The organism is Lewinella sp. JB7 (genome assembly GCF_024297185.1).
Taxonomy (GTDB): Bacteria; Bacteroidota; Bacteroidia; order Chitinophagales; family Saprospiraceae; genus Neolewinella.
The window spans coordinates 57,672-115,342 of the sequence record NZ_JANCTD010000010.1 but is presented as its reverse complement, the minus strand read 5'-3'; the positions used below and the strand labels follow the sequence as shown (position 1 = coordinate 115,342).

At 59.7% G+C, this 57,671-nt stretch carries 37 protein-coding genes (2 of these 37 cut by a window edge); 18 read left to right on the top strand and 19 right to left on the bottom strand.

Annotated features, from left to right (window positions below; genetic code table 11):
• The 3 genes from glf to NMA52_RS16795 all read right to left on the bottom strand — a co-directional run.
• Positions 1–561, bottom strand: the 5' portion of a protein-coding gene (gene glf / locus NMA52_RS16805; RefSeq protein WP_254828866.1) for a UDP-galactopyranose mutase. 603 nt of this gene lie to the left of the window's left edge; the window shows 561 of its 1,164 coding nt (coding positions 1–561); its start codon is at positions 559–561; the stop codon falls past the left edge of the window.
• Positions 558–1,661 carry a glycosyltransferase gene (locus NMA52_RS16800; RefSeq protein ID WP_254828865.1) on the bottom strand — a complete coding sequence of 368 codons (1,104 nt, stop codon included), beginning with the start codon at positions 1,659–1,661 and terminating at the stop codon, positions 558–560. The genes glf and NMA52_RS16800 overlap by 4 nt, the downstream gene beginning before the upstream one ends.
• Before the next feature lie 263 nt (positions 1,662–1,924).
• A complete protein-coding gene (locus tag NMA52_RS16795; protein WP_371930985.1) occupies positions 1,925–2,932 on the bottom strand; it encodes an NAD(P)/FAD-dependent oxidoreductase in 1,008 nt (335 codons plus the stop codon).
• A 164-nt stretch (positions 2,933–3,096) separates the two neighbouring features.
• Between NMA52_RS16795 and NMA52_RS16790 the strand changes: the two genes are divergently transcribed.
• The gene (locus NMA52_RS16790; RefSeq protein WP_254828864.1) at positions 3,097–4,284 is read left to right on the top strand and encodes a class I SAM-dependent rRNA methyltransferase; all 1,188 of its coding nucleotides are present in this window, start codon (positions 3,097–3,099) and stop codon (positions 4,282–4,284) included.
• Positions 4,285–4,325: 41 nt separating this feature from the next.
• Here the strand turns inward: NMA52_RS16790 and NMA52_RS16785 are convergent, their stop codons facing one another.
• Positions 4,326–5,264, bottom strand: a complete 939-nt coding sequence (locus tag NMA52_RS16785) for a DUF4382 domain-containing protein (RefSeq protein ID WP_254828863.1) — start codon at positions 5,262–5,264, stop codon at positions 4,326–4,328.
• A 373-nt stretch (positions 5,265–5,637) separates the two neighbouring features.
• On the opposite strand from NMA52_RS16785, the gene NMA52_RS16780 reads away from it, so the two are divergent.
• The 3 genes from NMA52_RS16780 to NMA52_RS16770 all read left to right on the top strand — a co-directional run bounded on the left by NMA52_RS16780 (position 5,638) and on the right by NMA52_RS16770 (position 14,518).
• Complete coding sequence (locus NMA52_RS16780; RefSeq protein WP_254828862.1) at positions 5,638–10,884, top strand: translocation/assembly module TamB domain-containing protein; 5,247 nt, start codon at positions 5,638–5,640, stop codon at positions 10,882–10,884.
• Positions 10,885–10,886: 2 nt separating this feature from the next.
• Positions 10,887–13,271 (top strand): BamA/TamA family outer membrane protein, encoded by a 2,385-nt coding sequence (locus NMA52_RS16775; protein ID WP_254828861.1) that lies wholly within the window; start codon positions 10,887–10,889, stop codon positions 13,269–13,271.
• Between the two features lie 77 nt (positions 13,272–13,348).
• Entirely contained in the window at positions 13,349–14,518 is a 1,170-nt protein-coding gene (locus NMA52_RS16770; protein WP_254828860.1) for a zinc-dependent alcohol dehydrogenase, read from the top strand.
• 2 nt (positions 14,519–14,520) lie between these two features.
• Here NMA52_RS16770 and NMA52_RS16765 read toward each other — a convergent pair whose 3' ends face one another.
• Positions 14,521–17,370: a glycosyl hydrolase gene (locus NMA52_RS16765; protein WP_254828859.1), complete on the bottom strand. Its 2,850-nt coding sequence runs from the start codon at positions 17,368–17,370 to the stop codon at positions 14,521–14,523.
• Between the two features lie 164 nt (positions 17,371–17,534).
• A complete protein-coding gene (locus NMA52_RS16760; RefSeq protein ID WP_254828858.1) occupies positions 17,535–18,941 on the bottom strand; it encodes a fasciclin domain-containing protein in 1,407 nt (468 codons plus the stop codon).
• Positions 18,942–19,108: 167 nt separating this feature from the next.
• Here NMA52_RS16760 and pgi point away from each other — a divergent pair, with 167 nt between their 5' ends.
• The 8 genes from pgi to NMA52_RS16710 all read left to right on the top strand — a co-directional run bounded on the left by pgi (position 19,109) and on the right by NMA52_RS16710 (position 32,168).
• Positions 19,109–20,761 carry a glucose-6-phosphate isomerase gene (gene pgi, locus NMA52_RS16755; protein WP_254828857.1) on the top strand — a complete coding sequence of 551 codons (1,653 nt, stop codon included), beginning with the start codon at positions 19,109–19,111 and terminating at the stop codon, positions 20,759–20,761.
• A gap of 3 nt (positions 20,762–20,764) precedes the next feature.
• Positions 20,765–21,631 (top strand): mechanosensitive ion channel family protein, encoded by an 867-nt coding sequence (locus NMA52_RS16750; RefSeq protein ID WP_254828856.1) that lies wholly within the window; start codon positions 20,765–20,767, stop codon positions 21,629–21,631.
• Between the two features lie 171 nt (positions 21,632–21,802).
• Positions 21,803–22,972 carry a type IX secretion system membrane protein PorP/SprF gene (locus NMA52_RS16745; RefSeq protein WP_254828855.1) on the top strand — a complete coding sequence of 390 codons (1,170 nt, stop codon included), beginning with the start codon at positions 21,803–21,805 and terminating at the stop codon, positions 22,970–22,972.
• A gap of 8 nt (positions 22,973–22,980) precedes the next feature.
• A complete protein-coding gene (locus NMA52_RS16740) occupies positions 22,981–27,867 on the top strand; it encodes a PKD domain-containing protein (RefSeq protein WP_305884749.1) in 4,887 nt (1,628 codons plus the stop codon).
• A gap of 26 nt (positions 27,868–27,893) precedes the next feature.
• A complete protein-coding gene (locus NMA52_RS16725; protein ID WP_254828854.1) occupies positions 27,894–29,993 on the top strand; it encodes an alpha-glucuronidase family glycosyl hydrolase in 2,100 nt (699 codons plus the stop codon).
• Between the two features lie 27 nt (positions 29,994–30,020).
• Positions 30,021–30,533 carry a hypothetical protein gene (locus tag NMA52_RS16720; RefSeq protein ID WP_254828853.1) on the top strand — a complete coding sequence of 171 codons (513 nt, stop codon included), beginning with the start codon at positions 30,021–30,023 and terminating at the stop codon, positions 30,531–30,533.
• A 5-nt stretch (positions 30,534–30,538) separates the two neighbouring features.
• A complete protein-coding gene (locus tag NMA52_RS16715) occupies positions 30,539–31,123 on the top strand; it encodes an NTP transferase domain-containing protein (protein WP_254828852.1) in 585 nt (194 codons plus the stop codon).
• On the top strand, positions 31,110–32,168 hold the full coding sequence (locus NMA52_RS16710) for an XdhC family protein (protein WP_254828851.1): 1,059 nt from the start codon (positions 31,110–31,112) through the stop codon (positions 32,166–32,168). Before NMA52_RS16715 ends, NMA52_RS16710 begins: the two co-directional genes overlap by 14 nt.
• Here NMA52_RS16710 and ppk1 read toward each other — a convergent pair whose 3' ends face one another.
• Both ppk1 and NMA52_RS16700 read right to left on the bottom strand, forming a co-directional pair.
• Entirely contained in the window at positions 32,169–34,250 is a 2,082-nt protein-coding gene (gene ppk1, locus NMA52_RS16705; RefSeq protein WP_254828850.1) for a polyphosphate kinase 1, read from the bottom strand.
• Positions 34,251–34,278: 28 nt separating this feature from the next.
• A complete protein-coding gene (locus tag NMA52_RS16700) occupies positions 34,279–35,187 on the bottom strand; it encodes a DUF72 domain-containing protein (RefSeq protein ID WP_254828849.1) in 909 nt (302 codons plus the stop codon).
• Positions 35,188–35,318: 131 nt separating this feature from the next.
• Here NMA52_RS16700 and NMA52_RS16695 point away from each other — a divergent pair, with 131 nt between their 5' ends.
• Together NMA52_RS16695 and NMA52_RS16690 are read left to right on the top strand one after the other, a co-directional pair.
• On the top strand, positions 35,319–37,325 hold the full coding sequence (locus tag NMA52_RS16695) for a DUF3857 domain-containing protein (RefSeq protein ID WP_254828848.1): 2,007 nt from the start codon (positions 35,319–35,321) through the stop codon (positions 37,323–37,325).
• On the top strand, positions 37,322–39,238 hold the full coding sequence (locus tag NMA52_RS16690; protein WP_254828847.1) for a hypothetical protein: 1,917 nt from the start codon (positions 37,322–37,324) through the stop codon (positions 39,236–39,238). Before NMA52_RS16695 ends, NMA52_RS16690 begins: the two co-directional genes overlap by 4 nt.
• 1 nt (position 39,239) lies before the next feature.
• Here the strand turns inward: NMA52_RS16690 and NMA52_RS16685 are convergent, their stop codons facing one another.
• Positions 39,240–39,467 (bottom strand): hypothetical protein, encoded by a 228-nt coding sequence (locus tag NMA52_RS16685; RefSeq protein WP_254828846.1) that lies wholly within the window; start codon positions 39,465–39,467, stop codon positions 39,240–39,242.
• 158 nt (positions 39,468–39,625) lie between these two features.
• Positions 39,626–40,939, bottom strand: coding sequence for an adenosylhomocysteinase (gene ahcY, locus NMA52_RS16680; RefSeq protein WP_254828845.1), 1,314 nt, complete (start codon positions 40,937–40,939; stop codon positions 39,626–39,628).
• 211 nt (positions 40,940–41,150) lie between these two features.
• On the opposite strand from ahcY, the gene NMA52_RS16675 reads away from it, so the two are divergent.
• The gene (locus NMA52_RS16675; RefSeq protein ID WP_254828844.1) at positions 41,151–42,470 is read left to right on the top strand and encodes a serine hydrolase; all 1,320 of its coding nucleotides are present in this window, start codon (positions 41,151–41,153) and stop codon (positions 42,468–42,470) included.
• Positions 42,471–43,430: 960 nt separating this feature from the next.
• On the opposite strand, the gene NMA52_RS16670 is transcribed toward NMA52_RS16675, so the two are convergent.
• A complete protein-coding gene (locus NMA52_RS16670) occupies positions 43,431–44,147 on the bottom strand; it encodes an SDR family oxidoreductase (RefSeq protein WP_254828843.1) in 717 nt (238 codons plus the stop codon).
• A gap of 71 nt (positions 44,148–44,218) precedes the next feature.
• Between NMA52_RS16670 and NMA52_RS16665 the strand changes: the two genes are divergently transcribed.
• Together NMA52_RS16665 and NMA52_RS16660 are read left to right on the top strand one after the other, a co-directional pair.
• Complete coding sequence (locus NMA52_RS16665; RefSeq protein WP_254828842.1) at positions 44,219–45,025, top strand: patatin-like phospholipase family protein; 807 nt, start codon at positions 44,219–44,221, stop codon at positions 45,023–45,025.
• Positions 45,026–45,040: 15 nt separating this feature from the next.
• Entirely contained in the window at positions 45,041–46,555 is a 1,515-nt protein-coding gene (locus tag NMA52_RS16660) for a GH3 auxin-responsive promoter family protein (RefSeq protein WP_254828841.1), read from the top strand.
• On the opposite strand, the gene NMA52_RS16655 is transcribed toward NMA52_RS16660, so the two are convergent.
• The 3 genes from NMA52_RS16655 to NMA52_RS16645 are packed head-to-tail and all read right to left on the bottom strand — an operon-like array spanning position 46,552 to position 49,517.
• Positions 46,552–48,030: a glycosyltransferase family 39 protein gene (locus NMA52_RS16655; protein ID WP_254828840.1), complete on the bottom strand. Its 1,479-nt coding sequence runs from the start codon at positions 48,028–48,030 to the stop codon at positions 46,552–46,554. The two genes, NMA52_RS16660 and NMA52_RS16655, sit on opposite strands and share 4 nt — an antisense overlap.
• 11 nt (positions 48,031–48,041) lie before the next feature.
• Complete coding sequence (locus tag NMA52_RS16650) at positions 48,042–48,560, bottom strand: AAA family ATPase (RefSeq protein WP_254828839.1); 519 nt, start codon at positions 48,558–48,560, stop codon at positions 48,042–48,044.
• Positions 48,561–49,517, bottom strand: coding sequence for an SPFH domain-containing protein (locus tag NMA52_RS16645; protein ID WP_254828838.1), 957 nt, complete (start codon positions 49,515–49,517; stop codon positions 48,561–48,563).
• A gap of 168 nt (positions 49,518–49,685) precedes the next feature.
• Here NMA52_RS16645 and NMA52_RS16640 point away from each other — a divergent pair, with 168 nt between their 5' ends.
• Positions 49,686–51,086, top strand: coding sequence for a hypothetical protein (locus NMA52_RS16640; RefSeq protein ID WP_254828837.1), 1,401 nt, complete (start codon positions 49,686–49,688; stop codon positions 51,084–51,086).
• Here the strand turns inward: NMA52_RS16640 and lon are convergent.
• The 5 genes from lon to miaB form a co-directional block, all read right to left on the bottom strand.
• On the bottom strand, positions 51,052–53,463 hold the full coding sequence (gene lon / locus NMA52_RS16635) for an endopeptidase La (protein WP_254828836.1): 2,412 nt from the start codon (positions 53,461–53,463) through the stop codon (positions 51,052–51,054). The two genes, NMA52_RS16640 and lon, sit on opposite strands and share 35 nt — an antisense overlap.
• Before the next feature lie 77 nt (positions 53,464–53,540).
• A complete protein-coding gene (locus tag NMA52_RS16630) occupies positions 53,541–55,052 on the bottom strand; it encodes an NAD(P)H-hydrate dehydratase (RefSeq protein ID WP_254828835.1) in 1,512 nt (503 codons plus the stop codon).
• 5 nt (positions 55,053–55,057) lie between these two features.
• Entirely contained in the window at positions 55,058–56,092 is a 1,035-nt protein-coding gene (locus NMA52_RS16625) for an MlaD family protein (protein WP_254828834.1), read from the bottom strand.
• Between the two features lie 129 nt (positions 56,093–56,221).
• The gene (locus NMA52_RS16620; protein WP_254828833.1) at positions 56,222–57,487 is read right to left on the bottom strand and encodes a sigma-54-dependent Fis family transcriptional regulator; all 1,266 of its coding nucleotides are present in this window, start codon (positions 57,485–57,487) and stop codon (positions 56,222–56,224) included.
• 4 nt (positions 57,488–57,491) lie between these two features.
• On the bottom strand, positions 57,492–57,671 hold the final stretch of the coding sequence (miaB, locus tag NMA52_RS16615; protein WP_254828832.1) for a tRNA (N6-isopentenyl adenosine(37)-C2)-methylthiotransferase MiaB. Its footprint extends 1,263 nt past the window's final position; the window shows 180 of its 1,443 coding nt (coding positions 1,264–1,443); its start codon lies beyond the right edge, outside the window; the stop codon is at positions 57,492–57,494.

Below are 57,671 nucleotides of genomic sequence, written 5' to 3'. Positions count from 1 at the left end.
GTCGCTGAAGTACCGGTCGTCAAAGTTAGTCCGTACCGGGATACGGTTAAGCACCGAGGCGTCGAGCTCTTCGGGGTATTTATCCCACTGTTTCTTGGTGTAGTGGCGGAACATCTTTTCGTACAGGTCTTCTCCGACCTTGTGCAACACGGCATCGCGACCGTTGGCGGCGTCGGGGATATCAACCCGCGCGTCCTCCAGCCAGGCCCGCATTTCGGTTTCGTTGCTGATCGACAGTCCGTATAGTGTATTGACCGTCGTAATATTTACCGGAATGGGGACGAGTTTGTCGTCGACCTTGGCCAGGACCTTATGCTCCCAGGGATACCAGTCGGCGAAGCGGTTAACGTAAGCCCATACATCCTCATAGTTGGTGTGGAAAAGATGGGCGCCGTACTTCGAAACCAGGATGCCGTTGTCGTCGACGTAGTCGTAGCAATTGCCGGCAATGTGGTCCCGTTTTTCGATGATGGTTACCCGTTTGCCGCGGGAGGCGTAGCGCTCGGCCAGGACGGCACCGGAAATGCCGGCGCCGATGATGACAATGTCTGAGTATTTCACGCGAGTTGTTTTACGATGATGGATTCCATCCGGCGCACTGTCGCGTCCCAGGATGTTTGCGTCAGAATAGTGGAGTAGTCGGGGGCGGAGGGCTGGTCCAGGGCCCGGCGAATCGCCCGGGCGAAGGCGGCCGGACCGTCGATGATGGGAACGACATCGGCGTACTCACGCACCACGTCCCGAATAGCCGTGGAAATGACGGGTCGTCCGGCCGCCATGTATTCCAGCGTCTTGGTCGGACTGATAAACTTGGTCGCATCGTTGAGGGCGAAGGGCATCATGGCCACGTCGAAGCACTGCAGATAGTTGGGCAGTTCCTGGTAATCGCGCATGCCCAAGTAATGGATATTGGGGCGGCGGGGCAGATCGTCGGGCGAAATTTTGGCCAGGGGACCGATCATTACGAACTGCACGTCGGGAAGTCGCTCGGCCGTTCCGTCCAGTAGGGGCAGATCGATACGCTCGTCGATGACGCCGAAGTAGCCGACGATGGGGCGGGGTAGGGCGGCAATGTCGGGAGGCACCGGAAGTCCCTGCAGGGCACGGGCGAAGTGATCCTGATCGACGGAACTGGGAAAGCAGTGTACTTCATCGTGAAGTTCCGCTTTTGCTTCGTAAAGCGAACGGCCTCCGGTAAAGACCACGTCCGCACGATCAAGCAAGGCCCGTTCCTGTTCGATCAGCCGCGCCGGGGCTCCCCGGAACAGACTCAGTTCGTCCATGCAGTCGTACACCACGCGGTCGAACGACAGATCCCGGAGTACTCCGATGAAAGACGGCGAATAAAACCAGCCAACCGAAGCCGCGGGTCCGGCGTATTCGGCAACGATGGAGCCCACTTGGTCGATATCGTGTGTATTGGGCTGCAGGACATCGAGCCCCTCCCCAACGGAGCGCAGGGTGCTCCCCGACTGGTCCGGCCGGTGCCAGGGCTCCTCCACGAATAAGACACGCTGCTGACGCGCCAGTCGACTGATGATGTGTTGAGGACGTTGGTAGACAAAGTCCCAGCGCAGGTGACAGAACACGACGATATCGTAAGGCCGGGAGGTGGCCAGGGTACCGTGCGTTCCACCCGCCGGGGTGGTAGCGTTGGTCATACGGAAAGGGTATTGAAAAGGCTTGCGGAGGTGCGGTTCCTATCCACGAGTGTCCCGAGGGGGAAGCGCTGAAATCAGGTCGGGTGACACCGGCAGCGAAGCCGTTCGGTACACCGTAGGGGTTTAACTCAAATGTGAGAAGATTGGTTCTGGAATGTTAGGTTTATGTGACCGGAAATATTTCCGGGGGGATAAAACTCCAAAAACTCGCCAAAGTAAACACGGAATCAGGTGAAGACACCGGTCCTCACGGGAACGTTGCATTAGCCGGCTCCCGCGGACCACCGCCTTACGTCTACTTCGGGCGGTGGGTCTTGCCCGTGCTCCAGCAGATCGAGGAGCCAGCGGCTGCCCAATGGGGCCAGGGATGCCCCCTTCGTGCCGAGTCCGTTGAAGATGTACAGCCGTGGTTGATCGGGATGGCGGCCGATGACCATGCGGCGGTCCCGCACCGTGGGGCGGATTGCCGAGCGGTGATCCGTTACCGTAAAGGGTACCGTAAGCACTTCCCGCAGACGGTCGGTCAGATACTGACGGGCGGTTGGGGTCGGTGTATCGTCCGTGAAATTATTTTGGCTCGTAGCTCCGACCCAGTATTCGTGCTCCGCCTGGGGTACCAGAAACACCCGGTGCTTGAACAGTCGATCGAGAGTCGCTTGCTCCGTGGTCACGTACAATACTTCTCCCTTGTTCCCACCCGACGGAAGGAAAGCGAAGTAGGGATTGAAGCGCGAGCGCCAGCCTTCGCAGAAGATGATGCGGTCATAATCCTGCGGTAACCGGGCGTAGTCTACGGCCCGCGCGATCAATCGATTCTCGGCGGCGATAAGATCGCGAAACGTCGATACGAGCAGACTAACGTCCACCCGGGCGCTGTGGCGGACGCCGGCGTAAGCGAAGGCCGGTTGGGTAATGTCCGGTATCCGACCGAGCGGGGGGTGGTCGTCCAGGTAGGTCGCGTATCCCGCATCGGCCGAGCGGGCTAACCAATCGTTTTCGTCTCCGCGATTGAAGAGGGTCCGGACGAGGGGCAGATCGTGCCACAATTTCACCCCGAGCAGGCTGGCTAGTTCTCCGTACAGGGCGCGGGCCTCGGGGAGCAGCTCATCAATACGCCAACTCTTGACGAAGCGACGGCCGGTAATGGGATTGACGATACCGGCGGCGACGCTACTGGCCGCGGTTTGCTCCGGCGCATCCTGATAGTGCACCAGGTGCCCCGCCCGTTCGAGGCGAAATCCGATGAGGGTGCCGGCCAGTCCCTGGCCGATGATGAGGTATCTGATGCCGCAATTTGCGACATTATTTGATGGTAGCCATGAAAACGGATCGGGTACGGCAGACCAGGCCCGATCGGTACAGACATACGTAGCGGTGCTCCGGCATCCCCGCCACCTAGGGTCGGGTTACCTTTGCGACAACTAAGCCGATCAGTATGCACACCATTACCCTCTCTAAAGGCCGCGAAGGCGCTATTCAACGCCGCAACCCCTGGGTGTTCTCGGGTGCGGTACAGCGCGAGGAAGAGGGCGTGGCGGATGGCGACACCGTGCGCGTGACCGACCATCAGGGCCGGCAATTGGGGGTCGGCCACTATCAGGCTGGCAGCATTCGGGTACGCCTGATCCACTTCGGCGACGCGGACATGCCCGACGATCACTTGTCCCGGCAACTGGCGGCCGCAATCTCCCTGCGCGCGACGCTGGGCTTATCGGACGATCCACTCACGAACGCATACCGACTGGTGCACGCCGCGGGTGACGAGCTGCCGGGATTGATCGTCGACCGCTATGCGTCCGTGGCGGTCATTCAGTGCCACAGTATCGGTATGCACCGCCAGCGGGACACCATTGCCGCGGCCCTGCTCCGTTTGCTGCCGGGCGTCATTACGTCCGTCTACGACAAAAGCAGTGCGGTGCTGCCGGATCGCTACGCCACGGAAACCACCGACGGGACGCTGGCCGGGGAGCCCGTTACGGAGGTAGTGGTGCTGGAGAACGGCCGTCGCTTTCACGTCGACGTAGCCGGAGGGCAAAAGACCGGGTTCTTCCTGGACCAACGCGAAAACCGCTGGCTACTCGCAAGTTACGCCCAGGATAAGCGGGTCCTCAATACCTTTTGCTACACCGGAGGGTTTTCCGTGTACGCGCTTCTGGGCGGCGCCGCGCAGGTGCAGAGCGTAGACCTGAGTGCGAACGCTACGGCACTGACCGACGAAAACGTTCAACGCAACGGCGATTTTACCGCCCATCACGAGACCCATACGGCCGACGTCATGGAGTGGCTGAAGGAGAACGCCGAAGCTCACGCTTACGACATCGTGGTGGTAGACCCTCCGGCATATGCCAAGAACAAACACCGGCGCCACAAGGCCGTGCAGGCCTATAAACGCCTAAACGCCCGGGCGATGGCGGCCATCAAACCGGGCGGTTTACTTTTCACCTTCAGTTGTAGCCGGGTGGTGGACCGACAGTTGTTCTACGACACCATCGTCGCGGCCGGACTGGAATCGGGCAGGGCGGCGCGGGTGCTGCACCGCCTGGGGCAGGGACCTGACCATCCGGTCAGTCTCTATCACCCGGAGGGGGAATACTTAAAGGGGCTGGTCCTGCGCATTGATTAGCCAGGCCAGCCCCTTCAGGAACGGTGGATCCGTAGAATGAACTAGGGAATCAGAGCCGTCAGCGTAAAGTTGGCGGTCGTGGTGCTGCTAGCATCCACGCCGATGCCGAGAAGGTTCACCCCGGCCAGCGCGCTGGCGGAGAAGGTGCCCTGCATTTCGATCTCACCGTCGCTGTCCGCGTCCCGGTAAGAAACCGCCACTAATTCGTAGCTGCCGGCGGGCAGGAAGGCCAGAGTGTAGTCGCCGCTCGCCTTGACCGTGGTGCTGGATACGGCCTGAAGGAAACGAGCGTCCTCGTCGCCTTCCGCTTCCTGATCGGAGTACGACCCCTGGGTGTAGGCATATACGACGATCGTTCCGTCCGCGTCCGTAGAATTGGTCACTTTCCCGCTGAGGGTGCCCGAGCGATCCCGCTGGACGAAGCGCACGGAACTCTGCAGGCGGCTTTCGCCGGCGAAACGGTATTCGGACGACTGGTCATCAGCCCGCACGAGGGCTTTGCGGAGGTCAAAATCGACGACGGCGCGGACGGCGCTGTTTTGCTGGACGTCCATGGCGGAATTCTGGACCCGAATAACACCGTCGTTGGCAACGGCGAGCGCCACTTTCTGATCGTCCTGATCGAGCACGTAGCAACCCGGGTGACCGTTTACCTCCTCATCCTCGAGTACGATCTCGAGATTCGAGTAAGATTTTGCGTCGAGTTGCCCGGAAAACAGGGTGGCGGTACGCCCTTCCGTGAGGGCCGAAAGCTCAACCGTTGACTGGCTGAATCCTTCCAACGATGCACCGTCGACGCGAACGTCCGCGACGGTAACGAATACGGCTTTGACGTTGGGATCATCGACGGGGGCGTCGGTCATTTCCAGGGTAAATTCACCCCGGCTCTCCGCGGTGCTTTCTTCCTTTTCACAGGAGGGAAGGAACAGGGTGAGGGCCAGGACCGGTACGATAAGTTTCGGTAAGTTGGTGGTAAACATAGATTAGAACTGAATGAAATAATTGGACATCGGGAAGGTCCGGTCGGAACAGGGGTCACGTCCGGTCGCTACCCGGATATCCGGGATTAGCAGGATGCGATGGGGTATCCGGGACCATAGGGTTCCGAATCGCCCGGCGAACGAAAAGACAAACGGGCACCCGACGGGCTCTATTGCCGGAAAGACGTTAATCTTGCTCCCTTCACCCCGGTTGTGGTCTCCGTGACTTCCCCCTTCCACCTTTCCCTCCTATGAACAGCCCTCCCACCGAACCTAGTAAATCGTTGCCGGTTCTAAGGCGGTAACCCCCGCACAAGCAAAACCCCCTTTGGCAGCAAGCACCGGTAAGAAGATAGGTAGGTTCGTATTTTGGTTGATTGCCTCCTTACTGGGGTTGATCGTCCTGCTCTTTCTGTTGGTCCAGCTACCCTTCGTGCAGCGCAAGATCACGACGGAGGTCGAGAAGATCGCGCGCAACACCTTACAGTCGGACGTCGGCATCGGGGACATTAGTATCAAATTTCCGTCCGGGCTGACCGTAGACCGGGTGTACGTCAATAATCCCGCGGGGGACACCATTGCCCGCTTAGGACACCTCGGTATCGGCATCAATATGTGGTCGCTTATCCGGTCGACGGCCGAGATCAATACCATCGAGATCAACGACGTTTACGCGAACGTCATCACCACGGAATCTAGTAGTAATATTCAGTTTTTGCTCGATGCCTTTCTACCGGTAGATACCGTCGCGATGGCTGACTCTCCACAGGCGGATTCGGTAGCCAGTAGCAGCGGTGGCTGGCTCGTCGATCTCAACGGGGCTTCGCTCTCGCTTACCAACGCGGATATCTATTACCAGGATGATCCAACGGGGATTCTGGCGGACGTAACCGCCCGGCAGTTGCTGGCGGAGATCAACGAAGCCGACCTGAACGCGATGCGCTTCGACATCGACTACCTCGACCTTAACGGAACGGACATTGCCGTCGCGATCGGGGAAAGCAGCACCCCCGTAGATTCTACCGCTGAGGCCGTACCGATTGAACTAATGGCCGGGCGGATCACCGTGGCCGAGAGTTCCTTCCGCATGGCGATGGACAGCCTGGACCTGGCCACCGAAATTCCGTACTTCAATCTGGAAGGTTCGGAGCTGGTCATGGGTGACAGCATTTCCTACCGCGGAGAACTTTTTCAGCTGCGGGAGTTCGCTTTGCGGATGGACACGCCGGCCCCGCCGCTGAGCGGACCGGGAATGGACTTTAATCACATCGCCCTCAGCGACGTGGAAGCCGAAGCCACCGACATCGCTTACATCGTGGATTCACTGGACCTGCGTCTCCGCCAACTTAGTGCCCGCGAGCGTAGTGGATTGACCATTCAGCGAACCGAAGGACACATCGTGTACAACCCCAGTTATCTGGGATTACAAGGTTTCGTTCTGCAAACGCCGCACAGCGAACTACGGAGCGACGACACGGCCATTAAGTACGACTTTACGTCCTCCGATCTTGAACGGATGGTGGCCCGGGCCCAACTGGACGGACATCTGGGACTGCGGGACATCGCGCTGCTTGCCCCGCAGTACGCCACGGAGAGCATCGTACGGAACAATATCGGTCAGCAAATCGACTTTTCGGTACGCGCAAACGGGACGGTCGCGCAGTTGGAAATCGGCCGCATCCAGGTGGACGGTCCGGGAATAAAAGTTCGTGCCAGCGGCTCGGCCACCGATATCCTTGACTCGGAGCGGGCCGGTGGTCGCCTGTTCCTGCGGGAGTTTAGTATAACTCCCGGACCCCTGCTGCCCCTCGTACCCGAAGGTACGCTGCCGCCCGGCATCGACTGGCCGCAACGCATCGTAGCGGAAGGTACGGCTACCTACCGCGACGACCGGTTGGAACTCGATTTGTACGCCCTCGAAAATCGGGTGTTCGGTAACGGTCTGAATAGCCGGGTGCGCACGAGTGGGGTGATCAATGGCGTACAATCCTATCCCCGCACCCGACTCAACGTTCGGCTCGACACCCTGCTCGCGACCCGGGCTACCATCCTGGCGTACGTCCCGCCGGGTACGCTGCCGGAAGATTATACCCTTCCAGACTTCGTGCGGGGGAGTGGATCGGTGAGCGGTCCCATGGACAACCTCGACGTGAACTTGCGACTCAACCTGCCGGGTGACAGCACCTACGCCCGCATCAACGGAAACGTACGTAACGCCCTCGATCCCGACCAACTGGCGCTGGACCTCGAAGTGAGTGATCTGGGCATCAACATCGGCGACGTACGATCGATACTGCCCGACAGTATGCTGCCGGCGAACCTGAACCTGCCCGATCTGCGGATCCGCAACGCGCGCATTTCCGGTTCACTTACCGATCTGAATTTTGACGTTCCCCTGGAAACTTCGAACGGCGACTGGAATTTACGGGGGCGGTACGATCCTACGGATCTGAACGTATCGGCGCGCATCACCGGGGTAAGCATTCCCGATTTATTCACCGGACCGCTGCGGGACACGCTCCAGCAACTGCAGCTTGGGTTACTAGACATCCGGGCCGACGTGACCGGGCAGCTAGAACCCGCCATGGACCTCAACATTGCCGCCTTCGTGGCGGAAACGGACGGTGACTCATTACTGGACCTCACGGCACTGGTCACCGACCGACGGTACGAAGCGCGTTTCGACCTTATGCATCCGGATATGCTGGTCAACGGGAGCGGTAGGTACCTGCTACACGAGGACAGCACGGCCTTCGTCGAAGCTCTCGTGAACGTGGAACGCGTGGAACTGCAACAGTGGGGGATTACGCCACAGCGGATGGAAGTATCCGGCAACCTTGTGGCCCGCAGTGAGGGAATAGATCCTTACGCCCTGGATGCCTTCTTCCGACTGGACGATTTCATCCTGCGCGGAGCGGAGGGAAGTAGCTACGTGGATTCTCTCCTGCTGACGGCATCGATGCACGATCGGGAAAACGAAATTTATCTGCGCTCGGACGTGATGGACGGTGACCTGGTGGGCACCTTCGATCCGCTCAAAACCCCCGAAAAACTGACGCAGTTTATCACGGGCTACTGGGATCATTCGATCCGTCAGCCCGACCCGGTGGAAGACGGCAGCAAACTCGATTTTACCTTTAAACTGAAACGCCCGCAGGTGCTCACCGGCGGACTGGTGGCCGGGCTGACCCAGTTGTCCCCGATGAACATGTCGTTGTTGTACCGCGACGCCCGACCCGAACTCCTATTCAATTTGGACCTGGGAGAACTCGTGTTTTCGGGAGTAGAAGCCCGCGATCTACACATGAAGGCGATCGGAGATACGGCTTCGTTGAATTTTACCGCCGACTGGGGGGACATTAACTACAACGATCAGGTGCAACTGGGCCGCACGGTCATAGCCGCCGAAACGGTGGACGAGGAACTGCTGGTCGAGCTAAAGCTGTATACCGAGGAAGATAGTTTGCGTCACTACCTAGGGGCCTTCATCGATCAGGAGGGCGATTCGCTGACGGTTCGTCTGGAGGAGGAGCAAATTTTGAATTTCGAATCCTGGATGGTGCCGGCCACCAACTTAATCGCTATGGCCGGGCCGAACCTCATCATCAATAATCTGGCGCTGCGTCACGGAAGTCAGGCCCTGCTGGCGGAGACGTCGGACTCCAACACGGTCCACATCGCTTTCGAGGATTTCGATCTGCGTACCCCCAGTCGCCTGGTGTTCTCGGAAGAGGAAGTCGCCGGCGGTATTCTGAACGGGACGGTCGATCTGGATAACGTGCTTACCAATCTTGGTATCCGCACCGATCTCACCATCGACGATTTTTCCTGGTCGGGTTCCGTGGTTGGCGACGTGGCGGCGGACGTTACCAGTGATGACCAGCAGAATTACCGGATCGACGTGGTGCTCACCGGCGAAGGAAATGCCGTGGAAGTAACCGGAAACTATGCACTGAACGGTCCCATGGACCTTCTCGTAGACCTCGAAAGACTGCAACTTTCCAGTGCGGAACCCTTCAGTTTAGGATACCTGACGGAGACGGAGGGCTACCTGGCGGGTGAAATCGGAGTGACGGGAACGATTGACGCCCCCGTACTGGACGGCAGCGTGGCCTTTCAGGACGCAAGCCTGGTGATTAGCCTGCTTGGGGAGCGCTTCCGGATGGGAGAAAATCCGATCACCTTCTCTAATCAGCGTATCACCTTTACCAATGGTTTGTCCGTTTACGACAGCCGCGGCAACGATGCCGTACTGACGGGTAACATCTTGCTGAACAGCCTCACTGACATCCGGCTGGACATGCTGCTCGTGGCCGAGGATTTTACCGCAATCAACTCCACCGACGACGACAATCCTGACTACTACGGCACCATGTCGGTCGACGCCCGGGTGGAAATCGGCGGCACCGCCACGCTTCCCGTGCTGAACGTGGATGCGACGACCAACGACGGATCGGACATCACCTACATTTATTCGGTACCCTCGGAGGGACTGGTCGACAATGAAGGTATCGTTGAATTCGAGGAGCAGTACCAGTGGGCCGACATTATCCGCCGCGATACGAGCATAGATACCGATTCCCTGGTGGCCGCACGTACGGGCGTGGATATGACGATCAACCTGGACATCAAACCGAATCTGTTGGTGACCGTGGTGGTGGATCCGGCGACGGGCCAGACCTTTACCGGGCGGGCCGAAGGGAACCTGACCCTTAAGATCAATCCCGACGGCAGTCAGGAGGCCACCGGGCGGGTGGAAGTGGTCCAGGGCCGCTACGATTTCATTTACCAGGTCATCAACAAGGAACTCGACATCGCAAAGGGCAGTACGGTCACCTTCAACGGAGACATTACTAATCCGATCCTGGACGTCACGGTACGCTACGCCGTAAAAACATCGCCGCTACCCCTAGTAGAGGCCATGAGCGGCGGGTCGGTCTCCGATGCCGGTACCCTGCGGCGCAAACAGACCTTTTACGCTCTGATCGGCCTGAAGGGGGAATTGCTGAACAGTAACCTGACGACCGACGTCGTCTATCCGGAAGACGTTTACGGCAACCTCGGCATCAGCTCGATCACCAACGCACTATCGACCCTGCGACAGGACGACAGCCGCCTCACGACAACGACCTTCCAGTTGCTGGCCTTCGACGGCTTCAACATTCCGCTCATCGACCAGGGTGGGGGAGACGGAACGAGCCTGGCCAACACGACCCTGAACAATGCCCTGGGCGGTTACCTGAACAATCTGGCTAACAAGTACGTCGGCTTCGTCGAGCTTGACTTCGGTCTGGACAGTTACCAAGATGCGGACGGTCAAACGAATACGAACCTCCGGGTCAGTTTGCGCAAAACCCTGTTCGACGACCGGGTGGTCATCAGTGTAGATGGCGTGACGGGGAACGAAGCGGACGAAGCCGCCGGAACCCAGCAGACCTATCTCGACAACATCACCGCCGAATACCTGATCAACGACGACGGTACCTTCCGCCTCAAGTTCTTCAACGATCGTGACCGGGACATCCTGGTGGGTGGTAACGTTCTGCGCTACGGGGGCCGCCTGACCTTCAGCAAGGATTTCGACCGCTTCTTCTGGACACCAAACAAAACCCAAAAATGAGCATGCGACTGACCATAGCCCTGCTCGTCCTGACCGTGACCGGATGTAAGGTGACGCAGTTCCTGCCCGAGGGAGAACTGCTCTACCGGGGTGCATCGCTGACCGTAGAATCGGCGGACAGCGTGGATACCGAACAACTGGAAATCGAACTCACCACTACCCTTAATCAGAAGACCAACAGCAAAATTCCGCTGATCGGCTACCGCAACATCTGGCGCTACTACAAATTCGAGCAAAAGAAGGCCCGGAATCCGGAAAAGTACGCGGACGATCCCGACCAGATCAAGGGCGAGGAACCTATATTCTTCGACGAGACGGTGGTAGAGGCCGTCAGCGAACTACTCGAGAATCGCTCTTCCAACAACGGTTATTTCCAGAATGAAGCCTCCTACACGCTCGACACGAGCCTGGAGGCGCGGGAGGTGGCCGCGGACTATACGGTGACGGTAGGTACCCCGTACACGATCGATTCCGTGCAGTACTTCTGGCGCGACACGAGCGTTGCCCGGATCATCGACAGCGTGCGGTCGAACAGCGTACTGCAGCGCGGCATGCGTTACGACCTCGATGCCATCAAGGCGGAGCGCAACCGTTGGCAAGAAACGCTCAAGCGAGCCGGATACTTTTACGCGAACGGAAACGACTTTTTGTTTCTTGCTGACACCGTGACCGGAGATTACCAGGTCGATCTACTCGCAAAGCTCAAGACGGACGTTCCCCCCCAGGACCTGCGTCCGCAGCGAATCTCTCAGGTCAATATTTATCCAAACTTCGACCTGGCCGATACGGTCGACCGGCGTCAAATAACCCAGACGGAGATCAACGGCCTTAATATCCGGTGTGAAGACTGCCCGCTACGGCCCAAGATCATCGATGAGGCCTTCTATATGCAGGCCGGGGACCTGTATAATCCGGACCAGCACCGGAAGACCCTCCAACGGCTGGCCAGTTACGGGACCTTCCGCTACATCAGCATGGACTACGAGGACGCCCCCGGCTCCGATTCCAGCCTGATCCTTAACGCCTACATGGACCCTCTGCCCAGACACCGCTTCGAGGGAGAACTGGGTATTACTTACAACAGCGCCCGGTACGTAGGACCCAACGTCCGGCTGGCGTATACGAACCGAAACCTCGCACGGGGCGCGGAGGAGCTACGCCTGGAGGGTGATTTCAGTTACGCCGTTTTCCTCGGCAACCGCGACCAGATCCGGGTACCGACCTCCGGAATTTACGGACTCAGCGCAACCCTGAACGTTCCGCGCTTGTGGCTTCCCAAACGCCGTAAATTATTGCCGCGTGTAATGAGTAGCGGCACCGTCATCACGCTTGGGGGAAAAATGGAGAGTCTGTCCCTGACACTAAACAAATTCGCCCCCGAAATAGCCTCACTCAACCTCACCGATCTGGCCGCCGAGCTGGAACAGGATCCGGACGCGAGCGAATCGGTAAGTCTGTTGCAGCTGCGTGCCCAGTACGGCTACACCTGGCGCCGCCGCGTCAAGAAGAGCCACTTGCTTAACCCGCTCTCCGTGCGGCTCCAGGATCCCATAGTCAGCAACGACGAAGTCCTCGACATTGCCCGGAACCTCGGCCTTGCGGACGGGACGACGGACTCCAATACGGCCGCGGCCAGTCGCTTCGATCGCATGATCGTGTACTCCCCCAACTATACGTTCACGTACGATACCCGACTGGACGGAGAGGACCGCAACAATCTATTCTGGCAACAGTACTTATCGATGAATTTTAACAATGTCTTCCCCGTCGGCAGCGGCACCGAGGACATTGGGCGGGTATCGAGCATCTACCCCCAACTGGAGACCGACCTTCGTTACTATCTCGGTCTGACGCGATCACTGCAGTTGGCAACCCGCCTGCACGGGGGCGTGGCCTATCCCATTAGCGACCGGGCAATCGTTCCATACTTCGATCTGTACACGATCGGCGGACCGAACAGCCTCCGTGGGTTCGCACCGCGACAATTAGGACCCGGCCGGACCGCCCCCAGCAATAACAACCTACTTACCACCGCCGGCTACGGCAACCTACTGCTGGAAACGAGTATCGAACTGCGCCAGGAAGTAACTCCGTTAATCGAGCTGGCGGCCTTCGTGGATGCCGGTAACGTCTGGACGTACAAGACGGAATTCGAACCCCTCGATACCGATTTTAGGCAGCAGGATTTCATCAATGAGCTGGCCATGAATTACGGCATCGGCTTCCGCTTCGATCTGACCTTCCTCATCTTCCGGATCGACCTGGCCAAGCCCTTCCAAATCCCCTACGAAGAGACCGTCAGCCAGTTCCAGATCCCGCAAAAATTCGTGGGTGATCCGGTGGATAAGAGCCTCCGTTTGGTGGTAGCGTTTGGTTATCCCTTCTAAGTATAACTTCGTCCGTGCTAACACTGCACACGGACGAACTTCGCCGGGTGCTTTTCCTATAGATAGAAAACGCACCCATGAGAGCATTAACCTATCACGGACAGGGCGACGTACGCGTCGATAATCATCCCGATCCGCGCATCGAGCAGCCAACCGACGCGATCATTCGCATCACGTCGACCGCGATCTGCGGTTCCGATCTTCACCTCTTCGACGGCTTCGTGCCGATGATGAAAGCCGGAGATATAATCGGTCACGAACCCATGGGGATCGTCGAAGAAGTCGGATCGGCGGTGAAGAATATTAAAAAGGGGGACCGGGTCGTCGTCAGCTTCACCATATCCTGCGGTAGCTGCTGGTTCTGCGAACAGACGCTGTACTCCCTCTGTGACAATACGAATCCGAAGCCCGAGAATGCCGAAAAAGCCATGGGGCACTCCCCGGCCGCGGTATACGGATACTCCCACCTGCTCGGTGGCATACCGGGGGGGCAGGCGGAGTTTCTGCGCGTTCCCCACGCCGATCTCGGAACCATCAAGATCGAAAGCGATCTGCCCGATGAGAAGGTGCTCTTTCTCAGCGACATCTTCCCGACCGGATATATGGCGGCCGAAAACGCCCAGATCGAGGAAGGAGATACCGTAGCCATCTGGGGATGTGGTCCCGTAGGACAATTCGCTATACAGAGTGCCTGGATGATGGGCGCCGGTCGCGTCATTGCCATCGACCAAGTGGCCGAGCGATTAGCTATGGCCCGGAATCACGGCAAGGCCGAAACGATCGACTTCTCCGAAACGGACGTACTCGAAAAGCTTAAGGAAATGACCGGTGGGCGCGGACCCGACCGCTGCATCGATGCGGTAGGTGCCGAGTCGCACGCCGCCAACCAGGTGACGGCAGCCGCCGATGATCTGAAGCAAACGCTGCACCTGCAATCCGACCATCCCTACGTGCTCCAGCAGGCGATCATGGCTTGCCGGAAGGGCGGGACACTATCGGTGCCGGGCGTATACGCCCAGGCCGTCACCATACCCTTCGGAGCGGCGATGAACAAGGGGCTGACCTTCAAAATGGGACAGACCCACGTGCAACGCTACTTACAACCCCTGCTCGATAAGATCATGGCCGGGGAGATCGATCCCAGCTTCCTGATCACCCACACCGAACCGCTCGAAAAAGCGCCGGAAATGTACAAGGCCTTCCGGGACAAAAAGGACGGCTGCATCAAGGTGGTCCTGAAGCCCTAAGCCTACTTGACCACCAGATCGGTTTCGGCTTCTACTCCGTTTGCGCGGACGATGAGCCGGTACGTACCCGGGCGCAGGTAATAAGCTCCGTTGTCGGCCGCCTCGATACGGACCGGTTTGGTTTGGGGCTTGCGGTCTTTATTGAGTTGCTCTTCCAGGGCCGCGAATTTATTCGCATCAAAAGACAGGTCGTAGGTTATACTATTGATGCCGGAACTTAGTGATACGGGTTTGGTAGTCAGCAATAAACCATCATTGGTCTTCACCGAAATAGTGGCTCCTGCGTCCCCGCCCCTGGCGTATATCTGTACATTCAGCGTAGGCGTGGTATCGTCCGTGAACCAGCTGTGCGAACCGTAGCGTTGGGAGTACCGCTGGGTAGGAATGGAGGAAATAACCAGAGTGGAATCAGGCTCGCCGGCTATGGCTTGCAGTAAACCGACGTCCGCCCGGTAGAGGCTACGACCGTGGGTGCCGACGATGAGGTCACGCTGTGATTGCTGAACGACGACGTCGTGGACGGCAACGGAAGGAATGTCGCGTACGGCCGCGAAAGTGCGACCGGTATCCTGGCTTACGTAGAGCCCGTGATCCGTCCCGACGTAGAGAAGGGCGGCATTAGCGGGGTCTTCCTTGATTACGTTCACCGGCTCAACGGGGAGGTCGGTACCGATACGTTGCCAGGTGGTTCCCCGGTCGGTACTCCGGTAGACGTGGCTGGAAAAATCGTCGTCCCGGTAGCCGTTGAGCGCGAGGTAGACCACCTCCTCCCGGTGGTGGGAGGCCTGAATGCGGGCAACCCACAGATCTTCCGGAAAGCCCGTCAGCCGTTCCCAGGTGGTGCCTCCGTCGGCGCTCCGGTGGACCCGTCCGTCATCACTCCCCGTATACAGCAATCCGAAGCGAAGGGGACTTTCGTCAATGGTGGTGAGGGTCCCGTAGGTGACGTCTCCCCGACGACCACCGCCGGTAAGGTCGGGACTGACGGTGGTGAAGTCATCGCCCCGGTTAAAGCTCCGGTGCAGGTGATTGGACCCCATATAGAAGATGTCCGGCTGGTGGGGACTGATCAGAATAGGCGCCTGCCAGTTCCAGCGGAAGGGGCGTTGGCCGAGTTCGTGCTTCGGGGTGAGGTAGGTCCGTTTGTTTTCTTGCGGATTAAGGCGGTAGTAGTTGCCGAACTGAAAGCCGACGTAGACCGTCTCGTGGTCACGCGGGTCCACCTGTACCTGCATTCCGTCGCCCCCGAACAGCATCTTGTAAGGGTACTCGCCGCGCTGCTGCCACTCGGTGCTGGCCTCGTAATCGTGGGGCCCGCGCCAGGTTCCGTTGTCCTGGAGCCCGCCGTAAACCCGGTAGCCATCCGGATGATCGTCCACGGCGATGTTGTAGAACTGGCCGACGGGTGGCACGTTGCACTTGATCCAGTGCTGACCACCGTCGTAGCTGATGTTGACGCCTCCGTCGTTGCCGTTGATCAGGTGAGCGGGGCGGTCGGGATTGATCCACATAAAGTGGTGGTCGGCGTGAACGTTGTCGCCATTGGCTCCTTGCCAGGATTTGCCGCCGTCGGTCGATTTAATGATCGGTACGCCCATGGCGTAGATTGTCTGGGGATCGTCGGGATGCACGGCGATCTGCCCGAAATAGTAGCCGTAGCTGTAGTAAACGTCGTCGATGTAGTCGTCGTGGGTGCGCGTCCACTTCCTGCCGTTGGTACTGTGGTAAAGTTCGAAGCCCTTGACCGGGACATCGAAAAGCTGGCTGTTGGCGTCCTCCAGATATTCCACGAGTTGCAGCGGACTGATGCTGCCGGACTTCAGTTGTTTCCGGACGGTAGCGGCCGTCAGTTCCCGGGGGAAGTCGTTGGTGCGGAGAAAGTCTTCGAGCAAGTACGTTTCCAGACGCAGTAAATCCTCCTTCGGCATTGTCCGCAAGCGATTCTTGGTCAGGGCATCTTCGTCTTCCGGCTCCGCTTCCCGGTGAAAGTAGTTATCGATACTGGCATAGAGGTGGCGGTCCCCCCGGGCATCGTAGCTCACGGCGAGTCCGATACGCCCGGCGCCCCGGCCGGTGGGAAAGCCCGCGTTTTCGGTGGACAGTAACTTCCACGTCGCTCCCCGGTCCTGGCTGTGGTAAATTCCGGAACCCGGACCACTCTCCGTGAAGTCCCAGGCCTTGCGTTCCCGCTGCCAGGTAGCGGCGTATAGCTCATCCGGTTTGCGGGGGTCGCGCACCAGATCGACGGCGCCCGTACTGTCGTTTACGAACAGGGTCTTTGCCCACGACTTGCCCCCGTCGTTGGTGCGGAAAACACCCCGTTCCGGATTCGGTCCGTACAGATGACCGAGTGCCGCCACCCATACGGTGTTGGGATCTTCGGCATCGACGATGAGCCGGCCGATGTGGTGTGTCTCGTCCAGACCCATGTGGCTCCAACTGTTACCCCCGTCATTGCTGCGGTACACTCCGTTTCCGGCGTAGGAACTCCGACTGCTGTTTACCTCTCCCGTACCCACGTAGAGCGTGCCGGTAGGCCAGTGCACATCGATGTCACCGATGGTCATGACGGCTTCGTTGTCGAATAGCGGCGTAAAGCTGGTCCCGTTGTCGTGGGTTTCCCACAAGCCACCGCTGGCGTAGGCGACGTAAAAGTGGGTGGGATCGGTGGGGTCGACGGCAATATCCGTAACCCGACCGCTCATAATGCTCGGACCGATGTTCGTAAAGGCGAGCCCCGCTACCGGGGAGTTCTCGAGTAGTGCCCGCCGCTGGGTGTAGCCCGCCGATCTCTCCGCGGCGGCAGTGGGTACCTGGGCAGAAAGAATTCCCGGGACGGTTAACGGGAGCACAAAAAACAGTAGACAGCTTAAACGCTTCAGCATATTTGGATGGCTTAGGTCCGGTAAGGTAAGCGACCCGCATAACATGCCCGACGGTTCCGGTGTAACGAAAATGGCCACTACCCGGGTAGGGTAGTGGCCATGATCAGAAGCGGTAGCTTAGGTAGCTACGATTACTGCTTCGGCGTCAGGACGGTGTCGATCACGTGGATCAGTCCGTTGCTGGCGGCGACATCGGTCGAAGTGATGGTAGCCATCTCGCCGTTTCCGTCGGTAAGAATCACCTGACCGTCCTTCATGGAAGCGATCAGACTGTTACCGTCGATGGTCTGAATGCGGAAGTAACCCTTGTTGGCTTTGATTGCCTTCTGCAGGTCTTCGGCGGTAATGCGCGAAGCGACAACGTGGTAAGAAAGAATACCGCGCAGTTGCTCCTTATCGCCGGAGTTGAGGGCACTGCCGTTCTCTCCCTGCGAAAGCTTATTGAAGGCCTCGTTGGTGGGAGCGAATACGGTGAATTCACTCTCGCTGCCGAGCACGTCGCTCAGTTCGGCGGTTTCGACCGCACTCATCAGGGTGCTAAAATCCTCGTTCTGTCCGGCGACATCAACGATCGAATTGTTGGAGGTGCCCCGGCGGGTGGTGTTGCTCATGCGGTCGGTAGTAGTGTTCATTTCCCGACGTACGTCGTTGCCTACCTCGGTAGTGGTCCGCTGAACGGCCTGGCTGGTTTCCTCACCGGCACGCTCGATTTCATTGGCCACTTCCTGACCTTCTTCTTCGAGTTCGTTACCCATTTCGCGGGCACCTTCGCGCATTTCATTGCCCATTTCACGAGCACCTTCGCGCATTTCGTTACCCATTTCGCGGGCTTCGCCCTTCATTTCGGCGGCCATGGACTGGGTGCTGTCGAGCATCTCGTCGCCCATTTCCTCGCCTTCTTCCATCATGTCGTCGGCTTCTTCGTTCATGGCACCCATCCGGTCGTCCATCTTCTTTTCGTGATCCATACCGCCGTGCATCAGCGCGTCTACGTCGACGTTAGCGGGAATCAGTACGTGGTCGATCAGGTGAATGACACCATTGGAAGCCATCACGTCGGCCTGGGTGACCATGGCGGTATTGCCCTGAGCATCCCGGAGTTCGACGGAGCCATCCATAAGGGAAGCGGAGAAATCACCGTTCATGGTCGAGGCCATAAAGGGAGTGTCGTCCGTGGCATTTTCGATACCCTGGGTCACGTCGGCGGCAGCGACTTTACCGTCGGCTACGTGGTACTTGAGGATGTCGACCAGGGCCTGGCGGTTTTCGGCCTTAAGGAGGGCGCTGAATACTTCGGGAGGAAGGGCACGGAACGCATCGTCGGTTGGTGCGAATACCGTGAAGGGACCTTCGCCCTCCAGGGTAGACACCAGATCAGCAGCCTTGAGGGCGGCGACCAGTGTAGTGAGATCGTTGTTCTCACTGGCGAGTACTACGATGTTGTTTTCTTCTTGCTCCGTAGCCTGTGCAAGGGCCGTAGTGGAGGTAAAAGCCATCACGGCAAACAGTGCCATGAGGTTAAAAATTAGCGTTTTCATCTGTAAAAAGGTTTGTTGTATAAAAAGTAAAGCGTGCGGGCGATTGCCCGATGTTGGTGCTACTAAAACGTCTGCCTTCCGGGCATGTTCGGAAATTGGGCCAAATCCGGCAATGCACAATTCCGGTCGTCAGCCGTATCTATGCCGAACCAACAACCGTACACGCCATGCTGAAACAACTCAATCCCACTTCGACCCTCGCCTGGAAAGAACTCGAGATCCACGCCCACGAAATGCAACAGCGGCACATGAAGGATCTCTTTGCCCAGGATCCGGACCGTTTCCGGCGTTTTAGCCAAACCGTGGGAGACATACTGGTTGATTATTCAAAAAACATCCTGACCCAGGAAACTCTCGATCTACTGTACAAACTGGCCGAAGAGTGCGGCGTGAAGGAAGCCACGGAAAAGATGTTTACCGGCGAAAAGATCAACGGGACCGAGGACCGGGCCGTGCTGCACGTAGCCCTGCGCAACCGCGGTGGAGCGGCCATCACGGTAGACGGAGAAGACGTAATGTCGGAAGTGAACGAGGTGCTGGACCGCATGAAGACCTTCACCGACCGCATCCATTCCGGAGACCATAAGGGGTACACCGGCAAGCCCCTCACCCGGGTGGTCAATATCGGCATCGGGGGTTCGGACCTGGGGCCCGTCATGGTCACGGAAGCCCTGCGGCCCTACTGGATCGACGGAAGGGAGGTGTACTTCGTTTCCAACATTGACGGTACGCACCTGGCGGAGGTTCTCAAGCGCGTGGATCCCGAAACCACGCTGTTCCTGGTGGCGTCCAAGACCTTTACCACCCAGGAGACCATGACCAACGCCCGCAGCGCCCGGCAGTGGTTTCTCGAGCAGGGGGGCAGTCAGGAAGACGTGGCCAAACACTTCGTTGCCCTGTCTACGAACGCGGAAGGAGTGAAGGACTTCGGCATCGCCGAGGATAATATGTTCGGCTTCTGGGACTGGGTGGGTGGCCGTTACAGCCTTTCGTCCAGTATCGGCATGAGCATCGCGCTCACCATCGGCTTCGACAACTTCAGCGCGCTGCTCGACGGCATGCACGATATGGACGAACACTTTCGCCATACGGAACTGGCCGACAATCTGCCCGTGAAACTGGCGCTCATCGGCATTTGGTACACGAATTTCTTCGACGCCGAGACCGAGGTTATTCTGCCCTACGACCAGTATTTGAGTCGTTTTCCGGCCTACTTCCAGCAAGGAAATATGGAAAGTAACGGTAAGAGCGTGGACCGCAGCGGAGACCCCATTGAGGATTACAATACCGGTCCCATCATCTGGGGAGAGCCGGGCACCAACGGCCAGCACGCCTTCTACCAACTCATTCACCAGGGCACCCGCCTCATTCCCGGCGATTTCATCGCGCCGGCGGTTTCCCACAACCCCATCGGCGACCACCACGCCATTCTGCTCAGCAACTTCTTCGCCCAGACGGAGGCCCTGATGAACGGGAAGTCCGCCGCCCAGGTAGAAGCGGAACTGCGTAAGGAAGGAAAATCGGACGAGGAGATCGCCTCGCTCGTACCCTTCAAGGTCTTCGACGGCAATCAGCCGACGAACAGTATCCTGGTAAAGCAAATCACGCCCTTCACCCTGGGGCAGCTTATTGCTCTTTACGAACATAAGATTTTCGTGCAGGGAGTAATTTGGAACATCTTCAGCTTCGACCAGTGGGGCGTCGAGCTAGGTAAGCAACTGGCCAAGGCAATCCTGCCGGAACTGGACGGAGCGGAAGAGGTAAGTACCCACGACAGCTCCACCAACGGATTGATCAACAGCTACAAACAGTGGCGCTAGGCTATGAAGGACCGCACCTTTGCCGGTAATCTCGTATTCGTCCTCTTCGAATTGACCATCCTGATCGGTGGGCTCTATCTGATCCAGTTCGACAACGATCTGCTGTGGGCCGAAGGACGGCCCGATTTCTGGCGGGTGTTGTTGTACTTCGCCATGACGGTGGCCATCCTCAACGTCACGACCCGTTTCGTGAAGTGGCTCTACCGGCGCCGCAATTACGCCAAGCGGCGGGGAGCCAAAAACTTCGTGTACGGGGTAGAGAACATCCGCAAGCTCCTGCTGGGGGCCGTGGTGATCTTCACCATCTTCTCCCTAATCGGTATCGATTTCCGGACCCTGTTTACCTCCCTGAGCATCGTGGCGGCGGCGATCGCCATCGTCTCGAAGGACTTCGTAAACGACCTGATCGTCGGAATTTACTACAGCTTCACCGATGTATTCGAGGTAGGGGACTACGTCCGCTTCTACACCTACCGGGGCCGGGTGGCCGATATCGGCTTACTGAAAGTCAAGATCCTTAACGACAACGACGACGTAGTGATTCTCCCCAACGGTAAGGTATACAGCAACGAGATCATCAACTACACCCGCCGTGACGTGCGGCTCATGAGCGTGGATTTCGAGATGGATATTCGTGCCATTAAAAACATCGATCAACTGGAAGTGGAACTGCGCGAAAGCATCAATGCCTACGCCGAAATGATCGAACACGATTCCTACCTCCTGAAGATCGTGGAGGTAAAGAAGGATTTTATGGAGCTCAAATTTCAGTTCCGCCTCAAGAGCTTCGATCGCGCCCAACAGCGGGAAATCAAACGCAAGGTCGTACGGGAGATCTTCAGCTACGTCAGTTCCCACAAACCGGCATAAGTCCGAGCAGTAGTCTTAATTGATACTACCAGCCGATTATTGCCGTTCGCCAAGCGTACACACCCTTAGTTTGAACTTGTAAGTCGACCGGCTTTTTCACGATGCTTTGAAAAAGAGCACCGGCGCAGCAACTTCCTTTTGGGAGCTCACATGAAACAAACCTTGATCGCAGTGCTCTTGCACTTGTGCCTGTACGGCTATGGCGATGCTCAGGACGCCCTCGCCCAACACTTCCGGGGACACGAATCGACCTATAACCCCGCCTTCACCGGACAGGTAGGCGCCACGCGCGTCACCGCCGGAACCCGCAGCCAGTGGGGAGCGACCAGCCGTGGGGGCACGGCGGCCGTACCCGGCTACAAATCTTATGTCGTCAACTACGAAGAGGGACTACCGTGCCTCTTCTTCGATTACGGTCTGTTCGCGCGCCAAAATTCCCAGGGGCACGGGCAGTTAGTGACCAGCGAATTCGGCGGCCGCGTAGCCGTGGCCATTCCCCTCACCCAGAGCGGCGCTACGGACCGGGTGACCAACCTGCGCTTCGGACTGGGTATGAGCCGCGGACAGCGGCGCATCGACTACAACGGACTCGTCTTCCTCGATCAGCTGCACGACGTGACGGGGCTCATCGACTGGAATGGTGATCCCAACACATCGTCGTTCGTTCCCGCCGGCCCGGGGCAGAGCCCGTGGTACACCTCTACCAGTCTGGGCGCGTCGATCAAGGGCGGGATCCTCAACCGACAACACCGCACCGGGGAACGCCCGATCACCTACGATATCGGCGTGGCGGTACACAACTGGAAGGGATTGGTAAGCCAGGACGGGAGACAAACCGCCTCCCTCAACGGGAACGACACCGCTCTGCGGGAGCGCTGGGTAGTCAGCGGGAACGCCAGTCTCGTGGTGGCCAAACGGAATCGCCGGTACTGGTCGGTTCACCCCCTCGTCGTCGCCCAACGGCAGGGCCGCTTTGCCTACGCGGAAGTGGGCGGGGGATTATCCTGGAACCGCAACTTCGAACTCGGGCTATACCAACACCTCGCCACCACCGGAGAGGCGGGGACGAACTGGACGACCGTCCGGACCGATGTCGGAACGGTACTGCCCGACGGCTACACCCGCGTCGACTTGGGCCTAGGCTGGTCCTTTCAGTACGGCAGTCTTAAAAATCACGTGCGTGCCCCCTTCGAACTGACGGCCACGTTCAGTTTCGGCAAGAGCATCAGCTGCCTGGCTACGGGCGGCAATTACGACTTCGTGTCCTCACGCAAGCAGAGCTGCTACAGCTTCGGCACGGCACGGAACCGCATTTACGACAACATCTGGTACCAGAATTGATGGATTTTATGCTCATCATCCTACGCACGACGCGCGCACGGTTTTACCTGACCGCTCTTACTTGGATCTTTCTCAGCACCTGCGTCCCCGCCCAGAACCTCCCAAACTGTGACGCCCGGGACTGCGGCGATCTTCACCTGGAATTCGACACGGTGGATGAGATCTTCGCCTGCTGGGGCGAGGCCGTAACCCTGGTTAATCAGTCGGAGGCGGGATTCGACTTTTTCGTGGTGGACTGGCGGGACGGTACCACCGACACCGTCCGACACGCCGGACCCATAAGCCACGTGTACGAGGTACCCGATGACGATTACTGCTCTCCGGCCATCACCTACCGGGTAGCTCTGCGGGGTGTAAAGAACTGCGGAAGCGGAACGACCTGCGTAACGACAAATGTTGCGATCGAGGTTGTTCCGGACCCCACCGCCGACTTTTCCGCTCGCGAAGAGGCCTGTGTCGGAGAGGAGGTAATCTTTCTGGAAGAATCGTGTAACGAGAGCAACGACGGGTATTACTGGGATTTTGGGGATGGGACCACGAGCACGCTGCCTAACCCCGGACACGCCTTCGACCGACCCGGCACCTACGACGTTCGCCTGCGCGTCTCCGCCCGCGGAGGATGTGGCGAACGCACCGACGAGATCGTGCGGCAGGTTCGGGTGGTCGCTCCGCCGGACCCCGCCTTCGACATCAGCGAGGAGGATCTGACGGTGTGTATGGGGGAGACCATCACCTTCACCAACCGGGCAAACGACCACACTAAAATACGCTGGACCATCTCGTCGCCCGATGAGTGGGAATTTACCGATCCGGATATGGATCCCACCACGGACGTGATCGGGGTACGCTTCACCGGCGTCGGCGATTACCGGGTCCGACTTACCGGAGAAAATGCCTGCGGCAGCGAAATCGCCGAAACCTCGGTGCGCGTCCGCTCGTCACCGATCGCCGAACTGCACGCGCCGGAACCCTCCTGCGGCGCCCTGTCGGTCTCGCCGGACGACTTCGGATTCTGGCTCGGCGGCGAATACGATGGCGTGTGCTGGGTGTTCGACCAGGCCGGGCGCACTGATACGATCTGCGCGGAAGACTTCGGAAGCTACACCTTCGAGTCTTCCGGTACGGCGGAAGTGCTCATTGCCAGCAGTTGCGGCACGCAGTCGTGGTCCGTAGACGTAACGGTCAACGTACCGGAGTCGCTGCACCTTTCGGCCGAAGCGACCTACTGCAGCGGTACCGCCCCCACCGAGCTCGGCACGTCGATCGCCGGGGGCAGCTGGTCGGGCCCCGGGATCGTCGACGCGGGTACCGGGCGTTTCGACCCCGGGAGCGCCCGTGTCGGAGAAAACGTGATCACCTACACGGTAGACCGCGATCACTGTACCTACTCTGCCCAAATCACGGTGCGGGTGGTGGCCAGCGAACAGGTCACGACCCCCGACGCGACCTACTGCGCGGACGACTCTCCCCAGACCCTGAGCGCCTCTCCCGGCGGGGGCAGCTGGTCGGGGGCCGGCATCACCGACGCCGCCGCCGGAACCTTCGACCCCCGCCTGGCCGGAGCGGGAACCCACACCCCCGTATACACTTACAGCGACGGCAGCGGATGCCGGGTAGTGGGCCGCCCGACGATCACGGTGACCGCACCGCCAAATTTCACCGTACCCGACACGGTAATCATCTGCTTTGCCGACGCGGATTTCGACCTGAGCGAAGTCGCGGGACTGTCGGAGCACTCCACGGCGGGAACGTTCCGGTGGACCACCGACGGCAGGAATATCTCCGGTGGCAAGTACAATCCCCGGCGGGAAAGCGGCCGGCCCGGCTTCGTCTCCCTACGGATGCGGTATACCCGGGCGGCATGTTCCGTAGAGCGGGATGTCGTGTTGCACGTGACGGAACCCGTCGCCGTAACCATCGCTCCGGTGGACGAAGTCTGCATCGACGCGGCCACCCATCAACTGACGGGCTCCCCCACGGGCGGCCAGTGGAGCGGGCCGGGGATCGACGCCGTCTCGGGCGTGATCGACCTCTGGGCTACGGGCGGCGGTGTGTTCATCTACCGTTACACTCTGGATGCGGGCAAGAACTGTGAGCGATCGACAACAAGGGAAGTGACGGTTAGCAACCCCGGTCGGGAACTGCATGCGGGGCCCGCTCAGCAAATCTGCGAGGGGGAGGCACTGACCGTTTTATTGGAAGGGGCGGAGCCGGCCGACGGCACCTGGAGCGGACCGGGCCTGGAGGGAAACACCGTCAGGCTTGCATCCCTGGTACCCGACTCCACCTACGAATACACCTACACCCGCACGACGGAACGTGGCTGCTCCGCCTCCGTCACGAAACTCCTGACCTACGACGGTCGCCCGCACGCAAGCTTCGGCACCCCCGACTCCCTGTGCGCCGAGACTGACTTTCGGCCGGCCGGTGAAGACCCCGGAGCGACCTACCACTGGGATTTCGGAGACGGGACCACCTCCGACGAGGTTACACCCCAACACGCCTATTCAGCAGGAGGCAGATCTTACGTGCAGCAACTGAGCGTCACTTCGGCGGCGGGCTGCCGCGTCGACACCCAACGAAGCGTGTACGTCACGGCTCTGCCAACGGCCGACTTTACTCTGGACAGCGTCATCGGCTGTGCGCCCTTTCAGTTGGATCTGCAGGGTCAACTGACGGGGGAGGACATTCGCACGGCGTGGTTCATCGGCCGGGACACCATCGGCACCTTCCCCTCGGTCCAACATACCCTGGGTGGGTTCGTGAAGGATACCACCCTGACCGTCACCCTCGTAGCGGAAAACGGCTGTGGGGCGGGGACGCGGGAGCAGTCCGTCACCGTAAAGCCGACGCCCCGGGCATCCTTCGCCATGGCCCTCGACCACGGCTGCTCGCCCTTCGCACCCCGACTGAATAACCGCAGCGTCGGACAGCCCACCGGCTACCAGTGGGTTTTCGGCAACGGAGAAACCAGCGAGGCCGAGCACCCGGAAGTGCCCGCGTTCACTACGGAAATGGACACGTTCCGCACTTACCGGATCTCCCTTACCGCTACGAACGCCTGCGGACGGAATACCTTCTCGGACGAGGTAACCGTACATCCCCCCGACGTACGAGCCCTCATCAGTCTGGACGAAACGCGGGGTTGTCAACCCTGGACGTTCAGCCCGCGCAGCGGATCCACGCCGGGTGCGGCCCTGGCCTGGTCGGTGCTGGATTCCCTGGGCCGGGAAGTCGCCACGGGAAGGGGAAGCGAACCGCTGATCACGCTGCGGGAAGCGGGCCATCACCGGATCGTCCTCCGGGCAAGTCGTTGCGGTACGGCTACGGACACCGCCCACGTATGGGTCACCCCCACTCCCGCATTGGCAATCGAAGTGCCGCAGTCGATCTGTGAGGAAGAAGAGCTGACCCTGGAAACGCACGGGGGAACCTTCGTCAACGCGCAGTGGCGGGTGGGGGGCATAATCACCAGCGACGAAAGAAGCCCGACGGTACACTTCAGCCGCCCCGGGCGCCACGTAATCTCCCTGGCCGCGGAAGCTCCCCTGACGGGCTGTCCGGTACAGGCCTCGGCCACCATCGACGTGCTGCCGCAACCGCTGGCTCGCCCGGCGGCCGTCGACAGTAGTAGCTGTCCACCCTTCACCACCACTTTCACCCCCGGTGCCGACGATAACGATCAGTTGACGTTCCAGTGGAAATTTGACGACGGCGGCAATGTTTCCGACCGGAAGTCTCCTACCTACACCTACGAGCGATCCGGGAATTACGAACCCAGCGTGACGGTCACCGACACGAGCGGCTGTAGCACGACGGCCGTGCTGAGTCGCATCCGGGTGCACGCCGTACCCGCCGCCGATTTTACCGTGCCGGCCACGGAATTTTGCGGTCCCACGGCGCGCGTCCCCTTCACGACCGGCGCACCGGACGCCGCCGCCTACGCCTGGACCTTCGGCGACGGAAACCGGTCTACCGAGGCACGACCGGCGCACGTTTATAGCGCACCCGGGACATACCCCGTCGAGCTCGTTACCCGGTCAGCCCACGGCTGCGGCGATACGTCCTCTACCATCATTTCCGTACTGGCGGCGCCCGAAGCCGACTTCGATCTTCCCCCACCGGTGGTATGTGCGCCCTTCGACTTTAGCTTCCGGGCGAAGGACACGGAAGCCTCCCGCTACGAATGGTTCCTGGACGGGGAAGATACTCCCTTCGTCGGTCGACGCTTCGAGGTGGAATTAACGGAAGCTCGATCCTACGATCTGCGGTTGGTGGCCATCAACCGGGACATGTGCCGGGATACCCTCACGGTACCCGACGTGGTGCAGGTGGAGTCGACGCCGACCGCTGACTTCTTTCCGTTCGTGGACGAAGACCCGGTCAGGGTAGGGGAGGTCCGCTTCGACAACCGCAGTACGGGGGCCGACGCATACCGCTGGGAATTCGGTGACTCGACCGCGTCCACCGAGCTTTCTCCGCTGCACGTGTTCCGGCGGGGCGGCACCTACGACGTCAAACTTACGGCTACGGCTCACCACGCCGGCGGATTCACCTGTGCGGATTCGCTGGCCCGCCTTGTCCGTACCGAGTCTTTCGGCCGCTTCTTCGTGCCCACTGCGCTGTCGCCGGAATCCGGCTCCGAGGAAGTGCGACAGTGGGGCGCTAAGGGCATGCAGATCAGCGCTTACACCCTGGAGGTGTTCAGTCCCTTCGGCCAGCGGGTGTTCGTTACCGACGCCCTCGACGAGGGGAGACCCGCGGGCCGGTGGGACGGCACCTATGCCGGCAGCGACGAAGTAGTCCCGCAGGGGGCCTATACCTGGCGCGCCCAGGTTACTTATCACGACGGGCGCACCGAAAACTTACTCGGTACGGTTACGGTAATTCGTTAGCACGGGGCGGTATATCTTTAACCGCTATGCGCACCACCGTACTTGTAATCTTTTGCTGCCTCGGCTGGACCATCCGCGCCGAAGACGGCTACCGACTCTGGCTGCGGTACGACCGTATTCAGGACGTTACCCTCCGGGACGCTTATGCCCGTCAACTCGGCACGCTGTCCCTGTCACCCGGCATCGATACGACCGACGTGCAAGTTGGGGCGGCGCTTAAAGAACTGCGTACCGGTTTGGATGGCTTGTTGGGGATCGACCTGGCACCCGCGTCCGCGCCCCCCGGAAACACCGGCCTGCAGCTTACGCTTTTACCCTCCGGTCGGGATTCATCAGTGGGGGAGGAAGGGTACCGCATTCATAATGCTGATGGACGGTTAACGCTGGCGGCTCGCGACGGGAGCGGTCTGCTGTACGGAACGTTTCACCTACTGCGCCTGCTCCAGACGGGTCAGGTACTGGAGGGCATTGACCTGGTCGAAAACCCCGCTTACGATCTCCGCATCCTTAATCACTGGGATAATCTGGACGGCACGGTGGAGCGGGGGTACGCCGGCTTTTCGATCTTCAACTGGCATACCCTGCCGGAGGTGATCGACCAGCGGTACGTCGATTACGCCCGGGCGTGCGCTTCGGTGGGTATCAACGCCACCGTCGTCACCAACGTCAACGCCAACTCCCTGATCTTCAGGAAGGACTATCTGCGCAAGGCCGCCGCCCTGGCCGACGTGTTTCGGGCCTACGGAATCAAACTCTACCTGACCGCCCGCTTCAGTTCCCCGGTAGAACTGGGTGGACTGGAAACGGCCGACCCCCTCGACCCCGCCGTGATCGCCTGGTGGCGGGCCAAGGCCGACGAGATTTATACCCTCATCCCGGACTTCGGCGGGTTTTTGGTCAAGGCCAACAGCGAAGGACAGCCCGGCCCCAACGAGTACGGTCGTAGCCATGCCGAAGGAGCCAACGTACTCGCCGACGCGCTGGCCCCCCACGGAGGTACGGTGATGTGGCGGGCCTTCGTGTACGACAGCGACCCGGACGCCGACCGCGCGGCGCAGGCCTACGAAGAATTCGTTCCCCTGGACGGTAAGTTCCGGGACAACGTCCTGCTGCAGGTTAAGAACGGACCCATTGATTTTCAGCCCCGCGAACCCTTCAGCCCCATCTTCGGCGCCGTGCCGCAGACGCCCGTACTGCTGGAAGTACAACTGACCAAGGAATATCTCGGGCAGGGTACCCACCTGTCCGGACTCGCCCCCCTCTTCGAGGAAGTGCTCCGGGCCGACACCTACCGCGCTGGGGCCGGCACGACGGTGGCCTCCACCCTGAGCGGCATCGCCGGTGTGGCGAACGTCGGTACGGCCCGTAACTGGACCGGCCACCCCTTCAACCAGGCCGACTGGTACGCCTTCGGCCGGCTGGCCTGGGACCCCGGTCTCTCCTCCCGGGAAATCTACGAAGAGTGGGCCGCCATGACCTTCAGCGATCCCGGCGTGCACGCCACCGTCGTGGAGATGCTCCTGCGTTCGCGGGAATTCGTGGTGGATTACATGACGCCCCTGGGGCTGCACCACCTTATGGCTACGGGGCACCACTACGGACCGGGACCCTGGGTGGATGATCTGCACCGACCGGAGTGGAACCCGGCCTACTACCACCGGGCCGATTCCGCGGGCATCGGATTCGACCGTACGGCGAGCGGGAGTAACGCCCTGGCCCAGTACGCTCCGGAAGTCCGGGCGACAATCGGCGACCCCCGGACCTGTCCACCGGAACTCCTGCTTTGGTTCCACCATCTGCCGTGGGACTATGAAATGCCCGACGGCACCACTCTCTGGAACAGCCTGGCCCGGCGCTACGAGGCCGGGGTGGCCGGAGTACGGTGGATGGCTGAGGAGTGGGCCGGAATGGCGGGAAGCATCGATCCCGTTCGCCACCGCGAAGTCACCCAGTACCTCCGCATTCAACTGCGGGAGGCCGAGTGGTGGCGCGACGCCAGCCTGGCGTACTTTCAGTCGCTTAACGGTCTTCCCCTGCCGGTCGGGGTGCCGGAGCCGCCGCACTCCGTTGACTACTATAAATCGCTGGATTACCCCTACGCCCCCGGTATTCGCCCCCGGTGGTGATCACTTTTCTTACCGATCAGCTCCTCCATGTACCGACTCGCCCTCCTGCTCCTCGTCCTCTGCGCCTGCTCGGACGGTCCCCCGACCACTCCCGAAACCCGGCCGGTCGAAAATCCGAATGCGGGGAACACCGCCATTTACGACGTGGATGCCGACGACCCCTACGAGATCGGCGACGGCGCCTTTCTGGATATGCGGCCCGGCGCTCCCGTCGCTACCTTCCGTAAGTTGCTGAAGGAGGACGGCGGGCGATACAACATCCGGGGCCGGCGCAGGGACCGCCTGGGCTACGTCCTTACGGACGCGTCCGGAGAAACGATCGCGAGCATACACGTCACTTCTCCCGACGTGGTCACCCAAAACGGGATCCGGGTCGGCCTTACCCAGGATGAACTGCGCGAACGGATCGGTCCGATCACCCCGGGTGCCCCGGGACCCGACGGTCTGCGGTGCGTAACCCAGGACGCGCTTACGTACTGTCTACAGGGGCCGGCCGACGGTACCCCGGCCACCATCGTGGAGATCGTCCTGCAACCCTAATCGTTATGAATCCCGCCCTGCTCATTCTTGCGGCCGGCCGGTCCCAACGTATGGGGCAGCCCAAGCAGTTGCTACCCTGGAAGGGGGGGACCCTGCTCCGCCACACCGTACGGCGGGTGCTGGAAGCAGGGGAGGGCGAAGTATTCGTCGTACTGGGTGCTCACGGGGCGGCGGTGTCGGAGAGTCTGGCCGGACTGCCGGTCGAACTATTCCATAACCCCGCTTTCGCGGAGGGCCTGGGATCGTCCCTGAGTGTAGGGGCCCGAAGGATCGCGGCACTGGACCGCTTCACCCACCTCCTGGTCATTCTGGGCGACCAACCCGGTATTAGTCCCGACTACCTGCGGGAGATGCTGAACGAGGGACGCGAGCACCCCGACCGGATCGTGGCCACCGCTTACGGAGAACGCTCCGGGGTGCCGGCCCTCTTCCCCGCGGCGTATCTTGCCCGTCTCGCGGAAGGTGGCGGGGACGCGGGAGCCGCGCGAATACTGAACGCAAACCCTACGGACGTACTCCGGCTTACCCCACCGACGCCCTTATTCGATATCGATACTCCGGAAGATTACCGGCGCCATGAAGGAGATTAGAAACATCATCGAGCTATACGATCGCTTCCGCGAAGCCGGCACGGCCTGTGCCCTCGCTACGGTCGTTCGGGTGGAGGGATCTTCCTACCGTCGCATCGGAGCGCGCCTGCTCGTCGGTGCGGACGGTCGCTACACGGGGGGCATCAGCGGCGGCTGTCTGGAGGGCGACGCGCTGCGCCGGGCCCAGCGTGCCATTCACCAGGGGGCACCGACCAAGCGGGTGTACGATACTTTGGACGGGGAAGACCGGGAGATCGGCATCGGTCTGGGGTGCAACGGTCGCATCGAGGTTCTCTTCATTCCACTCGACTTCGGGGACGAATCGAACCAGATCGAAGTGCTGCGCCGGCGGCTGGACGTCCGCGAACCCCGTCTGCTCGTGCAGACCGTCACGGCTCCGGCCGGGGAACCACTTGACGGGGCGCTCCGGGAAGTCCCCCTGGACGCCGTCGATCTGCCGTACGGCAGGTCGCGGGTCGTAACCTTTACCGACGAGGACGGAAAGCGCAGCGAACGCTTGTTCGAACTGCTGCGGCCCGAGCTTCACCTGATTGTCGTTGGCGATAACTATGACATTCCGCCCCTGGTCACCACGGCGCTTCATCTCGGTTGGCGCGTGAGCGTGATCGGCCACCAACGCAAATTTTCGACCGGATTCGGGGATATCTCCCGTCACCTGTATGATTACGCCCGGGTGCATGATTTATTCGTGGACGACTACACCGCCGTAGCGTGCATGTCCCACGATTTCGATCGCGACGCTGAGATGCTAGAGCACTTCTTACCCCTCTCGCCTCCCTACCTGGGCCTTCTCGGACCCCGCAAGCGGGCTTTGAAACTCGACGGGCTGCTCCGGCAGAGGGGTGGAGCGGCCTTGCTGGACTACGCTCACCTGTACACGCCCATCGGACTGGACATCGGTGCGGAGACTCCCGAGGAAATCGCCATGTCGGTAGTGGCCGAGATCATCTCCGTTTTCCGGGATCGCGACGGTCGTTCCCTGCGTGGTCGACCGGGCACGATCCACCTGCGGACCGGGGAATGATTATTCGGCTTTCTCCTCTAGTTCGAGTTGCTCGGCTACCAGGGTCCGCTTGATCAGGTGATAGGTCTCTTCCTGACTGCGGATCGATAGGTCGCTGCCCCCACGGTAGTAGGTGTTGGCCTGCTGGTCGCTGAGCAGTCTGGCCTTCACGTTATCGGCCAACTGAATATCCAGGATCTCGAAGATCTTATCCTTCAGCTCCTCGTCGTAGACGGGGAAGGTCGTTTCTACGCGGTGACTGAGGTTACGGGTCATGAAGTCGGCCGACGAAAGGTACACGCGCTCCTCGCCGGAGTGGTGGAAGTGAAAGACCCGGGCGTGTTCCAGGTAGCGGTCGACGATACTGACGGCGTGAATGTTCTCGCTGTATCCCTTGCGCCCCGGCACGAGGCAGCAAATGCCCCGCACGATGAGGTTGATCTTTACCCCCGCCTGGCTGGCCTGGTACAGTCGCTCGATCATGGGTTCGTCCTGCAGGCTATTCATCTTCAGCGTCATGGCGGCCCGCCGTCCGGCCTTGGCTTCGGCGATCTCGTAGTCGATGAGTTCCTCCAGTCCGCTGCGCAGATTGAACTGTCCGACCATAAGGTGGCGGAAGGGTTGGTCGGGAATCATCACGTTTTCCAGGAAGCTGAAAATGCGCGAGACCTCGCTCGTAATGCGGGTATCCGCGGTAAATAGTCCGAAATCGCTGTACACCTTGGCGGTGTCCTCGTGGAAGTTGCCGGTGGACAAGTAGTTGTAGATCTGTTCTTCGCCGTTTTCCACCCGACGGACGAGCGCCAGTTTGGAGTGCACCTTCACGCCCGGAAAGCTGTAGTGCACGTGTACGCCGGCTTCCTCCAGTTTCTCACCCCAACGGAGATTGGCCTCCTCGTCGAAGCGGGCCTTCACCTCAATGAATACACTGACCTGCTTACCCAGCGTGACGGCGCGCATGAGGGCCTGCATGATGCGCGATTTCCGGGCCACCCGATACTGCACGATCTTGATGTGGGAGACGGCGGGATCTTCCGCGGCCCGCTCGAAGAACAGCACCACCGATTCATACTTATGGTAGGGATACACCAGGAGGTGATCGCGCTCCCGGATGGTGGCCCAGTAGTCGGAGGCTTCTTCCAGGGCGGGGTAGGGCAGGGGCGGCTGGGGCGGGTTTTGCAGTTTCGTCATCCCGAAGTTCGGGAAGCTGAAAAAGTCGAAGTTGTTGTGGTAGCGTCCTTCGGCCAGGATATCGTAGCGCTCCAGTTCGAAGGTATCCTGCAGGTATTCCCGCAATTCCGCCGGCATGGTGCGGTCGTATACGAAACGACTGGCGGGCCCTACGTGGCGGCGGTTCAGGCTCGTCTTGATCTTGGCCAGCAGATCACCGGAGAATTCATCGTCGATGTACAGCTCGGCGTCCCGGGTAAGCTTGATGCTGAAGGTATCCTCGATGTCGTAGCCGGGGAACATCCAGGAGACCGAATGACGCACGATGTCGTCGAGCATGATCAGGTTATGGTTGCCGTCCGTGTTCGGCAACTCGATGAAGCGCGGCAGGTGGTCGCTCGGGATCTTCACGATCGCGTAGCTGGTCTTGCCCTTCGCCTTGTCCTTCATGTAGATGGAAAGGTACAGCTGGGCGTTGTTCAGGAAGGGCCGCACCATATCCTTGATCAGTAGCACGGGCTGTACGTAGGGCAGCATGTACTCCCGGAAGTAGCTCTCCACGTAGGTTCGGTCCTCCTCGGTGAGGTCGAGTCGCCGCTTCAGGTGAATTCCGTGCTTGGCGAGTTGGGGAATGAGCTTCTTCTCGAAGATGCGGCTGAATTCCACCTGCTGGCGGTTCACGATGCGCTGGATGGTCCGGACCGTCTGCTTGGGACTGATGTCCAATTCCCGCTTGGTTTTCTTATTCACCCGCAGCAGGTTCCGGTGGTTAGCCATACGGACGCGGAAGAACTCATCCAGGTTAGAGGAATAAATGGCCAGAAACTTCAGGCGTTCGAACAGCGGCAGCGTGGGGTCCTTAGCCTCCTGTAGCACCCGGTGGTTAAAGGAGAGCCAGCTGATGTCGCGGGGTATGGCCGGAAAGTCTTTCATATTGATCGGGGGGAATAATACCAGTAGGCTAAAAAAGGGTCATTTGCTCCGGCCCCCGGTGGGGCGATGGGCCCCGGGTCACGGCGAAGTCCATCGCGGCAAGATGATCGGCCAACCAGGCGGAAGCATCGGGGGCCAACACGTTCTCGGGTTCGTGGGGAAAGATAAACGATTCCGGCAGATTCCATTCCCGCAGCTTCTCGGCCCAACTGGCCAGACGGCTGTAGTCGCTCTCGATCAAGCCGTTGCCAACGAAACGAACTACGGTGCGCGGGGCGGTTACGTAACCGTGCAACACGTCGCGACGACCGGCCACGTCACTGATCACGGCCGCGACGCCCCGGGCGGCCAGCGCATCCATCAGCGCTTCGGTAGCGTAGGGGTCGTCGAACCAACTGGCGTGGCGCACCTCCACGGCCAGGGGAAGCAGCCGGGGCCAACGGTCCAGAAACCGCTCGACTACCGCAAGCCGGTCGGCTCCGAAATAGGGGGGCAGTTGAATGAAGGCGCAGCCCATCTTTTCGCGTAGGCCATCGAGGGCGGCTACGAATCGCGGCAGGGCGTCGCCCCCGGCGCCGAGGTCATTGACGTGGCTGATCGACTTCGGCACCTTGGGGCAAAACCGGAAGTCTGGCGGGACGGTAGCGTACCACTTTTCCACCGTCTCCGTAGTGGGGATGCGGTAGTGGGTGGTATTCAATTCAATGGTATTGAACTGCTCGCCGTAGTAGAGAAGAAAGTCGGCGGGCTTAGCGCCCTCGGGGTACCACTTTCCCACCCATTCCTTCATACTCCAGCCGGTGGCGCCGAGATAGATATGGGGGCGGCCCTGGTCCGCCCCCAGCTCGAACCGATCAAGCCGGGCGGCATTGGCAAGGGGCTCCACGGGCAATTCGTAGTGGATGGCTGCCGGATCGGGGACCTGACCAAATTTCATAACACAGGAAACTTTTAATATATAATGTCCAATAACATATGGAATGCTAAGTTTTAAGGAAAGTGGGCTTTTACTCACATTTAAGCAAGTTTGCCTGATTGCTTAGTCAACACCTTTAACTCACCCCGTATATGTATTTGCGCATCGGCCAACTATTGTTCGCCCTACTATTCACCTGTACCGTCAGCGGGCAACCGGAAAAAATAAAGTTCGGACGCATCTCCGATGAAGACCGGCAACTCCTTTCCGCGCCGGGCGATTCCGCCGCGGCCGCTTACGTGCTTTACGACGGTCTGCACCTAACCTTTGAATATCTCCAGGGCAAGGGCCCCGTTCGGGTAGAACGTTTTCACCGGCGCCTCAAATTACTGAAGCCCAGTAGTTTCGACCGGGCCGACATCATCCTGCCCTACAACCGGGACTATCAAGACATAACGGGCGTAGATGCCGTAGTCCACCTTCCCGAAGGCGGTACCGTCAAACTATCGAAGCGCGACATCATTACCGAAAAACGCGCGGACAACCGGGAAGCCATCAAATTTACCTTTCCGCAGGTCAGTCCCGGGGCCACGATCGAGTACGAATACACGCTGCGCTCCGAAAGCATTCTGGTGCCGACCACTTACCAGTTTCAGGAAGACATCCCCGTACGCTGGGCCGAGTACACCGCCCGCATCCCCGTGTACTATAAGTACGTCAGCCTGGGCAACCAGGGGCAGTACGCGATTAACGACGTTTCAATGGTTCGTTTAGCGTGGAACGGTCCGCGGTTTTCGGTCCCTGGTGCCTACAGCAGCGGCAATGCCAACGTCATCGAACAATCCAGCATCCACTGGGCCATGGCCGACATACCGGCCTTCGAGGACCAGCCTTACACCAACAATTTCTCGGACTATCTGCCTAAGGTCCGCCTGCAACTCCAGTCCGTGCAGTACCCCAATCAGATGATCACCAAGATCTTCAGCGACTGGACGACTACCGTGAAGGACCTGCACGCTCGCCGCGATTTCGGGAAGTACTACCAGCGAAAGGGCAACTACGGAAAGCTCTGGAAGGAAGCCGAAGCGGTAGTGATGGCCGGCGCTACCGACCGGGAGAAGATCGACGCCGCCTACTATTTCATCTGCCGCCGCCTCAAGTGGAACGGCCATTATGGCATCCTGGCCTCCGAAAGCCCGAACGACGTGTTCGAGGGCGGCGGCGGCAACAGCGCCGACCTCAATATCGCCCTGCTCGCCTTACTCAACGAAGCCGGCATCGAGGCGCAACCCCTGCTGGTCTCCCTGCGTGACGGTGGAGCACCCATTGAAATTTACCCCCTCATTACCCAGTTCGATCACCTCATGGTCTACACCGAAGTCGACGGACAGCCCTACCTGCTCGACGCCAACGGACCCGATCGCCCACCCGGACTGCCCCGGGTGAACGCCCTCAATCACCGGGGCTGGATCGCGGACGAACTCAATCCCCGGTGGGTCGACGTAAACGTCCCTTCCGCCCGGCGGACCGTCATGGCCGATCTGTCGCTCGGCGCGGATGGGTACGCCGAGGTAAGCCTGCAGAGTCGCATGGACAGCTATTTCGGCTTCGACGCCCGCTCGTGCCTGGATGAGATGGAATCCGGTAACGATGCCCCCCTGGCCGAGGAGATCCGGACGGTGTTCCCCGAGGCGGAGATCGTCAGCCACGAAGTCCTGAAGGGTGGGGACAACTCCAGCGAACCCCTGGCCTACCGCATGAAAGTCAGGATACCCGCCGCAATGCCCAGTGAGGATTACCTCTACGTACAGCCCATCCTGCTGCCGGCCCTCGACAGTGAACTCGACGACGTGGAAACGCGGCTTTATCCCATCGACTTCCCCTATCCCCAGCGCTTGCAGTATATCAGTAACATCCGCTTGCCGGAAGGTTACGCGGTCGAGGAACTCCCCCAGTCCGTGAACCTCGTCTCCGAGGATGGAGGAATGAGCGCGAAGTACGTAGTGGAAAGTAAGCCGGGACAAATGATCAGCCTCATCTTTGAGGTCGAGCTAGACCGCACGCTGTATTCCGCCGCCGAGTATCCGGTCCTGCGTGAAATGTTTCGGCGCGTGATCGAGATTCAGGAATCCGCCATCGTCCTAAAACGCGCCAAATGATCCGACTTTCACTCCTTTGCTGTCTGCTCTGGGCGGGCGCGCGGGTGCAGGCCCAATCCGATGTGCCGAGCCTGCTCGTCCTCGATTCCGTCCTCCGGCAGAACGCTAACTCCACCGTGCTGGAATACGACGTGGTATTCCGGGTGAAGAGCGACCGGACGGCTACCTACGGCTACCGAAAGGTTACCGGCCTACTCAACGACCGCCACGAGGACGAAGACCGGCTGGTGGAGAACTTTGACGGTGACACGAAGATCACCACCTTTCGGGCCGCCGTCCATGACGTGTTCGGCAAGCAAACCTTCTCGTCCAGGAAGAAGGACATTGCAGTGCACCGCTACAACGATCAAATGTCGTTTTACCAAGATCTCTGGCTACAGGGTGTCCAGTCCCCGTGTCCGACCTACCCCTGTACGGTGACGCATGAGGTCGAAAAGGACCTGAATGACTTCGGTTTGATGGGCGTTAGCCAGTGGCGACCGGTCGGTCGGGAACAGTCCCTCGTGTCCGCCTCCTTCACCGCCTACGTACCCCTGGACAACGAACTGCTGTACGACAGCAATCTCCTGCCCGATCCCGAAATTACGGTCGAGGGCAAGGAACGGGTATACCGGTGGAAGGTCGGTCGGCGTGCGGCCCAGGTTAGTGAAGCACAGGCTCCGCCCGTAACGGAAACGCTCCCGTATCTCCGGGTCGGGCTGGCCAACTTCGAAATCGACGGCTACCGGGGCAGTTTCCGGGACTGGCAGTCCTTCGGGCGTTTCATTGGCGACATCTCCGCCGGCCGGGACGAACTGCCGGACCAGCTGGCCGCCGAAGTGCGGGAAAGCATTGCCGGGATTGACGACGAACGTACCAAGATCGACCGCCTCTACCGCCTCATGCAGGCCCGTACGCGCTACGTAAGCATTCAACTGGGACTGGGGGGCTGGCAGCCCTTTTCCGCCGAATATGTCGAAAGAAACCGCTACGGCGACTGTAAGGCCCTTAGCAACTACATGGGTGCCCTGCTGGCCGAGGCGGGTATTGAATCGTACCCCGTACTCATCCACTGGAGCCGCCGGGCGCCCTACGATCCCAAACCGGAATTCGCCGCCTCCCCCTTCAACCACATGGTGCTGTACGTACCCTCCCAGGATATGTACCTGGAGTGTACCAGCAGCGACGCCCCTACGGGGTACCTAGGAGAAGGCAAGGAGGACCGCAACGTGCTCTGGATCACGCCCGAAGGAGGACAGCTCCAGCGCACTCCGGCTCCGCGACCCGCCGATAACGGGCACACCCGGACCGTCGATCTGCACATCACGGACAAGGACAATGTCGGCGTCAATTTGAGCGCGACCTTTTACGGCTCGAAACAGGAAGATTTTCGCTCGCTGGGTGCCCACATACCCGACCGGCAGGACCAGATCGAGTTTCTCCACGAGAAGGGTTTCTTGCCGGATATTTCGGGGGAGGCCTACAGCTTCTACAGCGACCCCGACCGGCCGGTAGCGCGGGTCGACTACCGGACGCAGGTAAGGAATTACGTTCGCCGAATGGGTAAGCGCTACTTCGTTCCGGTCAACCGCTATTACGCCTACTCCTGGGTACCGGAGGTTGGTGAAGATCGCCAGCTGCCCATCGATTTCACCGCTTCAAGCTTTGTCGTCGATACGGTCAACGTGGTGCTCCCTCCCGGATACGCGGTCGAAAGCGGTCTCAGCGCCGAGGAGATCGTTTATACCCACGAAGTGGGGGAATACCGCGCATCCCTGCGGAAAACCGAGGACGGCGTGCAGTGGATCCGTACACTGAAGTTTCAACCGACCCGCCTCCCGGCTACGGCCTACGCGGATTACCGGCAGTTCTTTATTGACGTGAGCAAGACCGAAAGGATACAGCTGGTCGTAAAGGAAGGGCAGACCAAGTAGCTCACGGGCCGAAGCGTACCGACTGGTGCTTTTTGTCCGTATCCAGCCCCTTGTACAACCATTCGGAAAACAGGCTATCCATGAATGGCGTGATCACGTAATTCAGCAGGGGTACCAGGATGGCGGTTTCCAGGATGAGTTTGAACCACAGGGGCTCGATGCCCGCCCACTGCAGGGCATAGGCGATGATCAACAGGGGAGGAAACAGGCCCAGCCATTTTACTAACATCAACTTCCAGGTAGGAGGTGCCACTCCTTCGTTTGGATTTCCCATGCGCCTGACTTTTGTCCTTTAAACCCGGTACGCGGTCCGGGGTTGCACACGAAAAGGGCCGGCCGGATCACTGATCCGACCGGCCCCCTTCGTTCGGCGAGCAACGCTGCGGTCTAGTAGCGGTAGTGGTCCGGCTTAAAGGGACCGTTCTGGTCTACACCGATATACTTGGCCTGGGCCTCGCTGAGGTCCTCCAGTTCTACACCGATCTTAGCGAGGTGCAGGCGGGCAACCTGTTCGTCGAGGTGCTTAGGCAGCATGTAGACCTTATTCTCGTAGTCTCCGCTGTTCTTCCACAATTCGATCTGCGCCAGCACCTGGTTGGTGAAGCTGTTCGACATGACGAAACTGGGGTGCCCCGTGCCGCAACCGAGGTTGACGAGCCGGCCTTCGGCGAGAACGATGATGTCATTGCCGTCGATGTTGTACAGGTCGACCTGAGCCTTGATGTTGTCCTTGGTGTGGCCGTAGTTCTTATTGAGCCAGGCCATGTCGATCTCGTTGTCGAAGTGACCGATGTTGCAGACGATCACCTTATCCTTCATCGCCCGGAAGTGGCGCTCGCTCAGGATGTTGAAGTTGCCCGTAGCGGTCACGATGATGTCGGCCCGGGGAACCGAGTTCTCCATCCGCTTCACTTCATAGCCGTCCATGGCGGCCTGCAGGGCACAGATGGGGTCGATCTCGGTTACGATCACCCGGCAACCGGCTCCGCGCAGACTCGCGGCCGTGCCCTTACCTACATCGCCGTAACCGGCCACGATGGCCACCTTACCGGCCATCATCACGTCCGTGGCGCGGCGGATCGCGTCTACGGCCGACTCCTTACAACCGTACTTGTTGTCGAACTTCGACTTGGTTACCGAATCGTTCACGTTGATGGCGGGCATGACGAGGGTACCGTTCTTCATCCGCTCGTACAGCCGGTGGACGCCGGTGGTGGTTTCTTCCGACAGTCCCCGGATGTCGCTGACCAGCTCCGGATGCTCGTCGAAAACCATATTGGTGAGGTCACCGCCGTCGTCGAGGATCATGTTCAGTGACTTTCCGTCGGGGAAGGCGTACAGCGTTTGCTCGATCGCCCAGTTGAACTCCTCTTCGGTCATGCCCTTCCAGGCGAAGACCGGGACTCCCGCGGCGGCGATGGCGGCGGCGGCGTGGTCCTGGGTGGAGAAAATGTTACAGCTGGACCAGGTAACCTCCGCACCCAGTTCTACCAACGTCTCGATGAGGACGGCGGTCTGAATGGTCATGTGCAGACAGCCGGCAATGCGGGCGCCCGCCAGGGGCTTACTCGGACCGTACTCCTCCCGGAGGGCCATAAGTCCGGGCATTTCGGCCTCGGCCAGTCTGATTTCCTTGCGGCCCCAGTCGGCCAGGTTGATGTCCTTTACTTTGTAATTCGGACGCGTTTCGGTTGCGGGCATACTACTTGATTTTTACGGCCGCAAAGGTACGGCTCCGTGGGAGAAAGCGTATCCCGCCGGGATGGTTCATACGGGCAAAATTTCCGTCGCTCCGACGAGAACGGAAATGGATCGCACCCGGAAGGCAAATTCCCGTTGATAAACCGAAGGACCAGTCGTCCCGTATCTTTACGTCCGCGGAAGTGTTTCCGCCCCGCCCTAAGCCGTGTATATGACTCTCAGAAATCTACGCATCTTTCTATTCCTCGGTATCATCGCCGCCGTTGTTTATCCTTCCTTTCCGGCCGGTAGTTACCCCATCGACGGCTTCGATAATACCGGTATTGCCCGGCTGGTTCGGCTAACTAAAATGGACAGCGCGACTCTAGTACGCACCATACCCTACGGGGGGAGGCACGGCCTGGAATACGTGCGCCTGAACCTCATGGGCAACCCCATCGATTCCCTGCCTACGGTCGATAGCGAGCTGCAGCGCGAAATCGAACGGATCTTTCCCAACATGCACCCTTCGTACTCCGTCGCCGTTTTCGATATGACACCCGGCCGGCCCTATCGCTACGCCGAACGCAATCCTACTGCGGGCTACCAGCCCGGTAGTGTCGGCAAACTGGCCGTCGTGACGGCCTTCTTCTGCGAACTCGAAAACCTTTACCCCACGGAACCCGAAAAGCGGTGGGAATTGATGCGCACCAAGGTCGTAAAGGCCGGTCCCTTCGGCGTCTACGATCACCACACCATCCCCCTCTACGATACGGACACCGAGCGCTACGCCCGCAAGCGGGTGGACCCCAGCGACGAATTCAATCTGTACGAGTGGGTGGACCATATGCTATCGGTCAGCAACAACGGGGCCGCCAGTATCGTCTGGCGGGAAGCGCTGCTGATGCGCGTTTTCGGAGACCGGTATCCCGCCCTCGAATTCGACGAAATGATGGCTTACTTCAAGGAAACCCCCCGGGACTCCCTGCGCAACCTGGGCGAGGACATCGTCAACGGGCCCCTGCGTGATATGGGCATCAGCGGCGACGAGTGGCGCCTCGGCACCATGTTCACCCGCGGGGCCAGCGCCATCGTCCCCCCGAAGGGTGGAAGCATCGGCACGGTGCGCGGCCTGATGAAGTGGCTCGCCGCCCTCGAATCCGGTCGGGTGGTGGACGCCCCCTCCAGTCTCGAGATCAAACGGCTCATGTACATGACCGATCGTCGAATCCGCTATGCCCATGCCCCCGCCCTGGATTCCGCCGGGGTGTACTTCAAATCCGGCAGCCTCTACGGGTGCAAACCCGGCACGAGCTGCGCGAAGTACAAGGGCAACCGCATGAACTACATGAACTCGGTCGCCATCGTCGAACAGCCCGACGGAAGCCGTTACATGGTGGCCCTCATGTCGAACGTCCTGGGACGAAACTCGGCCTACGATCACCAGGTCCTGGCGACTCGCATCGATAAAGTCGTCCGACGCACCAATGCCGCCGATCCCCGCGAAAGCATTGGAACGGGCGAAGACTCCAATGAATCCGGGAACGACTAGCTTAAGTGGCGGCTTTCTGAGCGGATCGTGAAGACCCCAAGGTCGAGGCTTTCTAAGCCGACCCTGTTACTCAAAGGTTGAGGCTTTCTAAGCCGACCCTCGCCCACCTGTCTTGCCGGGTCGCCCCAGAGGAACTCAATCTTTTATTACCCTAAGGCTGAGGCTTTCTAAGCCGACCCTGTACTGCCCGCCTTTCAGGGTCGCCCCAGAGGGACTTGTCCTTTTACTATCCTAAGGTCGGGCTTTCTAAGCCGACCCTATCCTGCCCGTCTTGCAGGGTCGCCCCAGAGGGGCTCAACCTTTTGCTACTCTAAGGCTGAGGATTTTCAAGCCGACCCTGTACCGCCCGCCTTTCAGGGTCGCCCCAGAGGGGCTCAACTTCTTATTACTCTAAGGCTGAGGCTTTCTAAGCCGACCCTGTACTGCCCGTCTCGCCGGGTCGCCCCAGAGGGGCTCAACCTTTTGCTACTCTAAGGCTGAGGCTTTCCAAGCCGACCCCGCCTCGCCTGTCTTGCCGGGTCGCCCCAGAGGGGCTCAACCTCTTGCTCCCCTAAGGTTGAGGCTTTCTAAGCCGACCCTGGCTCGCCCGTCTTGCCGGGTCGCCCCAGAGGGGCTCAACCTCTTATTACTCTAAGGTCGAGGCTTTCTAAGCCGACCCTGTACCGCCCGCCTTTCAGGGTCGCTCCAGAGGGGCTCAACCTCTTATTACTCTAAGGTTGAGGCTTTCTAAGCCGACCCTATCTTGCCCGTCTCGCCGGGTCGCCCCAGAGGGGCTCAACCTCTTGCTACCCTAAGGCTGAGGCTTTCTAAGCCGACCCTGTACCGCCCGCCTTTCAGGGTCGCCCTAGAGGGGCTCAGCCTCTTATTACTCTAAGGTTGAGACTTTCTAAGCCGACCCTGTCGCCTTCCGTCGCCACGCCAATTCTAAATGGTACCTTAGAAACTGTAAATGGTAAATCCCTACCCCGGCTGCGTAGGTCTCACCTCCACCTTGCTCGGCAGCGTGCGTGCGGGCATCTTAAGCAGATCGACCACCAGTTGTCCCAGATCTTCGATCTGAATTTTCCACGAGTCGTCCTTGTCCGGAGTGTTCCCGTTAAAGTGGGTCGCCACCGATCCGGGCATAATGGTGGATACCTTCACGCCCTCATTGCGTACGTCCAGCATAACGGCCTGGGTGAACCCGACAAGTCCGAACTTGGATGCATTGTAGGCACTGCCCTTAGCGAAAAAGTTGGCCCCGGCCAGACTGGCGATGGTGATCAGGTAGCCCTTACTCTCGATCAGGGCCGGCAGGGTAGCCTTCACGGTATTGAAGACACCGGTCAGGTTAATATCGATGGTATCCTTCCACTGCTGGGGAGTGAGCTCCTGGATGGGGGCAAAGTGCCCGACCCCCGCGTTCGCGATGACAATATCAATCCCGCCGAACTCCTGGTGGGCCAGGGCGATGGCCCGTTGCTGGCTCTCCAGATCCCGCACGTCAGCCTCGAACGCAATGCACTTTCCGGGGTGGCCGAGCTGATCCAGCTGATCCACTGCCTTATTGGCGGACTGTTGGTGCCGGCTCGTAATGATCACGTTAACGCCGGCTTCCATGAGTTTTTCGGCGACGCCGTATCCGATCCCCTTGCTGCCGCCCGTAACGTAGGCGGTCTTATTTTGTAAATTTTCCATGCCACCACCAACGCGACATGGCTTTAAAGGTTGGGCCCTGAACCTGCGCGCGCCGCCGCTTGTCTGTACGTATGATGGACAAGTTGAGCATCGGTATCACGCTTTCGGGCGGCGGGGCGCGGGGAGCGGCGCATATCGGGGCGCTGCGCGCGCTACTGGAAGCCGGTATCGAACCGACCCGCGTCGTCGGCGTCAGCGCCGGCGCGCTCGTGGGAGCCATGTACGCCGCCGGCGTCACCCCCGACGATATGATGGCCTTCGCCCTGCAATCCTCCATCTTCCGCTTCTACAAATTGGGCATGCCACTGACCGGACTTACCAGCAGCGACTACCTCAAGGAACGCCTGCGGACCGTTATCCCCGACAACAGCTTTTCCGGATTGCGCTACCCCCTGCACGTCGGTGTGACGAACCTCAACACCGGACAGTTGGAGTGCCGTGACCACGGTCCCCTCCACGATATCGTAGCGGCGAGCTGCGGTATTCCCTTTCTGTTCCGGCCGGTGGTGATCGACGGTGCGCAGTACGTGGACGGGGGAGTGATCGAAAATATGCCCGTACGTCCCTTACTCAGCCGCGCGGACTTTATCATCGGTAGCAATCTGATGCCCTACGAGAACCTGAAACCCGCCGACGTCAAGACAGTCATCGGAATCGTCTGGCGCTGCTTCGACTTGTCCATCATGGCCAACACCCTGCCGTCGGCGGAGCTGTGCGACGTAGTACTCGAACCCAGCACCTTGAATGATTATCATATCTTCAACCTCAACCGGCTTACGGACCTCCACGATGTCGGTTACGAGCATACGGTGAAGCGATTACCTTACATCAAGCGTTCCCTCGAAAGTAAACGAGAATTGCTCGAAACCCTGTCGTAGAGAATCCGTCGCGTTATGTTGAGTCTCGTCAATTCCATCTTTAAGACCTACCTGGGCCGGTACCGCCGTGAACTCCACGAGCACTACGAATACCCCCTGGAGCTGCAGTCCCGGGTACTCCAAGAGATTCTGCGCACCAACCGGAATACTGCCTTCGGCAAGGAACATCATTTCGATCACCTGCTGCGCCAACCCGACCAGTTCGGATCGCGGGTTCCCGTCCGAAGTTACGACCTACATAAGCCTTACATCGACCGGATACTCGCCGGCGAGGAGCGGGTACTGACGCACGACCCTCCGGCCTGGATCGCTACCACCAGCGGGACCACCGGATCCGTCAAATACCTCCCCATCCCCCAACGGGCGGTGGCGGAGATTCACCTTCGGGGAAGCTGGCTGAGTCTGGCCGCCCTGTACGAGAAGGACGAACAGTTACAGGTCTTCAGCCACAAGAATCTTCTCATTGGGGGTGCCTTTAAGGGAATCCACGAGGGTCTGCAAATCCCGAAAGCTGACATCAGCGCGGTGATCATCCAGAGTATTCCACGCATCATGCGTCCGTTCTACATCCCCGACGTCGAATTAGCCACTGCCGTCAACTACGAAGAGAAGATCGAAAAGATCGCTCAGCTGGCGGCTCACGAACCCGGCATCACCATCCTCGGCGGCGTACCGACCTGGAACCTGCCCCTATACCGCCGCATCCTGGAAATCCACGGCGGGGATCACATGCTCGACGTGTGGCCCCAGGCCTCCGTATTCAAGCACGGTGGCGTGAATTTCGCGCCCTACCGCGCGCAGTTCGAGCGCCTGTTCCCGAAACCGGGCTTCCTGTTTCAGGAGATCTATAATGCAACCGAAGGATTTTTCGCGATCCAGGACAAGGATGCGCTACGCACCATGCTCCTGCTGCTCAGCAACGGCATCTATTACGAGTTCGTGCCCTGGGAAGCGTACCAGCGGGATGACTATTCAGCCGTTCCCCTCGCGGGAGTGCGTGCCGGCGTCCCCTACGTCATGCTCATCACGACGGTTGCCGGTCTGTACCGGTATCCGATGGGCGACCTGATCGAATTCACCGAAACCGACCCCTACCGCCTGGTTATTCTCGGGCGGACCCAGGAGTTTATCAACGCTTTTGGAGAAGACCTCCTGCGGTCGGAGGCCGAACACGCATTGATGGAGGCGGCAAATCGGACCGGGGCCCTGGTCCGCGATTTCACGGTGGCCCCTCAGTACATCGAGGTCGGCCGTCAGGGTCGTCACCACTGGCTCATAGAGTTCGATAGAGCCCCCGCCGACCTGGAAGTGTTCAACCGGGAACTGGATGTCGCGCTCCAGGCCCAGAACAACAACTACGCCGCAAAACGAGGCAATGACTTCGCGATCGTCCGCCACGAGCTCACCGTGCTGCCCCGCGGCTTCTTCCACGAGTGGATGCGGGAGCGCGGCAAGCTGGGTGGACAGCATAAGGTCCCCCGCCTCGCCAACCACCGGAATTTTTTGGAGGAGATGCTGGCCCGTCTTTAGTCCGCACAGGGCAGCTCCACCACCGTAAGCGGCCCGATGCTGGTCTCGCCACCCCCTCCCGGATTGTAACCCCGGGCAATCACCGTATCCCGGGTGTCCGCCTCGGACAGTCCCGCGTGCCAGTTCCCGTACCAGCTCTGCAGGAGACGTATAGGGACGTCGGACGTTTGGTCGTCCAGGCAGCCGGGAAGGTCCTCCACGTTGCGGAAGCGCGGGGTGCCGCCGTCCGTCTCGAAGGCGCTAAAGTACCGACCCAGGTTCTTCGTCACCTCCGAACCGTAGTATACGGTCTCGCCAGCCGTGCCGTCGATCAGCTCCCGATAAGCATCCTTCACGGCGGCATATCCCAGTGTGCGACCATACAGGGCCTGCTCGACGCTGGTCCACAGCAGCGCCACGATCAGCAGTCCGAGACCGATCCGGAAGGAGACGCTACCGGTGTTTATCCGGTTGCGGCGGAAAATAAATTCCAGCGACCTGACGGTGCACACCGCCAGGATCGGGGAAAACAACAGGATATGGCGGGGATCGAGACAGACCGGATTATAGGAGGTCAGGGATATCGTCATGAAGTTGATCGCTAACAAGGACACGATCACGGTAATTGGATAAAACAACGGCGGCTGCCTGCCTGCGCTTTGCCGGCCGAGCAGGACCAGGGTGGCGCCGGCAACAAATAAATGGACCCAAAGTCCCGCGTCGGTCAGGAGTTGCCCGTACCCCCGCGTGAGCCGGTCGACCATCGCGGACCACGGAAGGGAGTCGTAGGAACAAGGATTCAGATAGTGGGAGCTCGATATAGCGGTAAAGCGGGTGACGGGGGAACCTGTCAGGAGCCAACAAACGATAAAATAGGCGATCAGCAGGGTAGAGGAGGAAACCACTAAACCCCGCCAGTAAGCGGTGCGTCCCCGCAGCACGTCGTCGATCACGTATATGAGAAATACGGGGATCAGCAGGATCACGGTCCCCTTGGCGTTGAAGGCGAGAAAAAGCGCAAACCCCGCCAGCAGTCCGTACCGGACACGGTGGATCTCGCGACTTCGCGAACGCTCGTATAGCGCCCAGGCCACGAAGGCGAATGTACTGACGAAGATGTCAGGCATCAATTTGTCGGAGTAGAACAAGTTCCACTTCATTCCGAAGTACAGCGTGATCGCCAGCAGCAGCTTCCACCAGGCTTCCTGCCGGAAGAGTCGGTAAAGGGTATACAGTATGAGCGCCGAGCAGCCCATCGCGGGAAGGGCGGAGGCCAGGTCGGTGACACCTAGTAGCCAGTAACTCAGTCCGATCAGTAGTAAGGGCAGGATCCGGTAACTGTAGGGGTTGGTGACATCAAAGTCGCCCCCGTACAATCGATAGGCCAGCTCCGCATAGTGCAGATCGTCGAACCCGAAGTGACCGTAGTAAAAGAATACGTGATGCACCACAAGCACCAGCCATCCGCCGATCAGTACGATGAAGTTGGCTTTCACGGAGCGAATACTTAAAATTGATCGGAGTGCGGAGGCCTAAGAAAGGTGAAGATATGCTTCAGAGCCGACGCAACGCGATCATCCCCGTTGATGATGTGGGCATGGGGCAACAGTTGTTGATAGCGCCGGAAAATGGCCCACCGGTCCTCCGTCGCCGGATGTTCGCGCTGGGGGTCGTACGTCCAGGGCACGTCGGGTGCGCACAGTAGTACCAGGTCGTAATGCGTCTCCCGAAATGCCCGCTCGATAAATGGGTCGACCCGCCCGTACTTTACGGCCGACCAGATCAGCAGTACTTCCGGTCCCGTATCGCAGACGAGAAGGGAGGGATTCAGATTAGCCGCCGCCGCTTCCGCCCGCAGTTGGCGAGCACAGATGCGGGGCAGATCGTCCGGACCGTAGTGGTTTCCGCGTTCGTGGAGGTAAGCACGTGCCTGCTCGTCGATCCACACGCCGTCAAGGCACCAGGCCAGCGCGCGGGAGAGGGTGGATTTGCCGGAGGATTCCGGACCGGTAATGAGTACGCGCAATTATCGCTTCAACTCGATCTTTTCCCGTTTCTTCTGGGCCTTCAGCTTGTCGCTGGTGGCCTTCATTTCCTCGCCCATCTGCTGGCTGGCGACGAAGCTTGCCGTCATATTCGCCAACATGTCGGAACCCGCGGTGGGGGCATTGGGTAACATGATCAGGTTGGAGTTAACGTTTTCGCCCATGCTCTGCAGGGTGTCGTAATGCTGGGTAACGACGATGAGCGCCGAGGCTTCCTGGCTGTTAATGCCCACGCTGTTGAGGATATCCACGGATTCTTCCAGGCCCTTGGCGATCTCGCGCCGTTGATCGGCAATACCCTGACCCTGTAGGCGCTTGCTTTCGGCCTCGGCACGGGCCTTGGCTACGATACGGATACGGTCGGCTTCCCCCTCGTACTCAGCGGCGAGTTTTTCCCGCTCCGCGGCGTTGATACGGTTCATGGCCACCTTCACCGTAGCGTCGGGGTCGATATCCGTAACGAGCGCCTTGACGATGTTGAAGCCATAATTCTTCATGGCATCCTGTAGTTCGGTCTTAATGGCATTGGCGATGTCGTCCTTTCTTTCGAAGACATCGTCCAGCTTCATTTTAGGAACCTCGGCGCGGACAACGTCAAAGATGTACGAATTGATTTGCTCGTAGGGGTTGTCGAGTTTGTAGAAGGCATCGTAGACGCTATCGGCGCTGACGGCAAACTGTACCCCTACCTTGAGTTTAACGAAGACGTTGTCTTTCGTCTTGGTTTCCACGTTCACGTCGAGTTGCTGCACCTTCAGGCTCACCTTCCCGGCCACCCGATCGAAGAAGGGTAGCTTAAAGTGAAAGCCGGGACCGCGGATCGACTGAAACCGGCCGAGCCGCTCCAGGATCGCGGCGCTCTGCTGACGGACGGTGAAAAAGCTCCCCGTAATGATGAGCAGCGCGAGGATGAGGGGAATGAGATAGAAGAGGGACATACGTTGAGCTTGTGTTGCCGTAATATAACCACTTTCCCCTAGGGTGGTTGCGTTAGCTTCCCTGCAAGGAATTGCGTATCTTCGCCCTGCGCTCACGGGAGTCGCACGACCTGGTAATGCCTTAAATGGCATTACCGGGTTTTCTTTTACTGATCTAAAACGAACGTCATGTACGAACTGAACGATACCTATAAGGCCCACCTCGACGCTATTGCCGACGCCATTCAGGCCAGCCCCAACCTTGCCCAGTACCTGGAGGAGGAAGAGGACGAGCACTACGAGGCGCTGAAGGCCGAGTTCGAACCCCAGATCGAGGCGGCCCACGAGCAAATCAATCACTACTCACCGTTCGAGATCGAATCCTTCGAGCGGTACCTGATGGACGACCGCTTTGAGGGATTGTTTCTGCCGCGCGTACTAGGCTACAGCGTCCTGCGCCCGGAAATCAATCAGATGTTCTACTACGCTCGCCAGAACGATCACTTCGGTAAGTTGCTGACTTACATCGCCGGTAACATGAACTTCGATCAGCTGCGGACGCGGATCGGTCAGGCCGTACAGGTCGGTTTCGCCCTGAGCAGCGACATCTACGTGACTGGACTCATTGACGCCATACCGACCAAGCGCGTGCGGCAATTCCTCCTCCAGCAAAAGTCCGACGATGCCCGCACCGCCGACGGTCGCCGGCAGATATTCAACCGGTATAAGCGGCAATTCGCGAGCCGTAATTACCAATATGCCCCCTTCCCCCAGGAAGCCGGCGAACTCGTTTCCCACACCAATCACGCCGTAGCATTTCTGTTGCAGCGCGTTTCCAATCCGGAACTGAACAACGATGCACTACCCGCGCCGCTGTACCACTGGGTTACGAATCCCGACTTTGCCGAACGTAAGGAGATCATCCGACCGCTGGTAATCTACGGGGCCTACCTTCCTCCCCAGGAGGACGCCAAGACGGCCGTGACGGAAGTCTTCAATCGGGAGCGCAAGGCGGATGCCAAGCGAGTATCCGATCAAGTCCTGTCCTTCATTCTGGAACTGAAGAACGACCCCCAGGTCATTTTCGGCAAAGAGCAGGAGGCCAACCTCGGAGCGATTATCGACCGCAGCATCGACGACGATCTCACGGCATACTTCGACCTGACGGACCGCATCCACGCCGAAGGCTACGATAACCCCGAAGTGCAGGAGGCCATCCAGGAAGAGGTGCTCAAGCAGGAGGGCCTGAGCGATTTTAACGAGAACATCCGCCGCACCATCCTGACCTACTTCGACGAGTTAGCCGCCCGGCTCGGCAGCGATGAGTACAACGAGTGGTTTGCCACTACGGGCAAACTCTTCCCCGTCTACATGAAGGTCTTCGCCAACGAGCAGTTCAACCAGCACCTACGTAAGCTGGCGATCCGCTACACCAAGCGACTGATCAAGGTTCACACCAACAAACGCGGAAAGGACTACCGGGACATCAAAAAGACCACGGTATCGACCTGGACGGACTACGGCTTCATGACCGAAAAGCAACTGAAGGAATTCTTCAAAACACCGCGGAAACGGAAGTCCGCGCAGTAAACGCTACGGCCAGTACATCGGCGAAGGTGGCGGCGAAGTGTGCCGTCATTCCTTCCTTGATGTAATCATCCAGCTCTTCGAAGTCCTGGCGATTCTCTTCCGGGAAGATCAGGGTATCGATGCCCACGCGGCGGGCACCGATGGTCTTCTCCTTGACTCCTCCGATGGGAAGTACCCGACCGGTAAGGGTCAGTTCGCCCGTCATGGCCAGATTGTCCTGGGGCGGTCGACCCGTGGCCAGGGTGTAGAGCGCCAGGGCCATCGTGATGCCGGCGCTGGGGCCATCCTTAGGGGTAGCTCCGGCCGGGACGTGGAGATGGACGTGGTGACGGTCGTAGTAGTTGTTGTCTTCGGCACTCAGAATGGACTTTACGTAGGTCAGCGCGATCTGCGCGCTCTCCTTCATGACGTCCCCGAGTTGACCCGTCAGACGGAAGCCGGCGGTATCCGACGGGATTCCCTGAGCTTCAATGTAGAGCGTTGCCCCCCCGAGGGCGGTGTAGGCCAGGCCCAGGACCACGCCTGGTAGCGGCCGGTCGTACAGTTTCTCGGTGGTGAACCGGGGACGACCAAGCATTTCCTCGACCTGGGCGGGGGTGATTTCAAAATTGTGCTGGTCCGATTCCGCCTGCCTGAGGACGAGTTTGCGAATGATCTTCCGGAGTTGCTTCTCCAAATTCCTTACGCCGGCTTCCCGGGCGTAGCGATCGACGAGAAAGTCGAGGCTTTCGGGCGTGAAGCTTACCTCGTCCGTGGCAAATCCGTGCTCCTGCAGTTGCTTCGGAATCAGGTACTGCTTGGCGATCTGAATCTTTTCTTCCTTGATATAGCCACTCAGGCGAATCACCTCCATCCGGTCGACCAGGGGCCCCGGGATCGTGTCGAGTTGGTTGGCCGTGGTCAGAAACAGGACGTTGGAAAGATCGTAGGGAACGTCGAGATAGTGGTCGACGAAGGTTTCGTTTTGTTCCGGATCCAGTACTTCCAGCAGCGCCGAGGCGGGATCGCCGTGACCCGTACCCAGCTTATCGATCTCGTCGATAAGGATCACGGGGTTGCTGCTCCGGGCGCGGTCGATCGCCTGAATCAGTTTTCCGGGCATGGCACCGATGTAGGTGCGGCGGTGGCCCTTGATCTCGGCTTCATCCCGCATTCCTCCGACACTGAAGCGGTAGAACCGCCGGCCAAGGGCACGCGCGATACTCTGTCCGATGCTTGTCTTTCCGACGCCGGGAGGGCCGACCAGACAGATGATACTTCCCGCCACCGAACCGCGCTTGATAATCGTGGCCAGGTACTCCAGGATGTTGTCCTTGACGTCATCAAGCCCGTAGTGATCCTCGTCCAGTACCCTACGAGCCTCGGCTATGTCATTGGTGTCGGGGCTATACACTCCCCAGGGGAGTGCCGCCAGCGTGTCGAGGTAAGTCCGGGTCACGTTGAATTCCGGGCTCTGGCTATTGAGCGATTTGAGTTTACTCATTTCCCGGTCGAACACTTCCCGGACCTCCGGGGGAAGTTCCTTGCCCTCGAGCTTTGCCAGAATGCGTTCGGTGATCGATTCTGCCTCGTCCTGCTCTTCCCCGAGTTCGCGACGAATCGCGGTTAGTTGCTCGCGTAGAAAGTATTCCTTCTGCTTGGCGCTGACCCCTTCCTCGATCTGCTTGTTGATGCGCGACTGAATCTTGGCGACCTGTAATTCATCCTTGATGATGCCCAGCAATTTCTTGGCGCGGGCGGATATGTCCCAGGTTTCCAGCAAGTCCTGCAACTTCTCCTTTTCCGAACTGACGAGATTGCTGATGACGTCGATCGTCTGTCCGGGTTTCTCGTAATTCAACTGAGTGACGACCATGTTCACCTGTTCCTGGAAGAGCGGATTGAGGGCCAGCAGGCTCTTGATGTCCGAGCTGATCGCCAGCATGTAGGCCTTCAATTCCGGGTCAGGCTTCGTAGCCGGTTGATTATCGTACTGCACCCGCCACCGTAGGCTGGGTTCGGTCTGTACGACCCGCTGCAGACGGAACCGCTTGATGGTCCGACCAAGTACCTGCACGCCGGTGGACCCCATGGGCATCACCTTGATGATCTGGTAAACGGTGCCTACTTCGTGGTAATCCGACTCGCGGTAATCCTCCGGATTGGTCTCCCGTTCGAGGACGGCGCCGATGAATCCGTCGTGCTGCTCGACCGCGATTTTGATGGCGGTAAGCTTGTCCGCGCCCGAAAAGGTCATGGGTAGGGCGGTGCCCGGAAAGATCGGACGCTGGGACAGCGGCAGGATGGTCAGAAGCTGCGGGAGGCTCGGGTCGACGAGCTGCATGGCGGCTTCGGGGATCGATTGCGTAGGATCGGGTTGGCTGAATTCTTCTTCCAAGGGGGTATCTTTAGCTTTCGGTACAATACTTTTTACCCCCGCGATTTGTTCGGCACCTTCCGCGCGCCGCACCGGCCTTACCGCTTACGGACGGCGTGCAATCTGCGAAAAGCCGCCCCGAGTTGAAGGATGAGGTCTTCGGCAATCATGCTCTCCTGACCAATCGCCTGGGCAGCCAGGTCACCCGCCAGTCCGTGCAGATACACGCCGAGCTTAGCCGCCGCCTCGGGGGTATACCCCTGGGCGAGCAGACCGGTAAGGACGCCGGTGAGGGCATCCCCGGTCCCGGCGGTGCCCATTCCCGGATTGCCCGTCGTGTTGAAGTGCATCCGGCCATCGGGGGTAGCGACGGCGGTATGCCCGGTTTTTAGGATTATGGTAATAGCCAGCTCCTGCGCCCGCGCCCGTTGCAGCTCCCACCGCTGAAAATCGTTTTCCGTTTGTCCGAAAAGTCGCTCGAACTCCTTCGGGTGGGGGGTCAGAATGCTTCGTTCCGGTAGTCGGGACAAGTGTTCCGGATGGCGCGCCAACAGGTTAAGGGCATCGGCGTCGACCACCATGGGCTTCCGGCAGGCGGCAATGGTACGGAACAGGCCCTCCCGGGTGGCGTCTTCCTGCCCGATTCCCGGTCCGATGCCCACTACGTCGTATCGCTCCAGATCGGCAGCTCCGGTGAAGTAATGCTGGTGTTCGTCCACCCGGCACATGGCCTCCGGAAACGCCAGTTGCATGATCTGGTAACCGATACGGGGGAGGTGAGTGGTTACCAAGCCGGCACCGGACCGGAGCACCGCGCGGGCCGCAATGACGGCTGCCCCCATCTTTTCGTAGGCACCGGCGATCAGCAGCGCGTGACCGAAGGTACCCTTGTGGTCACTGCCCCCCCTCACCTTCAGTAGGCGCGCAATGTCCGGCTCGGTAAGCATGATCTTATCGTCGGGAAGCGTAGCGACGTACCCGTGGGCCTGGGCAAAGGGGACCAACTCCCAGTGTCCGAGAAAGGGGCTGTTGGCGGGAGCGAACAGGGCAAGTTTTGGGTAGCCCAGGGAGAGGGTGCGGTGGGCCCGTACGACGGATCCCGTAGCCGGTTGATCGGCAGACATGCCGCTAGGCAGATCGAGCGCCACCCGCTCCACGTCCAGCTCGTTTACGTGACCGATGAGTTCCGCCCAGTACCCGGTAACGGGTCGGCTGAGTCCCGTTCCGAACAGGGCGTCGATAAGAAGGGAACCGGCGGGAATCACGGGAAAGTCATCACCTTCGTGGAGCTGCCGCAGGGGAACACCGACATCTTTGGCCCGGCGCAGGTTAGCGTCATTGTCCGGTGAACTCTTGCCGATCGCGGCCCAGATCACGTTGACCGTATAGGCCTCGAACCGTAGTAGGCGGGCGGCGACGAGGCCATCCCCGCCGTTATTTCCCGGACCAACCAGGACGGTGATGCGCCGGCGCTTGTCCGGATAATGCCGCTGGAAACGTGCGGACCAGGCGGTGGCCGCCCGCTCCATGAGATCGAGGTTACTGATGTCCTCCTGGCGCATAGTGGCCTCGTCGAGGGCATGGTGCTGTTTGGCCGAGAGGATGCGCATGGGAATTATTCTTCGGCTGCTTCGTCCTTGCGGTCGAATTTGAGTACCCGCTTGCGGCTCTTGAAGGGCACGTAGCGGTAGGGGCGTTCCTGCAGGTCGCTGAGCAGGGTATCGGCCGCCACGCTGGCGCGGTTCAGCCGGTTGTAGATTTCATCGTCGGTGAGCAACTTGCCAAGGGTACCTTTTCCGCTCTGGACGTCATTCATTACGGCGGTGACCCCACCTAGGGCCCGGTCCGCCTCATCCAGGGTGCCCCGGAGCCGTACGATGCTGGTGTTGACTTCATCGACCGTCTGCTCGAGCTGGAGCCCGCTGAGGTTGGCGGACAGGGTATCGGCGTTCGCAATAATATTCGCGATGCTTTCCTGACGATCGCTTAGCGTCCCGGTGATGCTGGCCAGATTGTCGAAGGTGGTATTGATTTCCCGGCTATTCGCATCCATCAGCGTCTGCAGACGGGCGGTGGCGGCCTTGAGGTTTTCCATGGTCACGGCCAGGTCCCGGGAAGATCGCGCCAGTGGGTTGTTGCTTTCCTCGCTGAACAAGGTCCACCGGATGCTGTCGACCGCCTCGCTGATCTGCCCCTTAATGCCCGCGGCCGGATCGGCGTCGGGATCGGTCCCCAGGAAGGAGGCCAGAATGCCTTTAGAAGATCCTTCGAGGTAGCTGCCGCTTTCCGCGCAATCCCCGTCGCCAAAACAGGGGCGATCGTACTCCAGTTGAACCGCCTTCTCTCCCAGGAGGCTGATGGTACTGATGTACGCCTGGGTCTCAACGGGAATGTTGACGTTTTTGCGGACCTCCAGGGTCACGACGACCAGTTTCTTGACCTGATCCAGGTTGATCTGCTTAACGGTGCCCACGGTGACCCCGGCAATCTGTACCGGAGTGCCCACGGTCAGGCCGGCGACGTCCTTATAATCGACGTAGTACGTCTGGGAGGAAGAAAACAGGTTACTCCCCTGGATAAACTTGAATCCCCAGAAGGCCAGTAGAATGGCGACAACGGCGAGGATTCCAATCTTGACTTCGTAACGCATAAGGGGGGAGGTAACTAGATGTGAGGCGGCTGGCGCGGGGTCGGTGAAATACCCGACTGTAACGTAAGGTCCTTGCGATTGGTTTGCCCCACGGGCAGCCGGGTAAGCGCGGATGGTGGACGGAGTGGTTTACTCCACGATTTCGTATTCCTTGATCTTGCGGTACAGCGTCCGTTCGCTGATGCCCAGTTCGGCGGCGGCTTCCTTACGCCGCCCGTTGTGCTTCTTCAGGGCTTTACGGATAAGCTCCCGCTCGGCGTTCGCCAGACTGAGGTCCTCCTCGACGATCTCGCTCCGATCGTACGCCCGCTGCATACTCGTATCGACGATGATGGGATCCTCGGTAGCGGCCGAGCGGAAGTCCGCGGTGTCGACGCCCGCGCGCCGGTCGATCTCTTCGGCGGCGGCGGGGTAGGCCCCCGGAAGTTGCAGGGCGCGAATCTTGCCCATGTCGGGCACCCGGAGGTCGTTGCTCCGGATGAGTTCGAAGATGAGTCCCTTCAGGTCGTTCAGGTCGGCCTTCATGTCGAAGAGGACCTTGTACAGGATCTCGCGCTCCTGCATGCCGTCGCCGCGGCCGTTCTTCGTGATGGCCGGCAGGTTCCGGTCCCGCAGTTTGGGCATCATGGTGAGGAGATCCGCCGCGGTGAGTTCGCGCTTCTCCGCCAGGATGCTCAGCTGTTCGGCTACGTTCTTCAGCTCCCGGATGTTACCCGGCCACTGGTAGTTTTCGAGTAGCCACCGCGCCTCGTCGTCGATGCGGACCGGGTCGAAGCCCTGCTGCTCGGCAAAATTGTTGGCGAAGTAGCGGAACAGCAGGTAGATGTCCTCGGCGCGCTCGCGCAGGCTCGGTAACTCGATGTTTACGGTTGCCAGACGGTAATACAGGTCTTCGCGAAACTTGCCCGATTCAATCCGCTCGTTGAGCTTGCGGTTGGTGGCGGCAACGATGCGCACGTCCGTGCGCTGTACGGTGCTCGATCCCACCCGGATGAATTCTCCACTCTCCAGTACGCGCAACAGATAGGTCTGGGTGTCCAGGGGCATCTCGCCGACCTCATCCAGGAAGATCGTTCCTCCGTCGTAGGATTCGAAGTACCCCTTGCGGTCGCCGGTCGCGTTGGTGAAGGCCCCCTTTACGTGACCGAAGAGTTCACTGTTGATGGTCCCCTCGGGAATGGCTCCGCAGTTGATGGCGATAAACTTCTCGTGCTTCCGGGGACTGTTGTCGTGGATGATGCGACTGAAAACTTCCTTTCCCACTCCGGATTCGCCGGTAATCAGGATGGATAGGTCGGTCGGGGCGACCCGCAGGGCGGTATTCAGGGCATTCTCCAGGGCGGGGGAGCGGCCCACGATGCCGTAGCGGCGTTTGGTGCTGTCGATGGCTGCCATACCGTTAGCGGGGGTTGTGGAGGTGACCGAGCAGGGTGGCGGAAGTAGCGTCGGTTACCGTTACGGTCACGTAGTCGCCGGGGCGGTAGGCCCCCGTCTTGGGAAAGATGATCATCTTGTTCTGGGTGTTGCGCCCCTTCCAGTCGTCGGCGGATCGCTTGGACTCGCCCTCGATCAGTACCCG

Coding starts and splice junctions, on each gene's coding strand:
- NMA52_RS16770 (WP_254828860.1), top strand. CDS start 13,349: ATGAGAGCATTAACCTATCACGGACAGGGCGACGTACGCGTCGATAAT.
- NMA52_RS16800 (WP_254828865.1), bottom strand. CDS start 1,661: ATGACCAACGCTACCACCCCGGCGGGTGGAACGCACGGTACCCTGGCC.
- NMA52_RS16645 (WP_254828838.1), bottom strand. CDS start 49,517: ATGTCCCTCTTCTATCTCATTCCCCTCATCCTCGCGCTGCTCATCATT.
- NMA52_RS16775 (WP_254828861.1), top strand. CDS start 10,887: ATGCGACTGACCATAGCCCTGCTCGTCCTGACCGTGACCGGATGTAAG.
- NMA52_RS16760 (WP_254828858.1), bottom strand. CDS start 18,941: ATGAAAACGCTAATTTTTAACCTCATGGCACTGTTTGCCGTGATGGCT.
- NMA52_RS16695 (WP_254828848.1), top strand. CDS start 35,319: ATGTATTTGCGCATCGGCCAACTATTGTTCGCCCTACTATTCACCTGT.
- NMA52_RS16750 (WP_254828856.1), top strand. CDS start 20,765: ATGAAGGACCGCACCTTTGCCGGTAATCTCGTATTCGTCCTCTTCGAA.
- NMA52_RS16785 (WP_254828863.1), bottom strand. CDS start 5,264: ATGTTTACCACCAACTTACCGAAACTTATCGTACCGGTCCTGGCCCTC.
- NMA52_RS16740 (WP_305884749.1), top strand. CDS start 22,981: ATGCTCATCATCCTACGCACGACGCGCGCACGGTTTTACCTGACCGCT.
- pgi (WP_254828857.1), top strand. CDS start 19,109: ATGCTGAAACAACTCAATCCCACTTCGACCCTCGCCTGGAAAGAACTC.
- NMA52_RS16675 (WP_254828844.1), top strand. CDS start 41,151: ATGACTCTCAGAAATCTACGCATCTTTCTATTCCTCGGTATCATCGCC.
- NMA52_RS16700 (WP_254828849.1), bottom strand. CDS start 35,187: ATGAAATTTGGTCAGGTCCCCGATCCGGCAGCCATCCACTACGAATTG.
- NMA52_RS16670 (WP_254828843.1), bottom strand. CDS start 44,147: ATGGAAAATTTACAAAATAAGACCGCCTACGTTACGGGCGGCAGCAAG.
- NMA52_RS16660 (WP_254828841.1), top strand. CDS start 45,041: ATGTTGAGTCTCGTCAATTCCATCTTTAAGACCTACCTGGGCCGGTAC.
- NMA52_RS16630 (WP_254828835.1), bottom strand. CDS start 55,052: ATGCGCATCCTCTCGGCCAAACAGCACCATGCCCTCGACGAGGCCACT.
- NMA52_RS16725 (WP_254828854.1), top strand. CDS start 27,894: ATGCGCACCACCGTACTTGTAATCTTTTGCTGCCTCGGCTGGACCATC.
- NMA52_RS16625 (WP_254828834.1), bottom strand. CDS start 56,092: ATGCGTTACGAAGTCAAGATTGGAATCCTCGCCGTTGTCGCCATTCTA.
- NMA52_RS16620 (WP_254828833.1), bottom strand. CDS start 57,487: ATGGCAGCCATCGACAGCACCAAACGCCGCTACGGCATCGTGGGCCGC.
- NMA52_RS16685 (WP_254828846.1), bottom strand. CDS start 39,467: ATGTTAGTAAAATGGCTGGGCCTGTTTCCTCCCCTGTTGATCATCGCC.
- NMA52_RS16690 (WP_254828847.1), top strand. CDS start 37,322: ATGATCCGACTTTCACTCCTTTGCTGTCTGCTCTGGGCGGGCGCGCGG.
- NMA52_RS16720 (WP_254828853.1), top strand. CDS start 30,021: ATGTACCGACTCGCCCTCCTGCTCCTCGTCCTCTGCGCCTGCTCGGAC.
- NMA52_RS16665 (WP_254828842.1), top strand. CDS start 44,219: ATGATGGACAAGTTGAGCATCGGTATCACGCTTTCGGGCGGCGGGGCG.
- NMA52_RS16790 (WP_254828864.1), top strand. CDS start 3,097: ATGCACACCATTACCCTCTCTAAAGGCCGCGAAGGCGCTATTCAACGC.
- ppk1 (WP_254828850.1), bottom strand. CDS start 34,250: ATGAAAGACTTTCCGGCCATACCCCGCGACATCAGCTGGCTCTCCTTT.
- NMA52_RS16715 (WP_254828852.1), top strand. CDS start 30,539: ATGAATCCCGCCCTGCTCATTCTTGCGGCCGGCCGGTCCCAACGTATG.
- NMA52_RS16640 (WP_254828837.1), top strand. CDS start 49,686: ATGTACGAACTGAACGATACCTATAAGGCCCACCTCGACGCTATTGCC.
- ahcY (WP_254828845.1), bottom strand. CDS start 40,939: ATGCCCGCAACCGAAACGCGTCCGAATTACAAAGTAAAGGACATCAAC.
- NMA52_RS16710 (WP_254828851.1), top strand. CDS start 31,110: ATGAAGGAGATTAGAAACATCATCGAGCTATACGATCGCTTCCGCGAA.